This window comes from Streptomyces sp. TRM70350 (assembly GCF_019219825.1).
In the GTDB taxonomy this organism is placed as follows: domain Bacteria; phylum Actinomycetota; class Actinomycetes; order Streptomycetales; family Streptomycetaceae; genus Streptomyces.
This window is the reverse complement of record NZ_JAHUXH010000003.1, coordinates 339750-397420: the sequence shown is the minus strand read 5'-3', so window position 1 is coordinate 397420 and position 57671 is coordinate 339750. Positions and strand designations below refer to the sequence as shown.

General features: G+C 71.7%; 49 protein-coding genes, 2 pseudogenes and 1 riboswitch (1 of these 52 only partly in view). Of the genes and pseudogenes, 10 read left to right on the top strand and 41 right to left on the bottom strand.

Annotation, left to right across the window (positions count from 1 at the left end; translation table 11 throughout):
* From fxsA to KWI83_RS07840, 4 genes are all read right to left on the bottom strand, one after another.
* On the bottom strand, positions 1-508 hold the 5' portion of the coding sequence (gene fxsA, locus KWI83_RS07855; protein ID WP_218513547.1) for an FxsA family membrane protein. Its footprint begins 47 nt before the window's first position; the window shows 508 of its 555 coding nt (coding positions 1-508); the start codon lies at positions 506-508; the stop codon falls past the left edge of the window.
* Positions 509-736: 228 nt separating this feature from the next.
* Complete coding sequence (locus tag KWI83_RS07850; protein ID WP_218513546.1) at positions 737-1540, bottom strand: polyprenol monophosphomannose synthase; 804 nt, start codon at positions 1538-1540, stop codon at positions 737-739.
* A 598-nt stretch (positions 1541-2138) separates the two neighbouring features.
* A complete protein-coding gene (locus tag KWI83_RS07845) occupies positions 2139-3740 on the bottom strand; it encodes an amidohydrolase (RefSeq protein WP_218513545.1) in 1602 nt (533 codons plus the stop codon).
* Positions 3741-3786: 46 nt separating this feature from the next.
* Positions 3787-4227 (bottom strand): Lrp/AsnC family transcriptional regulator, encoded by a 441-nt coding sequence (locus tag KWI83_RS07840; protein WP_218513544.1) that lies wholly within the window; start codon positions 4225-4227, stop codon positions 3787-3789.
* A gap of 268 nt (positions 4228-4495) precedes the next feature.
* On the opposite strand from KWI83_RS07840, the gene KWI83_RS07835 reads away from it, so the two are divergent.
* Positions 4496-4939 carry a hypothetical protein gene (locus KWI83_RS07835; protein WP_218513543.1) on the top strand — a complete coding sequence of 148 codons (444 nt, stop codon included), beginning with the start codon at positions 4496-4498 and terminating at the stop codon, positions 4937-4939.
* 491 nt (positions 4940-5430) lie between these two features.
* On the opposite strand, the gene KWI83_RS07830 is transcribed toward KWI83_RS07835, so the two are convergent.
* The 4 genes from KWI83_RS07830 to KWI83_RS07815 form a co-directional block, all read right to left on the bottom strand.
* Entirely contained in the window at positions 5431-6603 is a 1173-nt protein-coding gene (locus KWI83_RS07830; protein WP_218513542.1) for an acyl-CoA dehydrogenase family protein, read from the bottom strand.
* 343 nt (positions 6604-6946) lie between these two features.
* On the bottom strand, positions 6947-7606 hold the full coding sequence (locus tag KWI83_RS07825; protein WP_218513541.1) for a TetR/AcrR family transcriptional regulator: 660 nt from the start codon (positions 7604-7606) through the stop codon (positions 6947-6949).
* Positions 7607-7670: 64 nt separating this feature from the next.
* On the bottom strand, positions 7671-7811 hold the full coding sequence (locus KWI83_RS07820; protein WP_218513540.1) for an SCO1431 family membrane protein: 141 nt from the start codon (positions 7809-7811) through the stop codon (positions 7671-7673).
* 94 nt (positions 7812-7905) lie between these two features.
* Positions 7906-9282 carry a peptidase C39 family protein gene (locus KWI83_RS07815; protein WP_218513539.1) on the bottom strand — a complete coding sequence of 459 codons (1377 nt, stop codon included), beginning with the start codon at positions 9280-9282 and terminating at the stop codon, positions 7906-7908.
* 158 nt (positions 9283-9440) lie between these two features.
* On the opposite strand from KWI83_RS07815, the pseudogene KWI83_RS07810 reads away from it, so the two are divergent.
* Both KWI83_RS07810 and KWI83_RS07805 read left to right on the top strand, forming a co-directional pair.
* A pseudogene (locus KWI83_RS07810) lies at positions 9441-10096 on the top strand (uridine kinase).
* Between the two features lie 434 nt (positions 10097-10530).
* The gene (locus tag KWI83_RS07805; protein ID WP_218513537.1) at positions 10531-12393 is read left to right on the top strand and encodes an AAA family ATPase; all 1863 of its coding nucleotides are present in this window, start codon (positions 10531-10533) and stop codon (positions 12391-12393) included.
* A 21-nt stretch (positions 12394-12414) separates the two neighbouring features.
* On the opposite strand, the gene KWI83_RS07800 is transcribed toward KWI83_RS07805, so the two are convergent.
* The 9 genes from KWI83_RS07800 to KWI83_RS07760 all read right to left on the bottom strand — a co-directional run bounded on the left by KWI83_RS07800 (position 12415) and on the right by KWI83_RS07760 (position 19769).
* A complete protein-coding gene (locus tag KWI83_RS07800) occupies positions 12415-13494 on the bottom strand; it encodes a hemolysin family protein (RefSeq protein WP_218513536.1) in 1080 nt (359 codons plus the stop codon).
* Positions 13491-14816 carry a hemolysin family protein gene (locus tag KWI83_RS07795; protein WP_218513535.1) on the bottom strand — a complete coding sequence of 442 codons (1326 nt, stop codon included), beginning with the start codon at positions 14814-14816 and terminating at the stop codon, positions 13491-13493. Before KWI83_RS07795 ends, KWI83_RS07800 begins: the two co-directional genes overlap by 4 nt.
* A gap of 205 nt (positions 14817-15021) precedes the next feature.
* Positions 15022-15465, bottom strand: a complete 444-nt coding sequence (locus KWI83_RS07790) for a PH domain-containing protein (RefSeq protein ID WP_218513534.1) — start codon at positions 15463-15465, stop codon at positions 15022-15024.
* Positions 15466-15479: 14 nt separating this feature from the next.
* On the bottom strand, positions 15480-16328 hold the full coding sequence (gene hisG, locus KWI83_RS07785) for an ATP phosphoribosyltransferase (protein WP_218513533.1): 849 nt from the start codon (positions 16326-16328) through the stop codon (positions 15480-15482).
* A gap of 48 nt (positions 16329-16376) precedes the next feature.
* Positions 16377-16649, bottom strand: coding sequence for a phosphoribosyl-ATP diphosphatase (locus tag KWI83_RS07780; RefSeq protein WP_171107994.1), 273 nt, complete (start codon positions 16647-16649; stop codon positions 16377-16379).
* A gap of 34 nt (positions 16650-16683) precedes the next feature.
* The gene (ribH, locus tag KWI83_RS07775; RefSeq protein WP_218513532.1) at positions 16684-17169 is read right to left on the bottom strand and encodes a 6,7-dimethyl-8-ribityllumazine synthase; all 486 of its coding nucleotides are present in this window, start codon (positions 17167-17169) and stop codon (positions 16684-16686) included.
* Positions 17170-17188: 19 nt separating this feature from the next.
* Positions 17189-18529, bottom strand: coding sequence for a bifunctional 3,4-dihydroxy-2-butanone-4-phosphate synthase/GTP cyclohydrolase II (locus KWI83_RS07770; protein WP_256361905.1), 1341 nt, complete (start codon positions 18527-18529; stop codon positions 17189-17191).
* A complete protein-coding gene (locus KWI83_RS07765; RefSeq protein ID WP_218513531.1) occupies positions 18526-19170 on the bottom strand; it encodes a nicotinamide mononucleotide transporter family protein in 645 nt (214 codons plus the stop codon). The genes KWI83_RS07770 and KWI83_RS07765 overlap by 4 nt, the downstream gene beginning before the upstream one ends.
* Positions 19167-19769 (bottom strand): riboflavin synthase, encoded by a 603-nt coding sequence (locus KWI83_RS07760; RefSeq protein ID WP_218513530.1) that lies wholly within the window; start codon positions 19767-19769, stop codon positions 19167-19169. Before KWI83_RS07760 ends, KWI83_RS07765 begins: the two co-directional genes overlap by 4 nt.
* A 145-nt stretch (positions 19770-19914) precedes the next feature.
* A riboswitch (FMN riboswitch) is annotated at positions 19915-20045 on the bottom strand.
* 214 nt (positions 20046-20259) lie between these two features.
* Between KWI83_RS07760 and KWI83_RS07755 the strand changes: the two genes are divergently transcribed.
* Together KWI83_RS07755 and KWI83_RS07750 are read left to right on the top strand one after the other, a co-directional pair.
* Positions 20260-22587 carry a chitinase C-terminal domain-containing protein gene (locus KWI83_RS07755; RefSeq protein WP_218513529.1) on the top strand — a complete coding sequence of 776 codons (2328 nt, stop codon included), beginning with the start codon at positions 20260-20262 and terminating at the stop codon, positions 22585-22587.
* A 185-nt stretch (positions 22588-22772) separates the two neighbouring features.
* Entirely contained in the window at positions 22773-23525 is a 753-nt protein-coding gene (locus KWI83_RS07750; RefSeq protein ID WP_218513528.1) for an SDR family oxidoreductase, read from the top strand.
* A 116-nt stretch (positions 23526-23641) separates the two neighbouring features.
* On the opposite strand, the gene KWI83_RS07745 is transcribed toward KWI83_RS07750, so the two are convergent.
* Positions 23642-24877: an ROK family transcriptional regulator gene (locus KWI83_RS07745; RefSeq protein WP_218513527.1), complete on the bottom strand. Its 1236-nt coding sequence runs from the start codon at positions 24875-24877 to the stop codon at positions 23642-23644.
* A gap of 126 nt (positions 24878-25003) precedes the next feature.
* Here KWI83_RS07745 and KWI83_RS07740 point away from each other — a divergent pair, with 126 nt between their 5' ends.
* The 4 genes and pseudogenes from KWI83_RS07740 (at position 25004) to KWI83_RS07725 (ending at position 28206) form a co-directional block, all read left to right on the top strand.
* Positions 25004-26221 (top strand): MFS transporter, encoded by a 1218-nt coding sequence (locus KWI83_RS07740; protein ID WP_218513598.1) that lies wholly within the window; start codon positions 25004-25006, stop codon positions 26219-26221.
* Positions 26220-26369 (top strand): annotated as a pseudogene (locus tag KWI83_RS07735) (nitrate reductase); the annotation flags it as partial. The gene KWI83_RS07740 and the pseudogene KWI83_RS07735, both read left to right, overlap by 2 nt.
* A gap of 132 nt (positions 26370-26501) precedes the next feature.
* Entirely contained in the window at positions 26502-27188 is a 687-nt protein-coding gene (locus KWI83_RS07730; RefSeq protein WP_218513526.1) for a DUF5995 family protein, read from the top strand.
* 88 nt (positions 27189-27276) lie between these two features.
* A complete protein-coding gene (locus KWI83_RS07725) occupies positions 27277-28206 on the top strand; it encodes an LLM class F420-dependent oxidoreductase (RefSeq protein WP_218513525.1) in 930 nt (309 codons plus the stop codon).
* An 8-nt stretch (positions 28207-28214) separates the two neighbouring features.
* Here the strand turns inward: KWI83_RS07725 and KWI83_RS07720 are convergent, their stop codons facing one another.
* The 10 genes from KWI83_RS07720 to fmt form a co-directional block, all read right to left on the bottom strand.
* Positions 28215-29909 (bottom strand): NAD(P)/FAD-dependent oxidoreductase, encoded by a 1695-nt coding sequence (locus KWI83_RS07720; protein ID WP_218513524.1) that lies wholly within the window; start codon positions 29907-29909, stop codon positions 28215-28217.
* A 41-nt stretch (positions 29910-29950) separates the two neighbouring features.
* Positions 29951-30739, bottom strand: a complete 789-nt coding sequence (locus KWI83_RS07715) for a carbon-nitrogen hydrolase family protein (RefSeq protein ID WP_218513523.1) — start codon at positions 30737-30739, stop codon at positions 29951-29953.
* A gap of 243 nt (positions 30740-30982) precedes the next feature.
* Positions 30983-32146: an MFS transporter gene (locus KWI83_RS07710; protein WP_218513597.1), complete on the bottom strand. Its 1164-nt coding sequence runs from the start codon at positions 32144-32146 to the stop codon at positions 30983-30985.
* Between the two features lie 79 nt (positions 32147-32225).
* Complete coding sequence (locus KWI83_RS07705; protein ID WP_218513522.1) at positions 32226-32678, bottom strand: Lrp/AsnC family transcriptional regulator; 453 nt, start codon at positions 32676-32678, stop codon at positions 32226-32228.
* Positions 32679-32688: 10 nt separating this feature from the next.
* Positions 32689-34176 carry an amino acid permease gene (locus KWI83_RS07700; RefSeq protein WP_218513521.1) on the bottom strand — a complete coding sequence of 496 codons (1488 nt, stop codon included), beginning with the start codon at positions 34174-34176 and terminating at the stop codon, positions 32689-32691.
* A gap of 359 nt (positions 34177-34535) precedes the next feature.
* Positions 34536-35981 carry a GuaB1 family IMP dehydrogenase-related protein gene (locus tag KWI83_RS07695; protein ID WP_218513520.1) on the bottom strand — a complete coding sequence of 482 codons (1446 nt, stop codon included), beginning with the start codon at positions 35979-35981 and terminating at the stop codon, positions 34536-34538.
* 364 nt (positions 35982-36345) lie between these two features.
* Entirely contained in the window at positions 36346-37389 is a 1044-nt protein-coding gene (locus tag KWI83_RS07690) for a sugar-binding transcriptional regulator (protein WP_218513519.1), read from the bottom strand.
* An 89-nt stretch (positions 37390-37478) separates the two neighbouring features.
* A complete protein-coding gene (gene rpe / locus KWI83_RS07685) occupies positions 37479-38165 on the bottom strand; it encodes a ribulose-phosphate 3-epimerase (RefSeq protein ID WP_218513518.1) in 687 nt (228 codons plus the stop codon).
* A gap of 154 nt (positions 38166-38319) precedes the next feature.
* Complete coding sequence (locus tag KWI83_RS07680) at positions 38320-39738, bottom strand: RsmB/NOP family class I SAM-dependent RNA methyltransferase (protein ID WP_218513517.1); 1419 nt, start codon at positions 39736-39738, stop codon at positions 38320-38322.
* A 69-nt stretch (positions 39739-39807) separates the two neighbouring features.
* On the bottom strand, positions 39808-40740 hold the full coding sequence (gene fmt, locus KWI83_RS07675) for a methionyl-tRNA formyltransferase (protein WP_218513516.1): 933 nt from the start codon (positions 40738-40740) through the stop codon (positions 39808-39810).
* Between the two features lie 255 nt (positions 40741-40995).
* Between fmt and KWI83_RS07670 the strand changes: the two genes are divergently transcribed.
* The gene (locus KWI83_RS07670) at positions 40996-41538 is read left to right on the top strand and encodes a hypothetical protein (protein ID WP_218513515.1); all 543 of its coding nucleotides are present in this window, start codon (positions 40996-40998) and stop codon (positions 41536-41538) included.
* A 127-nt stretch (positions 41539-41665) separates the two neighbouring features.
* On the opposite strand, the gene KWI83_RS07665 is transcribed toward KWI83_RS07670, so the two are convergent.
* From KWI83_RS07665 to KWI83_RS07605, 13 genes are all read right to left on the bottom strand, one after another.
* Positions 41666-43819 carry a primosomal protein N' gene (locus tag KWI83_RS07665; RefSeq protein WP_218513514.1) on the bottom strand — a complete coding sequence of 718 codons (2154 nt, stop codon included), beginning with the start codon at positions 43817-43819 and terminating at the stop codon, positions 41666-41668.
* Between the two features lie 204 nt (positions 43820-44023).
* A complete protein-coding gene (gene metK, locus KWI83_RS07660; RefSeq protein ID WP_218513513.1) occupies positions 44024-45232 on the bottom strand; it encodes a methionine adenosyltransferase in 1209 nt (402 codons plus the stop codon).
* Positions 45233-45471: 239 nt separating this feature from the next.
* The gene (gene coaBC / locus KWI83_RS07655; protein ID WP_218513512.1) at positions 45472-46677 is read right to left on the bottom strand and encodes a bifunctional phosphopantothenoylcysteine decarboxylase/phosphopantothenate--cysteine ligase CoaBC; all 1206 of its coding nucleotides are present in this window, start codon (positions 46675-46677) and stop codon (positions 45472-45474) included.
* 107 nt (positions 46678-46784) lie between these two features.
* The gene (gene rpoZ / locus KWI83_RS07650) at positions 46785-47057 is read right to left on the bottom strand and encodes a DNA-directed RNA polymerase subunit omega (protein ID WP_106415143.1); all 273 of its coding nucleotides are present in this window, start codon (positions 47055-47057) and stop codon (positions 46785-46787) included.
* Positions 47058-47110: 53 nt separating this feature from the next.
* A complete protein-coding gene (gene gmk / locus KWI83_RS07645; RefSeq protein WP_218513511.1) occupies positions 47111-47668 on the bottom strand; it encodes a guanylate kinase in 558 nt (185 codons plus the stop codon).
* A 59-nt stretch (positions 47669-47727) separates the two neighbouring features.
* Positions 47728-48051 carry an integration host factor gene (locus tag KWI83_RS07640; protein WP_003977346.1) on the bottom strand — a complete coding sequence of 108 codons (324 nt, stop codon included), beginning with the start codon at positions 48049-48051 and terminating at the stop codon, positions 47728-47730.
* A gap of 253 nt (positions 48052-48304) precedes the next feature.
* Positions 48305-49147 carry an orotidine-5'-phosphate decarboxylase gene (gene pyrF, locus KWI83_RS07635; RefSeq protein WP_218513510.1) on the bottom strand — a complete coding sequence of 281 codons (843 nt, stop codon included), beginning with the start codon at positions 49145-49147 and terminating at the stop codon, positions 48305-48307.
* Positions 49144-50250 carry a quinone-dependent dihydroorotate dehydrogenase gene (locus KWI83_RS07630; protein ID WP_218513509.1) on the bottom strand — a complete coding sequence of 369 codons (1107 nt, stop codon included), beginning with the start codon at positions 50248-50250 and terminating at the stop codon, positions 49144-49146. Before KWI83_RS07630 ends, pyrF begins: the two co-directional genes overlap by 4 nt.
* Before the next feature lie 80 nt (positions 50251-50330).
* Entirely contained in the window at positions 50331-53639 is a 3309-nt protein-coding gene (carB, locus tag KWI83_RS07625; protein ID WP_218513508.1) for a carbamoyl-phosphate synthase large subunit, read from the bottom strand.
* Entirely contained in the window at positions 53632-54774 is a 1143-nt protein-coding gene (gene carA, locus KWI83_RS07620; protein ID WP_218513507.1) for a glutamine-hydrolyzing carbamoyl-phosphate synthase small subunit, read from the bottom strand. Before carA ends, carB begins: the two co-directional genes overlap by 8 nt.
* Entirely contained in the window at positions 54771-55340 is a 570-nt protein-coding gene (locus KWI83_RS07615; RefSeq protein WP_218513506.1) for a hypothetical protein, read from the bottom strand. The genes carA and KWI83_RS07615 overlap by 4 nt, the downstream gene beginning before the upstream one ends.
* Positions 55337-56623: a dihydroorotase gene (locus KWI83_RS07610; protein WP_218513505.1), complete on the bottom strand. Its 1287-nt coding sequence runs from the start codon at positions 56621-56623 to the stop codon at positions 55337-55339. The genes KWI83_RS07615 and KWI83_RS07610 overlap by 4 nt, the downstream gene beginning before the upstream one ends.
* Before the next feature lie 5 nt (positions 56624-56628).
* Entirely contained in the window at positions 56629-57606 is a 978-nt protein-coding gene (locus KWI83_RS07605; protein WP_141309394.1) for an aspartate carbamoyltransferase catalytic subunit, read from the bottom strand.
* Positions 57607-57671 lie beyond the last annotated feature (65 nt).

Genomic DNA, 57671 nt, shown 5'->3' with positions numbered 1-57671 from the left:
CGTCCCTGATGACCTCACCCTGCACGACCTTGCCGTCCGGGCGGTGAATGCGGGCCTGCTGAAAGGCGTCGCCGAGGCTACCGGGGGTGGCGCGGCGGAGCTTGCGGTGCACCGTGCGCTCCGCGTAGCGGCCGACGGCCTTCTGGACCGGTGGGAGCAGCAGGAGCAGGCCGGCCGCGTCCGAGACCAGGCCGGGCAGCATCAGGAGCAGGCCGCCCAGCATCATCAGGCCGCTGCCGCCACCGCTGGACGGCGCCACGCCGCGCTGCAGCGCCTCGTTGAGGTTCTGGAAGGCGCGTCGGCCCGCCCGCTTGATGACCACCGCGCCGAGCAGGAACCCGGCGATGAGCAGCAGGAACACCGTCAACCCGCCCGCCGCGCCCGCGACCAGGGTCAGCAGCCAGATCTCCAGCACCAGCCAGGCGGCGATGCCCAGCGGCAGAAACGTACGCAGCCGTGACCGCCGGGGCCGCGCGGAGTAGGGAGGGGTGGATGCGCCAGTCGTCATGCCCCCAGTGTGCCTGGCAACCGCTCAGCACGGGATAAGCGCCGGTCAACGGCAGCGGGGATGCCAGGCGCCATGCGGCAGGCAACAGCCACCGGTGACGCCCGGCGACCAGCGACCAGCGACCAGCGACCAGCGACCAGCGACCCTACGGCGACCTGTGTGGCCGGGGGCCACCGTGAGGACCCGTCGCCGCCCGCCTACGGCACTCAACTCAGCGCCTCGCACGCCTTACGACCGCGAAGGGGGCTCGCCCTTGCCCAGCAGCTTGCCGACCCGCTCCCCCACGCCCCACGACGTGACCCGCCACAAGGCCTCTACCAGGATGTCGCGGCTCATCTTGGAGTCGCCGAGTTCGCGTTCGACGAAGGTGATCGGGACCTCGACGACGTGGTAGCCGGCCTTGATGGCGCGGCGGGCGAGGTCGACCTGGAAGCAGTAGCCCTGGGAGGCGACCTCTTGGAGGCCGAGGCCCTCAAGGGTCTCGCGGCGGAAGGCGCGGTAGCCGCCGGTCACGTCGCGGATCGGGACGTCCAGCAGCACGCGCGAGTACAGGCTGCCGCCCCGCGAGATGAACTCGCGCGACTTGGGCCAGTTCACGACCCGGCCGCCGGGCACCCAGCGCGAGCCGAGCACCAGGTCGGCGCCCTTGAGCGCGGTCAGCAGCCGGGGCAGTTCCTCGGGCTGGTGGGAGCCGTCGGCGTCCATCTCGATCAGTACGCCGAAGTCGTGCTCCATGCCCCACCGGAAGCCCGCGAGATAGGCGGCGCCCAGCCCTTCCTTGCCCTTGCGGTGCAGCACATGGACCTGCTCGTCACCGGCGGCCAGCTCGTCGGCGAGCTTGCCGGTGCCGTCGGGGCTGTTGTCGTCGGCCACGAGCACGTGGGCCTCGGGAACCGCCTTACGCACCCGGCCGACGACGGTCTTGATGTTCTCCGCCTCGTTGTAGGTCGGAATGATCACCAAGGCCGTGCCGAGCGGGCCGAAGCGCCTCCCCTGGGCCTCTGCCGCGCGGGTCCCCTCGCCGTCGTTCACTGCTGCCCCTTCATGTCCGTACGCAGAGGTCCACCATAGTGGCCGCCGCCTGCGCCGACGCGATAGGACGATCGTATGGCGGTGTCGATCCCGCGAGGACGGGTAGGGATGTGCGTTTGGCCCTCTATGCGGGCCCGCCCCGCGCGCGGACAACGCCGCTCAGCGCACGGACCAAAAAAGGGTCGCCCACCTCGCTGCGGATGGGGGCCCGGCGCCCTTCGGGCCGACCTGGGACCCGCTGGCTGCGGATCGACCTGAAGCCGTTGTCTACTGAGCGCCCGGGCCCCATCCGGGTCACACCGTGCCGACCTGGCCGGAACGTTCCCCCGCCGTGGCGCGGTCGCTGTGCCTGGCTCCCAGTGGCGGTGCCCCGGTGCGGTACACCGTCCCTGACCCAGCGGCGCCGCGACGAGTGCGCGAACGTTGCCCGGTCGGGCGTCCCGTGGTGGACTCGGCCGAACCTACCCGCCCCGGGCCGCCGCCTGTCAATAGCCGTTTGACCTGCGGGTATTCCCGCCAAGCGCAGGTCGGCCCGGTGGATACGCAGGTCGTGAGACACCGCCCCGGGCGTCGATCTCCGTCGCGCCACCCCGGGAGATCACTCGCTCGGCCGCACGAACACGGTCCGCCCGCCCACGACGGTGCGCAGACAGACGGGCAGGTCGCAGCCGGGGGTCAGATCCGGCAGCCCGGGGGTGCCGGAGCGCGGGTCGGTCGACCAGCGCGCGACCCGGTCGTCGGGCGCCTGCACGACCAGCTCGCCGGTGCGCCACACGGCGTAGTCCGCGGGCGCGCCCGGCACCAGGACGCCCGCGTCGTCCCGTCCGATCGCCCGCCAGCCGCCCCGCGTGTGCGCCGTGAAGGCGGCCCGGACGGAGACGCGGTGCTCGGGCGTGCGGTGGAAGGCGGCGGCGCGGACGGTGCCCCACGGGTCGAGCGGCGTGACCGGGCTGTCGGAGCCGAGGGCGAGCGGGACGCCCGCGCGCAGCAGCGCCGCGAAGGGGTTGAGCAGACGGGCGCGTTCGGCGCCCAGGCGCTGCGCGTACATGCCCTCCTCCCCGCCCCACAGCGCGTCGAAGGCGGGCTGCACGGACGCGGTGAGGCCGAGTTCGGCGAAGGCCGCGATGGTGTCGGGGGTGAGCATCTCGGCGTGTTCGACGCGGTGGCGGGCGGCGCGGACCCGGGCGAGGCCGAGCTTCTCGGCGGCGGCGCGCACGCCCTCGACGACGGTGGTCACGGCGGCGTCGCCGATCGCGTGGAAGCCCGCCTGGAGGCCCGCCTCGGTGCAGGCGACGACGTGCGCGGCGACGGCGTCGGCGTCCAGGTAGGCGGTGCCGGTGTGGCCCGCGTCGGCGTACGGCTCGTGCAGGCAGGCGGTGTGCGAGCCGAGGGCACCGTCGACGAACAGGTCCCCGGCGGCGCCGACCGCGCCCAGCTCGCGCGCCTTGTCGACATCGCGCTCGGCCCAGTAGCCCACGACACGCGGGCCGGGCTCCTCGTCGGCGAGGCGCAGCAGGGCGGTGAAGTCGTCCTCGGAGGAGATGCCCGGCCCGGCGCACTCGTGGACGGAGCCGATGCCGAGGGAGGCGGCGTGCGCGAGGGCGGCGCGCTGGGCCTCGGTGCGCTGGGCGGGGGTCACGGCCGCGAACGCGGCGGCGCGTACGGCGTGATGGGCGTCGCGGGTCAGGGGGGCGTCCTGCCGCTCCAGGCCGGGCACGAGGTCGAGCAGGGCCGTGCTGACGACCGCCGAGTGGACGTCGATGCGGCTGAGGTAGAGGGGGCGGTTGCCGGTGGCCTCGTCGAGTTCGGCGCGCGTCGGGGGGCGGCCGCCGGGCCAGCGTGCGGCATCCCAGCCGTGGCCGAGCAGGACACGGTCGTCGGGGCGGGCGGCGGCGAACTCCCGTACCCGGGCCAGCGCCTCCTCCAGGGATGCGGCGCCGGACAGGTCGAGGCCGGTCAGGGCGAGGCCCGTGGAGGTGGTGTGCACGTGCGCGTCGGTGAACGCCGGGGTGACCAGGGCCCCGTCCAGGTCGACCACCTCGTCCACGCCGTCCGCGAAGGCGTCGGCCGCGCCCTCGGAGCCGACCCAGGCGACCTGGCCGCGCTCGACAACCATCGCGGTCGCGAACGGGTCGGCGGGACTGTGGACCTCTCCACGGCGGAACAGGACGGTCTTGGCCGGGGCGGTGCGTTCACTCATGAGGGACAGTCTCCCGCCTCACACCGGCCCCGTTGAACGCAGCCCCTCAGATCCTCGGCGGCCGAGCCTCGTACGGCGTGGACAGCACCACCGTCGTCCGTGTCGACACCCCCGCCAGCGACCGCAGCCGTGCCAGCAGTTCCTCCAGCTCGTGCGGCGTGGCGACCCGCACCTTGAGGATGTAGTTCTCGTCGCCCGCGACACTGTGGCAGGCCTCGATCTCGGGGACACCGGAGAGGCGTTCCGCGATGTCGTCGGGGGCGCTGGGATCGAACGGTTTCACCGAGATGAACGCGGTCAGCGGCAGCCCCACCGCCTCGGCGTCGACGACCGCGGCGTACCCGCGGATGACGCCACGCTGTTCCAGCCGGCGCACCCGCTGGTGCACGGCCGACGTGGACAGCCCCGTGGCCTTGCCCAGGTCGGTGTAGCTCATCCGCCCGTCCTTGACGAGCAGCTGCACGATCTGTCGGTCCAGCTCCTCCATGGCGCAAGAACCTACAGTGCGCCTGACCTCATGGGATACCTCGGCGGCGCAGGCCATACCCGGTTCGTGATGTCCCCGAGAGCAGCCTGTGAGCCTCCCGGGGGACGGACGCACCGCGCGTGGCACCTGCGAGCGGCATGTGACGAACGCCACAAGCTTCGAACAGTCTCCGTAATGAACTCGTGATTACCGCCCAGAGCGGTTGGGAAGTGCTTGCTGTGGTCGAGGCCGCAGCGCCTTCACGGCCCAGCCCGAGGGGGAGAATCCCATGCACAGTCTTAAGCGCCCTGGTCGTACCGCACCCAAGCGGCAGCCGGTTGTCGAGCCCGAGCCGGAGGGCGTCGAACCCGACGTCTTCGACGCCGAGGAGGCCGACGAACTCGACGCGTACGACACCTTCGAGATGTACCGGGTGATCTGCCCGGACTGCGCACAGCCCATCGCCCTGCTCGCGGACGAGGAGGCCCTCCCGGAGCACGCGCTGTGCGCCTCACCGTGGAACCCGTTCGGACTCACCGTCTGCGCCGGTACGGGCCGCCGGGCCGCCGAGGCGCGCCCCGCGGACGAGTCCTTCGAGCCCCAGGAGCAGGACACCGCCCTGCTGTTGACGCTCCCTCAGGGGCTGGACTGGCGGATGCAGCCCTTCTCGCACGTCGGCGGCCCGGGCTCGCGCCCCATGAGGGTCCCCGTCATGCGGCGTCACGCCGCCTGAGCGACCTCGCTCAGCGCCCGCAGCGTCTCAACCCCCGTAACTGCCCTGCACCATGGCGCGCAGACTGCCGTGGTGCAGGATCAGTGTGCCCGTTCAAAATCCAGCCGACGCACCGGCCCGCAGTCCGTCCGGGTCGGCCGGATCGGCGGCGCAGCTCAGCACGTACCGGCACCGAACCAGGACGGCCTGCGAACGCACGCTCGACTCCATGGGTGGGTGACCTGTCCGCATACCGCGGCGTTGCCCAGGTATGACCCCCACCTCTTCCACGACCGGGCGTCAGTACCGCGCATACGTCCCCGGGTACGCAGAATCGCTTCCCCAGGCCCGGCGCCCCCCGCAGGCCCCAGCCCCGCCCCCGCAACCGCTCCCCGACCCGCCCATCTACCGCGACCTGATGCTCACCTGGGCGCACCGCGGCCGCACCCTGCCGGGGCGCCACGACCCGGAGTGGATCCGGCTGGCGGCGCCCCTGGTCCGGCGGGGTCAGTTCAGCGCGTCTCCGGACCCGCGAGGTGACGGGCGATGACCATCCGCTGGATCTGGTTGGTGCCCTCGACGATCTGGAGGACCTTGGCCTCCCGCATATAGCGCTCGGCCGGGAAGTCGGCGGTGTAGCCGTAGCCGCCGAGGATCTGGACGGCGTCCGTGGTGACCCTCATGGCGGTGTCGGTGCAGTGCAGCTTGGCCATCGCCGCCTGCTGGGCGAAGGGCCGCCCGGCGTCGCGCAGCCGGGCCGCCGCGAGGTACAGCGCGCGGCCCGCCTCGATCTGCGTCGCCATGTCGGCGAGCATGAAGCGCAGCCCCTGGAAGTCGGCGATCGGCCGCCCGAACTGCCTGCGCTGGGTGGCGTACCCGACCGCCTCGTCGAGCGCCGCCTGGGCCAGGCCGATCGCGCAGGCCGCGATGCCGAGCCGCCCGGAGTCGAGCGCGGCCAGGGCGATCGCGAAGCCCTGCCCCTCCTCGCCGATACGCCGGGTGTCGGGGACGCGCACGCCGTCGAAGTGGACCTGGGCGGTGGGCGAGCCCTTCATTCCCATCTTCTTCTCGGGCGGCGCCGTGCTCAGCCCCTCGGCGTCGCCGGGCACCAGGAAGGCGGTGATCCCGCGCGGGCCCTCCTCGCCGGTGCGGGCCATGACGGTGTAGAAGTCGGCGACGCCGCCGTGCGTGATCCACGCCTTGGTGCCGGTGATCACCCAGTCGTCGCCGTCCCGGACGGCCCTGGTGCGCAGGGAGGCCGCGTCGGAGCCGGACGCCGGCTCGGACAGGCAGTACGCGCCGAGCAGGCCACCGCCGAGGATCGCGGGCAGGTGCTCGACCTGCTGCTCCTTGGTGCCGTAGGTGGCGGGGGCGTAGGTGGCGAGGGTGTGGACACTGACGCCGAGGCCGACCGTCAGCCGGGCCGCGGCGAGCTCTTCGAGGACCTGGAGGTAGACCTCGTACGGCTGGTCGCCGCCGCCGTACTCGGAGTCGTAGGGCAGGCCGAGCAGTCCCGACTGCGAGAGCAGGGTGAAGACGTCGCGAGGGAAGCGTCCGGCGTCCTCCTCCTCGGCCGCGTGCGGGGCGATCTCGCGGTGCGCGATGTCGCGGACGAGCGAGATGAGGTCCCGGGCCTCGTCCGTGGGCAGTAGCCGGTCCACCGGCTGCGGGGCGCGGTCGGGCATGGCGACGCTCTCCTCCCTTTCGGGCGCGGCGGCGGACGCACGCCATGGGTGGGCGGGGCCGCCGGGGTCTCACTGGTGCTGCCGATGCTCGGGCTTCCGGGTCACGAAAGCTGCTGACCAGCGGCTGCGCGCTGTGAGTATGCCCGATCGGAGGCACCGAGTCACCGGTTAACGACCGCTTACTTCAAGATGTTACCGGCCTGTTCCGGGTCCGGACTTTTCGCCGGAAAGCGGCTCGGGGCACCCCTCCTTCGCCAAGCCGGCGCAATCGGCCGTGCGGCACGTCACCGGTCCCGCGCCCGTCAGGGCGTACACCGCGGCCGACGGCAAGCACAGTGCCGACTCATGCCTCCCGGCGGGCGGGCTCCGGGGCCGGATACGACGGGTCAAGCTCCCCGATCGCCCGCAGGGCGCCGCCCAGGGTCTTCACCAGCAGCTGGCACATGGTGTCGCGGGTGAGTTCGGGGCGGTCGATCCAGTCCAGGGTGGCGCCCTCGACGCCGCACACCCAGCCGAGCAGGCCCATGCGAGCGAGCGGGGCGATCTCCCGTCGGCCGTACGCCCCTTCGGCGATGGTCGCGACCATCACTGCGCGCACCTCGTCCCGGATGGCCTGCACCTCGGTGTCGAAGCCGACGCCGCCGCTGACGATCGTGCGGTACGCGGCGTGGTTGTGCTCGGCGTAGCGCAGATAGCCGTCGATCGTGCGGTGCACCCGGTCCACGGGCGCGAGCTCCAGGCCGCCGGCCGCGAAGGTGACCAGGTCGGCGACCGAGTCCTGGACGATGGCCAGGTAGTAGCCGCGCTTGGACTGGAAGTAGTAGTAGATCAGCCCCTTGGCGACATGGGCCTGCCGGGCGATGTCGTCCATCGAGAGCGCGTCGTAGGACGTGTCGGCGAACAACTTCCGCCCGATGGCGATGAGTTCGGCGCGGCGCGCCGCCGAACGCTCGGTGCCGCGCGCCCGTGGCCGGGCGGCACCGCGCTGGTGACTGATATTCAATTTCGACCCTGGTTCCAACGGGCGGCGGACATCCGCAGTATGGCAGGTCGGCGCGCCCGTCAGGTCACAGCAGTCCCAGCTGCGTCACCAGCATCGCCAGCACCACGACGAGGGTCCAGCCCATGATGTGTTCGACGATCTTCGGGCCGTCGTCCCGGGGGCCGCCGGTGCGGACGCGGGCGGCGATGGCTGACTGTGCGGTCATGGCTTCTCGCTGGTGTGTCGTACGTGCAGTGGACTCCCCCCCACCGATCTGTCCACCTTGCCACCGCCGGCGGCTTTTATGGCGGAGACGTTGGTCACAGTACGCCCACCGCCGCGAGCGCCAGCCGCTGGCGGGCCGTCGGACGCGCCGGGAAGTACAGGTAGCAGACGCCGCCGGTGCCGGAGACGACCTTGCCGGAGGCGTTGTACCGCTTGGTCCTCAGCCAGATGTTCTCCCACTCGCGCCGCCTGTAGACCCGCCGCACCGCCTCGTTGCTCGGCGACGCCGGGTCGTTGGCGATCACGTCGCCGTCGGCGGTGAAACCGATCACGGTCATCAGATGGCCCGCCGTGCCGTAGCCCGCGCCCGTCAGCTCCTTCTCCAGGAAGGACTGGGACGTGATGGCCGGAATACCGGCCGCGATCAGCGTCTCCAGGTCGGTGAGCGAGCCGAGCCGGGTGACCACGCCCTGCAGGCCCTGGAAGGTGGCCGCGTAGGCGGCGTTGAAGGGCCAGTTGCCACAGCCCGCGTACTGGTAGTCGTACGTGTACCGGGCCGCGTGGCACACCTGCGGGTCGGCGTAGCTCGGATCGACCCAGGCGAGCTGCTCCTCGGTGAGCCGGCCGCCCCAGTACTCGATGATCATCTGCGAGGAGGTGGGGCTGCACCAGGCCTCGCCGCCGTTGTCGTACTCGGGGTACCGCCCCTTGTGGATTTCCTGTGAGTACCTCGGCACGATCAGTTCTCTGGCGAGGCGGGGCGTGGAGGCGGGGACAGTGAAGCGGTCCGGGACGTCGGAGCCCATCGCGCCGAGCCGCCAGACCGTGGGGGTGAGCCGGGTGCCGGGCTTGCGGTACAGGGTCAGACGCAGGCGGTAGGAGGTGAGGCGCAGGCCCGACGCCGGGTCGTCGACGGCGAAGGTGTCCGTCCAGATCGTGCTCTTGCCGTCGGTCTGGTCATCGACCGACGTGCGCTTGATGTCCTGGTCGCCGGCCGCCCAGCGGCCCATGACGTACCAGGGTGTGTCCGTGCCGTCGGAGTAGGTGCCGCGCAGGTCGACCTGGATCCAGGTGCCGGCCGGGGTGTGCGCGTTCCAGGAGGCGATCACCTCCGTGGCGGGGACGGCGAGCCTGTGGACCGGGGAGGTCCAGGTGGCGTACTCCCAGCGGGAGGACCTACCGGTGTGCGGGTCGGGGTAGGCGGTGGTGTCGGCCGGGGTGGCGATCACCACGCCGGGGCGGGTACCGGGGACGGCACGGGTGCCCTGGGCGGTGCCACCCAGCCAGTCGGGGTACGTCGTCCAGAAGCGGTTGTCGACCGGGCGGGCCGGCGCCTTGGCGGGGTCGGCCGGCACCGGGTCCTCGGCACGGGCGGACGGGGCGGCCACCGCCGGGCCCGCGCCGCCCGCGACGGCGGCGGCGACCGCGGCGGCCAGGAGGGCTCTGCGGGACGGCTGTTCGGCTCTGCGCATGGGCGGATGACTCCCAGGGTCCGAGTCGGGGCAGGTCCAGTGCACGGATGTGTGCGCCAACTATGGCCGCACAAGGCCGCCACTGCCAGCACTTCGGGGCATGCCGCGCCCGCCAATATTGGCCGGACCACTGGCATGAGCTGGGAGATGATGGGGGCGTGTCGCACTCGTACCGCCTCGCCCCGGCCACCGCGCTGCCCGCGCTCGCCCGCCTGCTGCGCGGCCTGCCCCCGTCCTGCGGGCCGGTCCGCCTGATCGGCGTCGACGGGCACGCGGGCTCCGGAAAGACCACCTTCGCCGGGCAGTTGGCGAACGCGCTGGGTGCCACGCCGGTGCTGCACCTCGACGACATCGCCAGCCACGACGAGCTGTTCGCCTGGACCGGCCGGCTGCTCAGCCAGGTGATCGAGCCCCTCGGCCGGGGCGAGACCGCCCACTACGCCCCCTACGACTGGCGGGCGCGCCACTTCGGCCCGCCCCGCCCGCTGCCGCCCGCGCCGGTGATCCTCGTCGAGGGCGTGGGCGCCGGCCGACGCGCCCTGCGCCCCCATCTGGCGCACCTGCTGTGGCTGGAGCTGCCGCACGAGGACGCCTGGGCGCGGGGGCAGTTGCGGGACGGGGAGGAACAGCGGGAGTTCTGGGCCGGATGGGTCCCGGCGGAGCGGCGGCATTTCGCCGAGGACCCCTCCCGTCCCTTCGCCGACCTGTTGGTACATCCGTTGCCAGTGGGGTATGAGGTGCTGCCGGGACCAGCGGGTTCACCTGGTCGGACCAGAATGTGACACACGGTGACGGGTCGTCCGCAATGTGCTGAACCTGTGAAGACCCTTGCGGCTGAACTTGGCCGACTGCTTCAACTCGGCTTGACCGGGGGGCCGTACAGGACTTACGTTCTCAATGTGCGGCCCATCGAGGTCGCCCACAGACGCGAAGCCCCCGGTTGTTCCCCCGTGATCGGGGGCTTCGTTCTGTCCTCTTCACCTCCGCCGGGCGCCCCGAGGCACGTTCCGCTCACCCTCGGTCACCACGCGCGCTGCGCCCCATCTGCTCCCACCTCGCCAAACGCTCCCCTGTCGCACCCTACGGCGGGCACCGACCCGCGGGTACGATGCCCTCGGTGCGACCTGTGGACGGCTGCTCCGCGCACCGCCGGCAACTCCGGTCCGCGGCACAGCGGTTCGACCACAGTCGGCCGACGGGGACGGCCCGGCGGCGAACCAGCGGGGGCACGGTTTGTGGGGGGACGTGATGGACTTCGGCACGCAGGGCCCCGAGGCCCCGGCCGACCTGGCCTGGCTGCGCGGCGTGGACGCCTACACCATGGGTGCGTATCCGCAGGCGGAGGAGGAGTTCCGGACCGCGGTGCGGCTGGACCCCGGGATGGCCGACGGCTGGCTCGGGCTGCACGCGCTGCGGGTGGACACGACGACCGCGCTGCTGAGGATGTTCCGGCACCGCGACCGCTTCGGTGAGCAGCGCGCCCGACACCGGCGCACGCTCAACTCCTGGTACTGGCTGGGCTGGTGGGTGCAGCCCGTGCTGGAGAGCCCGCGCGATTTGCTGCTCGCGCACGCCTCGCACTGGCTGGACGGCCGCCATGTCCCCGAGCTGGATCGCGCCCTCGCGGGCCTGCCGCCCATCGACACCGACCTGCAGGTGCGCTTCCTGCACGCCTGCCGCGCCTATCTGGTCAAGGACTGGGAGCAGCTGGTACGGCACACCGACCCGCTGGTCGACGACCCCTTGCTCGGTATCGAGGCCGGTCTCTTCGGTGGTATGGCCCGGGTCCGGCTGGAGATGTACGGGCAGGCCGAGCCGCTGCTGTCGGCGGCCCTGATGCGCTGCCGCAGCGAACAGCCGCAGCGCAAGGAGCTGCGCTACTGGCTCGCCCGCGCCCATGAGGGCACCGGCCGCTCCGCCGCCGCGCTCCCCCTGTACCGGGCGGTGCACCGCGTCGACCCCGCCTTCATGGACACCTCCGCCCGGCTCGCGGCGATCGCCGAGGGCGACGGCTACGACGACTCCGCCGACCTCGCCTCGATCGCGCTCGCCGGCGGCGGGCAGGACAGCGTCGACGGCCCCGACGTGCTCGACCCGCTGTTCGGCACCGAGGGCCGTGACCTCAGACTCTCCGACCCGGCACCGCCCACCGGTCCGCCGCCGTCGGTCACCGATCCGGCGGTCCGGGAGAAGACCGTGGTCCCCTCCCAGCCGCTGCCCGCCGGTCCGACCGACCCCGCGTTACTTGAGGACGCGCTCGCCGAGCTTGAGCGCATGGTGGGTCTGGAGCCGGTGAAACGCCAGGTCAAGGCCCTGTCGGCACAGTTGAACATGGCCCGGCTGCGGGCCGGTCAGGGCCTGCCGGTGCAGCCGCCCAAGCGGCACTTCGTCTTCTCCGGCCCGTCCGGCACCGGGAAGACCACGGTCGCCCGCATCCTGGGCCGGGTCTTCTACGCCCTCGGGCTGCTCGGCGGCGACCACCTGGTGGAGGCCCAGCGGGCGGACCTGGTCGGCGAGTACCTCGGGCAGACCGCGGTGAAGGCCAACGAGCTGATCGACTCCGCGCTCGGCGGCGTACTGTTCGTCGACGAGGCGTACTCGCTGTCCAACTCGGGCTACGGCAAGGGCGACGCGTACGGCGACGAGGCGCTGCAGGTGCTGCTGAAGCGGGCCGAGGACAACCGGGACCATCTGGTGGTGATCCTGGCCGGCTACCCGGAGGGCATGGACCGCCTGCTCGCCGCCAACCCCGGGCTGTCCTCCCGCTTCACCACCCGCGTGGACTTCCCCTCGTACCGGCCTCTCGAACTCACCGCGATCGGCGAGGTGCTGGCCGCCGAGAACGGCGACGTGTGGGACGAGGAGTCGCTGGAGGAGCTGCGGTCGATCGCGGGGCATGTGGTCGACCAGGGGTGGATCGACGAGCTGGGCAACGGGCGGTTCCTGCGGACGCTGTACGAGAAGAGCTGCGCGTACCGGGATCTGCGGCTGTCGGCCTACCCGGGGCCGCTGTCGCGGGAGGACCTGTCGACGCTGCGGCTGCCGGATCTGATGCAGGCGTACGGCGAGGTGCTGTCGGGGCGGGGCCCGCAGGATCCGTCGGCCATGTGACGGATCCCGCGGCCCCGGCTGTCAGCCCGCGAGTACCTCCACGCCCGAGCGGGGCTCGGACACCGCGGGTGCGGGCGGCGGCTTCCGGTGTGCCGGATCCCGTACCTCGCCGACCAGCAGCTCCAGTACGTCCTCCAGCGCGACCAGCCCCAGCACCCGCCCGGAGCCGTCCGCCACCTGCGCCAGGTGGGTTGCGGCGCGGCGCATGACGGTGAGCGCGTCGTCGAGGGGCAGCTCGGACCTGAGGGTGGTCATGGGCCGCCACAGATGCTGCGGAACGGCCCGTTCCGACTCCTGCAGGTCGAGTACGTCCTTCACGTGCAGATAGCCCATGAAGGCCCCGTTCTCCGCGGCCACCGGAAAGCGGGAGTACCCGGTGCGGGCGGCCAGCTCGATGATCCGGCCGGGCGTCACCGAGGGGCTGACCGTGATCAGCGACTCGCGCCGGAGGAGCACGTCGGTGACCGGGCGGGAGCCCAGCTCCAGCGCGTCCTCCAGGCGTTCGGCCTCCTCCGGGTCGAGCAGGCCGGCTTGGCCCGCGTCCTCCACGAGCCGGTTGAGCTGCTCGCTGGTGAACACGGCCTCGACCTCGTCCTTGGGCTCGACCCGGAACAGCCGCAGCACGCCCGCGGCGCAGGCGCCGAGGGTGACCGTGATCGGCCGGCAGAGACGGGCGAAGGCGACCAGGCCGGGGCTCAGCCACAGCGCTGCCTTCTCCGGCGCCGCCATCGCCAGGTTCTTCGGCACCATCTCGCCGATGACGAGGTGGAAGAAGACGACCGTGGCCAGGGCTATGACATAGCCGAGCGGGTGGACCAACCCGTGCGGCAGGTGGATCCACGCGAAGAACGGCTCCAGCAGATGCGCCACCGTGGGCTCGGCGACCGCGCCCAGGGTCAGTGAGCAGATCGTGATGCCGAACTGGGCCGCCGCCATCATCTGCGGCAGCCGCTCCAGGCCGTACAGCACCTGGCGGGCGCGGGTCGTGCCGAGCGGTTCGATCTGGCTGCGGCGGACCGAGACGAGCGCGAACTCGGCGCCGACGAAGAAGCCGTTGGCGAGCACGAGCAGCGCCGCGAACAGGAGTTGGAGCACGCTCATCGCACGGCCTCCATGACGGGGGCGGTGCGCACGATGCGTACCCGCTCGGCGCGGTAGTGCCCGACCTGGCGCACGGCCAGCCGCCAGCCCGGTAGTTCGGCGCGGTCGCCGACGGCCGGAATCCGGCCGAGCAGGTCGGCGACCAGGCCGGCGACCGTGTCGTAGGGGCCCTCGGGCACGTCGAGGCCCATGCGCCGCAGGGTGTCGACCCGGCAGCTGCCGTCGGCGTCCCAGGCAGGGCGGCCGTCCTCCGGCGGGGCGGAGGACAGTTCGGGCAGGTCGTGACCGTCGTGCTCGTCACGGACCTCGCCGACGATCTCCTCGACGATGTCCTCCAGCGTGACGACACCGGCCGTGCCGCCGTACTCGTCGACGACGACGGCGATCGGCTGCTCGCTGCGCAACCGGGCGAGCAGCGGCCGTACCGGCAGCGTCTCGGGGACCAGCAGCGGCGGCTTGGCGATCCGGCCGACGGGCGTGCGCAGCCGCTCCGGCGCGGAGACGGCGAGCGCGTCCTTGAGGTGGACCATGCCGACGATCTCGTCGATCCGGTCCCGGTAGACGGGGAAGCGGGACAGGCCGGTGGCCCGGGTCAGGTTGACCACGTCCTCGGCGGTCGCCGAGGACTGCAGGGCGCTCACCTTCACGCGCGGGGTCATGACGTGCTGCGCGGTCAGCTCGCCGAGCGACAGGGTGCGGACGAACAGATCCGCGGTGTCCTGCTCCAGCGCACCGGCGCGGGCGGAGTGCCGGGCCAGGGAGACGAGTTCGTCGGGGGTGCGGGCGGAGGCCAGCTCCTCGGTGGGCTCGACGCCCAGCGTGCGCACCAGGCGGTTGGCGACGGCGTTGAGACCGGCGATCACCGGCCTGAACACGCGTGCGAACAGATGCTGCGGACCGGCGACGAAGCGCGCGACCTGCAGGGGGCGGGAGACCGCCCAGTTCTTGGGGACGAGTTCTCCGACCACCATCTGCACGGCGGAGGCCAGCAGCATGCCGAGGGCCACGGCCACCCCGGACACCGCGCCGTCGGGGATGCCGACGGCGGTGAGGGGGCCGTCCAGCAGCTGGGCGAGGGCCGGTTCGGCGAGCATGCCGACGACCAGGGAGGTGATGGTGATGCCGAGCTGGGTGCCGGAGAGCTGGAACGACAGCTCCTTCAGCGACTCGACGACCCGGCGGGCCCGTCGGTCGCCCTCGGCGGCGGCCTTCTCGGCGTCCGGGCGGTCGACCGTCACGAGGCCGAACTCGGCCGCGACGAAGAAGCCGTTGGCGAGGATGAGCAGGAAAGCGGCCGCCAGAAGCAGCAGGGGGGTGGTCATGAGGCCGCCGCCTCCGCGCACTGTCGGCAGGGGGCGGCGCAGGTACTACAGGACGATCCGTCCATCGCCGGAGAGGGTCACTCCTCGGGTAGCAGGAACCCCTGTGCGCCGACCGGCACGACAGGGGCGGAGGCGTCACGGACAACGCCTCCGCCAACAGATTATTCAAGACACCGGCCGATACGGCAGGGTGAACGGCCCCGAGTCAGTCCCGTGGTCCGCCGGAACGGGCCTCGACCAGCGCCCGCAGGGTGCGCGCGTCGGCGATGGCCTGTGCCTTGGCGATACCGGGCTGGATGCCGATCGCGGCCAGGCTGGTGCCGTCGCTCAGGTCCAGGAACACCCACGGGTCGCCGACCCGCAGGTGCACCTGCACGATCTGCGCCCACTCCAGCCGGCGCGTGCTGGCGAAGTTCACGACGGTGACGCCGGACTCGTCGGCGACGACTTTCGGGCGGGCCAGCATCAGCGCGACGGCCGACAGCAGGGCCGCCGTGAAGACGAAGCTGATCCGCTCGCCGGGGCCGAGCCGGTCCAGCAGCAGCGCGATCGTCGACACGATGACGAAGAGCGTGGCGGCCGCGGAGAGCAGGACGGCACGGGTGCGGCCCGGCCGGAAGGTGACGGGCAGCGGAGGCAGGTCCGACATCGGTGCGGTGTCCCTCAGAGGCGGCAGGCGTGGATGGCGGTGGTCAGGATGGCCCGGGCGCCGATGTCGTACAGGTCGTCCATGATCCGCTGGGCGCCATCGGCGGGCACCATCGCGCGGACGGCGACCCAGCCCTCGTTGTGCAGCGGGGAGACCGTGGGGCCCTCCAGGCCGGGGGTGATGGCGACGGCCGCTTCCAGGTGCTCGGCGCGGATGTCGTAGTCCATCATCACGTACGTCCGTGCCACCAGCACGCCCTGGAGCCGGCGCAGGAACTGCTGCACCTTGGGCTCCTCGCCGTCCGTACCGACCCGGCGGATGACGACGGCCTCGGACTTCATGATCGGCTCGCCGACGACCTCCAGGCCCGCGTTGCGCAAGCTGGTGCCGGTCTCGACGACGTCCGCGATGACCTCGGCGACGCCGAGCTGGATGGCGGTCTCGACGGCGCCGTCGAGGTGGACGACGGAGGCGTCGATGCCGTTGTCGGCGAGGTGCTTGGCGACGATGCCCTCGTAGGAGGTGGCGACCGTCTTGCCGTTCAGGTCCGCCAGGCCGCTGATGCCGCCGGGCTTGGTGGCGTAGCGGAAGGTGGAGCGGGCGAAGCCGAGCGGCAGGATCTCCTCGGCGTTGGCGCCGGAGTCGATCAGCAGGTCACGGCCGGTGATACCGATGTCGAGCTGCCCGGAGGCGACGTAGATCGCGATGTCCCGGGGGCGGAGGTAGAAGAACTCGACGTCGTTCGCCGGGTCGACGATCCGCAGTTCCTTGGACTCGCGGCGCTGCTGGTAGCCGGCCTCATGCAGCATGTCCGCCGCAGGGCCGGAGAGGGAACCCTTGTTGGGGACGGCGATGCGCAGCATGAGGTCGGCTTCCTTTGTGTGAAGGGGTGTTCTTGTGCGGCGTGTGGTTCAGAGGTGGGCGTAGACGTCGTCGAGGGAGATCCCGCGCGCGACCATCATCACCTGGACGTGGTACAGCAGCTGGGAGATCTCCTCGGCCGCCGCGTCCTTGCTCTCGTACTCGGCGGCCATCCAGACCTCGGCGGCCTCCTCGACGACCTTCTTGCCGATGGCATGGACGCCCTTCTCGACCAGCTCCGCGGTGCGGGAAGTGGCGGGGTCGCCGTGGGCGGCCTTGTGCTGGAGCTCGGTGAAGAGCTCCTCGAACGTCTTCTTGGACATGGTGCCGCCCACTTTACGCGCTGTGCCGGCCCGCCTAACGCCATGGTTCGGATACTGAGCGGAGCGTGGCCGCGGTGGCGACCGCAGCGGTCACCGCCTCGTGTCCCTTGTCCTCGCTGGAGCCCTCCAGGCCTGCCCGGTCCAGGGCCTGCTCCTCGTTGTCACAGGTGAGCACGCCGAAGCCGACGGGGACGCCGGTCTCGACGGAGACCTGGGTGAGGCCCTGGGTGACGCCCTGGCACACGTAGTCGAAGTGGGGGGTGCCGCCCCGGATGACGACGCCGAGGGCGACGATCGCGTCGTAGCCGCGCCCGGCGAGGACCTTGGCGACGACCGGGAGCTCCCAGCTGCCGGGGACCCGCAGGAGGGTCGGTTCGTCGATGCCCAGGTCGTGCAGGGCGCGCAGGGCGCCGTCGACCAGACCGTCCATCACCTTCTCGTGCCACTGCGCCGCGATGACGGCGACCCGCAGGTCACCCACATTGCGTACGGACAGTTCCGGTGCGCCCTTGCCGCTCACGTTTCTCCTCGTTGCTGATCTACTGGTTGCCACAGGTGGTCACGGCGGGCGTGTCCAGCCAGGGCAGGTCATGGCCCATCCGGTCCCGCTTGGTGCGCAGGTACCGGAGATTGTGCTCGCCCGCCTGCACGGGCATCGGCTCGCGCTCGGTGACCCGGATTCCGTGCCGGACGAGCGCGCCGGTCTTCTCGGGGTTGTTGGTCATCAGGCGGACACTGCGCACGCCGAGGTCCGCGAGGATCTGCGCGCCGGCCGCGTAGTCGCGGGCGTCGGCGGGCAGGCCCAGCTCCAGGTTGGCGTCGAGGGTGTCCCGGCCGCGCTCCTGGAGCTCGTAGGCCCGGAGCTTGGACAGCAGGCCGATGCCGCGGCCCTCGTGTCCGCGCAGGTAGACCACCACGCCCCGGCCCTCGGCGTGGATGCGCTCCAGGGAGGTCTGAAGCTGCGGGCCGCAGTCGCAGCGCAGGGAGTGGAAGACGTCACCGGTGAGGCATTCGGAGTGGACGCGGACCAGGACGTCCTCGCCGTCGCCGATCTCGCCGTGCACCAGGGCGACGTGCTCGACGCCGTCGACGGTGGAGCGGTAGCCGTACGCCGTGAAGGTGCCGTGGGCGGTGGGGAGCCGGGTCTCGGCCTCGCGACGGACGGTGGGCTCGGAGCTGCGGCGGTAGGCGATCAGGTCCTCGATGGAGATGATCGTCAGGCCGTGCTTGCGGGCGAACGGGATCAGCTCGGGCAGGCGCAGCATCTGGCCGTCCTCGCCCGCGATCTCGACGATGGCGCCGGCGGGGCGCAGGCCCGCGAGGCGGGCGAGGTCGACGGCGGCCTCGGTGTGGCCGTTGCGGGTGAGGACGCCGCCGGGCTGGGCGCGCAGCGGGAAGATGTGGCCCGGGCGGACGAAGTCGACGGGCTCGGCGGTGCCGCTCGCGAGCAGTTGCAGCGTGGTCGCCCGGTCGGAGGCCGAGATGCCGGTGGTCACACCGTGGGCGGCGGAGGCGTCCACGGAGACGGTGAACGCGGTCCTCATCGACTCGGTGTTGTCCTCGACCATCTGCGGGAGCCGGAGCCGGTCCAGCTCCTCGCCCTCCATGGGGGCGCAGATCAGGCCGCGGCACTCGCTCATCATGAAGGCGACGATCTCGGGGGTCGCCTTCTCGGCGGCGATGACGAGGTCGCCCTCGTTCTCGCGGTCCTCGTCGTCGACGACCACGACCGGCCGGCCTGCCGCGATGTCGGCGATGGCCTGCTCGACGGGATCGAGGGTGAGGTCGTCGAAGTCTTCGGTGCTGTACAGGACGGGTGGAATCGAAGGAGCGGCGCGAAGCGCCTCGTTTGGGGTGGTGGGAGACGGGGGGGCGGTCATGCCGGTGCTCCTTCCAGGACGGGCCGCGCGTCCCGGCGGGAGCGCAGCCACCAGTCGCGCATGCCCCACAGGACGAGTGCGCCGTAGATGACGTAGACGAAGCCGGAGAAGGCGAAGCCGTTGGCGAAGTTCAGCGGCACGCCGACCAGGTCGACGAGCAGCCAGGCGAACCAGAACTCGACCATGCCGCGCGCCTGGGCGTACATGGCGACGACGGTGCCGACGAAGATGTACGCGTCCGGCCAGGGGTCCCAGGACAGGGTCGGGTACGCGGTGAACAGGCCGCCGACCGCGAGGGTGCCGAGCGCGGCGGCACCGGCCAGCGCCGCGCGCTCGCGCCAGGTCGCGAAGCGGACGGCGATGGAGCCGTCCTGGGCCTGCTGCCGCCCCCGGTTCCACTGCCAGAAGCCGTACGCGGCGACGAGCATCACGACGACCTGCTTGCCGGCGCTGCCGGAGAGGTGGGCGGTGGCGAAGGCGGCGAAGAGGATGAGGCCGGAGACGAACTGGGCGGGCCAGGTCCAGATCGAGCGACGCCAGCCGAGCGCCAGGGCGAGCAGACCGATCACGTTGCCGATCATGTCCGACCACTTGATGTGCTGCCCGAAGACGGTGAAGGCCTCGGAGTTGAGCCAGTTCACCGGGTGGCCCCCTGACCGGCCAGCAGCCGCTCCACGTACTTGGCGATGATGTCGACTTCGAGGTTGACCGGGTCGCCGGGCTGCTTGAGACCGAGGGTGGTCAGGGCGAGGGTGGTGGGGATCAGGCTGACGGTGAAGTAGTCGGCTCCGGCCTCGACGACGGTGAGGCTGATGCCGTCGACGGTGATGGAGCCCTTCTCGACGACATAGCGGGCGAGGTCGGCCGGGAGGGAGATCTTCACGATCTCCCAGTGCTCGGAGGGGGTGCGCTCCAGGACGGTGCCGGTGCCGTCGACGTGGCCCTGCACGATGTGGCCGCCGAGGCGGGCGCCGACGGCGGTGGGCCGTTCGAGGTTGACGCGGGAGCCGACGGTGAGGACGCCCAGGCTGGAGCGCTTGAGGGTTTCGGCCATGACGTCGGCGGTGAACTCGTCGCCCTCGTGGTCGACGACCGTGAGGCAGACGCCGTTGACGGCGATGGAGTCGCCGTGGCGTGCCCCCTCGGTGACGACGGGGCCGCGGAGCCGGAAGCGGGAGGCGTCGCCGAGGTTCTCGACGGCGGTGACCTCGCCCAGTTCTTCGACGATTCCGGTGAACACTTCCCGGGTCCTCCTGCCTCTTCGGGCACGGACTCCGGGGCTGCCGAGACGACAGAAGTACGAGCGGGACACCGGGGGCGTCGCCGGACGGACTCGTCCCGACACGGGACGATCACAGTCGGCGGCGCGCACGGATGCCCGCTCGCCGCGCACTGCCTCCCATCCGGACTTTAACCGTCGGTCCAGGAGTTTCACCTGGTCAACCGGCCGCTGGAGGCGACCGGGTCGCGGACTGTAACCGCCGGTTCGGACTTTCACCGACCCCGGAGTGCGCTGCTACTGGTACAGGGCCAGTGTGCCACGACCGATCGACGTCCATACGGGCGAGCGATGTGGGGTGGCTCACAGGGTGCATCACTGGGCTTCTCGGGCGGCCGGAAGCGGGCCCCAACTCCCGTCCGCACACGCCCGCTTGAATTGGTACATACCTATTGACGCACTGGTCTAGTCCTCTCTAGGGTCTGCGCAACTCCGTGGAGAGGAACCGACCGTGCTGTCCCCCTCGCGTCACAGATCCGGATCCGCCCTGCTCACGGCCGCCGGGGCCGTCGCGGGCCTGGTCCTCGCCGGTCTCCCGGCCACCGTCTCGCACGCCGCCGACCAGGAGTCCTGCCGCCCCGACGGGCTGTACCGGACGCCCGGCGTGGACGTCCCGTACTGCTCGGTCTACGACTCGGCGGGCCGGGAGAAGATGGGCGCCGACCACCAGCGCCGGGTGATCGGCTACTTCACCGGCTGGCGCACCGGCAAGGACGGCACGCCCGCCTATCTGGCCTCGGACATCCCGTGGGACAAGGTCACCCACCTCAACTACGCCTTCGCGCACGTCGACGCAGGCAACAGGATCTCGGTGGGCACGGACGGCACCACGAATCCGGCGACCGGAATGACCTGGCCCGGTGTCACCGGCGCCGAAATGGACCCGGCACTGCCCTACAAGGGCCACTTCAACCTGCTGAACAAATTCAAGAAACAGCACCCGGACGTCAAGACGCTGATTTCGGTGGGCGGTTGGGCCGAGACCGGCGGCTATGTCGACGACAACGGCACGCGGGTCAACTCCGGCGGCTTCTACTCGATGGCCACGAACGCCGACGGCTCGGTCAACCAGGCCGGTATCGACACCTTCGCGCATTCGGCGGTCGAGTTCATCAGGCAGTACGGCTTCAACGGCGTCGACATCGACTACGAGTACCCGACGACCATGAAGGACGCGGGCAACCCGCTCGACTGGCCGGTCTCCAACGCCCGCCGGGCCGGGCTGGTCAAGGGCTACGCGGCCCTGATGAAGACCCTGCGCGAGAAACTCGACCGCGCGGGCGCGGCGGACGGCCGGCACTATCTGCTGACGGTGGCGGCGCCCTCCTCCGGATACCTGCTGCGCGGTATGGAGACCTTCCAGGTGCAGAAGTACCTGGACTACGTCAACATCATGTCGTACGACCTGCACGGCGCGTGGAACGAGTACGTCGGCCCGAACGCCTCGCTCTTCGACGACGGCAGGGACGCGGAACTCGCGGCCGCGGGCGTGTACTCCACGTCCCAGTACGGCGGCATCGGCTATCTGAACACCGACTGGGCGTACCACTACTTCCGCGGCTCGATGCCGGCCGGACGGATCAACATCGGCCTGCCCTATTACACCCGGGGATTCAAGAACGTCACCGGAGGCACCGACGGCCTCTGGGGCAGGGCGCCCTCCTCCGACTGCCCGGCCGGGTCGGGCCTGACCAAGTGCGGCGACGGCGCCACCGGCATCGACAACCTCTGGCACGACCGGGACACGAACGGCGAGGAGTCGCCGGCCGGTTCCAACCCGATGTGGCACGCCAAGAACCTGGAGAAGGGGATCGTCGGCGACTACGTCACGCGGTACGGCTTCCCCGCCGGCACCGCGCTGACCGGGACGTACGCCCGGAAGTACGACGCCACGCTGGTCGCGCCCTGGCTGTGGAACGCCGAGAAGAAGGTGTTCCTGTCCACGGAGGACGAGCAGTCGGTGGCCGCCAAGGCCGACTACGTCGTGGACCGCGGCATCGGCGGCACGATGGTGTGGGAGCTGGCCGGTGACTACGCGTGGAACGCGGCCAAGGGGCAGTACGAGCCGGGGTCCACGCTGACGACCCTGATGTACGAGAAGTTCAAGTCGGCCTCGCCGTACGGCGCGCAGCGGTCGACGATCGAGTTGCCGACCGAGGCGCTGGACATCGACGTGGAGTTCGGGCAGTTCCCGCTCGGCGACTCCAACTACCCGATCAGCCCCAAGCTGAAGATCACGAACCGGACGCAGACGGCACTGCCGGGCGGTACGGAGTTCCGGTTCGACTACGCCACCTCGGCGCCCGGCAACGCCAAGGACCAGTCCGGCTGGGGGACTTCGGTGATCCGCAGCGATCACACCGGGGCGAACGCAGGCGGCCTCAAGGGCGACTACCACCGGGTCTCGCTGAAGCTGCCGAGCTGGCAGACGCTGGCGCCGGGCGCGTCGGTGGAGCTGGACTTCGTGTACTACCTGCCCGTGTCGACGCCGTCGAACTGGACGGTGACGTTCGGCGGGAAGACGTACGCCCTGGCGGGGGATCTGGCGCGCGGGACGACGGTGGTGGAGCCGGGGACGGCGACCCCGACACCCACGCCCACCCCGACGGGCGGCACCGGGCAGTGCACGGCTCCGGCCTGGAACGCCACGACGGAGTACGGCGGAGGCAGCACGGTGGCCCATGGTGGGCACTCGTGGAAGGCGAAGTGGTGGACGAAGGGCGAGGAGCCCGGCACCACCGGTGAGTGGGGGGTCTGGCAGGACCTCGGCGCCTGCTGACCCCCGGCCAGGACGGGCCCGGCGGCGGTGACGACGGCCCTTGCCCGCCGCCGGGCCTCCCCAAGGCCGAGGAGTACGAGGCGCGCCACCCCCGCGGTTGTCGCATTCCAAGGGGGGCTACTCGGTCCCTGCAGGCGAAGGGCGCTCCAGCCGGGAGCGCACGGCGTCCGAAGGGGCTGAACAGCATGACCACGATCCTGGTGACCGGCGGTACCGGAACCCTCGGCCGACTCGTCACCGAGCGGCTGAGCGCGGACGGGCACGACGTGCGGGTGCTCAGTCGGCACGCCCAGCCGTACGCCGTCGACCTGCGTGAAGGCGGCAGCACACTGGACGCGGCCGTCGCGGGCGCGGACACGATCGTGCACTGCGCCACTCCGCGCGGCGGTGACGAGGAGGCGGCGGCCCATCTCGTCGCGGCGGCGCGCCGGGCCGGGGTGGGCCACCTGATCTGCATCTCGATCGTCGGGGTCGACCGGGTGCCGTTCGGTTACTACAAGACGAAGCTCACCGTGGAACGGCTGATCGCGGAGTCGGGGCTGGGCTGGACCGTGCTGCGCACGACCCAGTTCCACGACCTGCTCGTCCGGCTGTTCGACACCCTGGCCAGGCCGCCGGTCATGCTGCTGCCGGCCGGGCTGAAGGTCCAGCCGATCGAGGTCGCCGAGGTCGCGGCCCGGCTCGCGGAACTGGCGGCGGGCGGACCGGCCGGGCGGGCCGAGGACATGGGCGGCCCCGAGGTGCGGACGGTCGAGTCCCTGGCCCGCTCGTACCTGAGGGCCACGGGCCGCCGGCGGGCGATCGTGAACGTACCGATGTGGGGACAGACGTACCGCGCCTTCCGCGGCGGCGGGCACCTCGCGCCGCGGCAGGCGGTGGGGAAGGGCACGTTCGAGGAGCACCTGACGGTGCACATCGGGGGCGTCCGAAGGGCGTGATGATCCCGGGCCTTGTCGTCAGACTCGCGTCGTCCGCCGGAGGGCGGACCCGGTCGGCAACGCGGCGAGGTGCGGTGCCAGGCCGCGCGACCCGGGCGGGCATAGTGCAAGGACCCCTAACGCCCGGGCGGTGCGAACAGCTCGTCCTGGGCCCGGTCCCGCGCGGTCAGCAACGCCCCGCGCAGTACGGCACCGCCGCCCAGCACACTCGCCCGCACCTCCGTGACCAGCGGCGACATCCGCCGGACCCGTTCCTCGACCAGCCCGGCGAGCACCCCGCCACCGGCCTGCCCGACCTCCCCGCCGAGCACCACGCAGCCGGGGTCCAGCACGGCGACGACGGAGGCGACGCCGATGGTGAGGCGGTCGGCCAGGGCGCCGAGGAAACGGGCGGCGGCCCCACCGGATGCCGCCGAACCGCCGACCGCCCCCACGGCCCCTCGCACCAACTCCGCGGCCCCCGCTCCCGCGCTGTCCGCCTCCACCCCGCACTCCCCCGCCAGCCCCACGATCGCCCCCGCCGCCGCCAGCGAATGAAATCCCCCCGCGCAGTCCGTCGCCGACGGCAGCCCACCCGTCCCCGGCACCGGCAGAAACCCGATCTCCCCCGTGCCACCGGACGCCCCTCGCCGCAGCGCCCCGTCCAGCACCACCGCCGCGCCGGTCCCGTGCCCCAGCCACAGCAGCACGAACGTGTCCCGGTCCCGGGCCGCCCCCTCCCGCTGTTCCGCCAGCGCCGCGAGGTTGGTCTCGTTCTCGATGATGATCCGGGCGTGGGGAAGACGTTCCTGCAGGGCCGCGACAAGGCGCCGGTGCCAGGCGGGCAGGCCGGAGGAGTCGCGGAGTTCGCCGGTGGCGGGGTCGATCAGGCCGGGCGCGCCGATCCCGACGGTGTGCAGCCTCCCCCACGCTCGCGCGCCCTCGCGCGGGGGCGCCCCCATCGCCCCGGCCTCCTTCGCCGCCCGCTCCACCAGCGCGACCGCCTGCTCCACCGCGGGCCCGGTGCCCGTGTCGTCGCCGATCGGCACGGACGCCTCGGCGAGCACCCGGCCGAGCAGGTCGGAGACGATCACGGAGACGCCCTCGGTGCGGACGTCGAGCGCGGCCAGATACGCGCGGTCGGCGACGATCCCGTACAGCTTGGCGTTGGGCCCGCGCCGCTGTTCCCCCGCCTCGCCCACCACCGCGACCAGACCGGCGGCGGACAGGCGTTCGACGAGGTCGGCGACCGTGGGCCGGGACAGGCCGGTCAACTGCTTCAGCTGCCCGGCCGTCAACGGCCCTTCCTGCTGCAACAGCCGCAGGGCGAGCCGGTCGTTGATGGCCCGGGCGGTGCTCGGGGATGCGGGCATGCCGTGATCCTTCCAGAGGGGCCTGTCGCACCGTGCCCTCTATCTATCAGGCAGGGTCCCTGATAATTTACCCGCCGGACGCGGTCGGCGCCGGGACGCACAAGGGGCGGGAACATGGGCGGGAACATGAAGGACGTGGTCTACGAGCACCGAGAGGTGAAACACGCCCGGTACGCCGTGGCCGCCGTGTTCGCCGTGCACGGCGCGGTCACCGGCTCGTTCGCCACCCGCGTCCCCTGGATCCAGGACCACGCCTCGGTGAGCGCCGGCCAGCTCGGCCTGGCGCTCGCCTTCCCCGCCCTCGGCGCGTCCTTGGCGATGCCGCTGGCGAGCCGGATCAGCCACCGTTTCGGCGCCCGCACGGCCCTGCGCGGACTGCTCGCCCTGTGGACGCTGGCGCTGGTCCTGCCGTCCCTCGCGCCCAACCTGCTCGCGCTCTGCCTGGCCCTGTTCACCTTCGGCGCCACGGCCGGCATGGCGGACGTCGCGATGAACGCGCTCGGCGTGGAGGTCGAGAACCGCCTCGGCCGCTCGATCATGTCCGGCCTGCACGGCATGTGGAGCGCGGGCGCCCTGATCGGCTCGGCGGGCGGCACGCTCGCCGCGCACCTGGGCACGGACGCCCGGCTGCACCATGCGCTGGCGGCCGCGTGCCTCACCCTGCTGGGCCTGCTCGCCTGCACCTGGGTGCTGGACCTCCAGCCCGCCGAGGACGAGGAACCCCCGCCCCGCTTCGCGCTGCCGCCGAGGTCGGCGCTGCTGATCGGCGCGGTCGGGTTCTGCGCGGTGTTCGCGGAGGGGGCGAGCCTGGACTGGTCGGCGGTCTATCTGAAGGACGAGCTGGGCACGTCGGCCGGTCTCGCGGCCGCCTGCACGACCGGCTTCACCCTCACCATGGCGCTCGCCCGGATCGCGGGCGACAAGGTGGTGGACCGCTACGGCTCGGTGCGCACGGTCCGCACCGGCGGCGTCCTCGCCACCGTGGGCGGTCTGCTGATCGTCTTCTCGGACCACCCGGCGACGGCCATGGCGGGCTTCGCGCTGATGGGTCTGGGCATCGCCGTGGTCGTCCCGCTGTGCTTCGCGGCGGCGGGCCGCAGCGGCCCGAACCCGAGCCAGGCCATCGCGGGCGTCGCGACCATCACGTACACCTCAGGGCTGATCGCGCCGAGCGCGATCGGCACGCTGGCGCAGGCGACGAGCCTGGTGGTGTCGTTCGCTCTGGTGACCTTCCTGTCGTGCGGCCTGGCGGTGTTCGCGGGCGTGCTGCGCTCCGGGGACCGGGACCGCCCCAAGGTGGTGGGTGGTCGCCCACGTGTACGAAGCACCCGCGACCAGCCCTGATACGTTCTCGCTGAGCGGCATCGCCCTCGGCACGCTCGTCGTCATCACCGGCTACCACGCGCTGCGGGCGTTCGCCCCCGCCCACCTCAAGACGCAGCGGCCGCTCCTGGACGAGGGCACCTCCCGCTACGACGAGGCCACGTCATAGGCGTGCGACGGTAAGAAGGTCCCCGGCTGCTCCGCCCTGCACTCCCCCACGCGTGGCGGCCGCGTCCCTCGTTCTGGGGAAGCGCCGGGCTCGCCTGCACCCGGGCCGGCGTAGGGCTGGGACGCTGCCCCCATGACGCAGTTGGAAGAGTTCACCACTCCCGTCGACGCGGTCGTCTCCCGGATGCGCGCGCTGGCCGCGGCCCTGCCCGCACAGGACGGGGTCGCGGTCTTCAACCGTGTCTACCTCGCCGTCACCGAGGCCGTCGACCACCGCATCGACAGCGGGGCCTTCCCCGACGCGCGGGCCGCGATCACGCTGGACGTACGGTTCGCGGAGCGCTATCTGGCGGCCGTCGACGCGGTCGCGGCGGACCGGCGTCCACCGGCCTGCTGGCGGCCGCTGTTCCAGCTGCGCCGCCATCCCGGCGTACGGCCGCTGCAGTTCGCGCTCGCGGGCATCAACGCGCACATCGGGCACGACCTGGCGCTCGCCGTCGTGGACGCCTGTCGTACGTTGGACTGCGAACCGGCGGAGCTGGAGGACGAGTTCGACCGCGTGGGCGACCTGCTCGTGACGCTGGAGGAGCGCATCCGCGAAGATCTGATGCCGGGTCCCGACCTGCTCCAGATCGCCGACCCGCTCACCCATCTGCTCGGCGCGTGGAGCCTGGAACGCGCCCGGGACGCCACGTGGTCGGCGGCGCGGGCCCTGTGGGCGCTGCGCAGGCTGCCTGACCTCGCCGCGGAGTTCACCGAGCGCCTGGACGCGGCGGTGGGCTTGGCGGGCCGGATGATGCTCACGCCGCTGCCGGGCTGATCCGGTGTCGGCCCTGCCACGCCCTGGAACTCCCGTGTGAGAGCTGTACGTTCGACAGAAACAGACCTCTTGCAAAGGAGCACACGGTATGGCGACACGCCTCGGACTCGGCCTCCCGCAGAACAGGCAGTACGACCTCGGACGTGACGTGCCCGACGTGGCGCGCGCCGCTGAGGGGACCGGCTACGAGAGCCTGTGGGTGTACGAGCGGGCTCTGTTCCCCGAGCCCGCCACCCAGGGCCTGTACGGCATCGAGGGCCTCCCCTGGCCCGACTCCTACCGGGGCGTGGCCGACCCGCTGGTCACCCTCACCCTGGCGGCCGCGGCCACCGAGCGTGCCGAGTTGGGCACCAGCGTGCTGGTGGCACCCCTGCACGTGCCGTTCCAGCTCGCCAAGGCGCTCGCCTCGCTGGACGCGGCGAGCGGCGGCCGGGTGGTCGCCGGGTTCGGCACGGGCTGGTCCCACGACGAGTACGCGGCCGCGTCGGTGCGGCCGTTCGAGGAGCGCGGCCAGATGCTGGACGAGCTGATCGGGGTGTGCCGCGCGGTGTGGGGTCCGGACCCGGTGTCGTACGACGGGCGCGTCACGAAGATCGCCTCGGCCGTGGTCGGCCCCAAACCGGCCCGGCCGATCCCCATCCTGCTGGCCGCGAACACCCCGAGGGCGCGGCGCCGCCTCGTCGACCACGCCGACGGCTGGATGCCGGTGGGCATGGGCGCCGAGGCCGTGGCCGCGCAGTGGCGGGAGCTGCAGGATCTGGCGGCCGAGCGCGGCCGTAAGGAGCCGATCCGCACGGTGCTGCGGGTGAACCCGCAGTACACGGCCAAGGCCTACGACGGCCCCGACCGCAGCCCCTTCCAGGGCAGCGTCGACCAGATCATCGAGGACCTGGTCGCGCACGCCCGGATCGGCCTCGACGAGATCCTCCTCGACCTCCAGTCCACCGTGCGGGACGCCCAGGAACTCAAGGACGTCGCCGCCCAGGTGTACGAGCAGGCGCGAGCGGCCGGAATCTAGGGCCTGCCCTAGTCCTCGGGCAGTTCCACCGGCGCGATCTCGTCGTAGACGTCGCCGGGGCCGGGGTTGGCCGGGTCGGTCGTCCCGCCGAAGTGGTGCATGACGCCCCAGACCGCGTTCAGCGCGGTCTGGACGGCGCCCTCGGCCCAGCCGGCCGTCCAGGAGATGTCGTCACCGGCGAGGAAGATGCCCCGCTTGTCCTCGGGCAGCCGGTCCTGCATGAAGTGCGTGAACAGGCGCCGCTGGTAGCGGTAGTGGCCGGGCAGGTTGGCCTTGAACGCGCCCATGAAGTAGGGCTCGTTCTCCCAGGAGACCGTCACCGGGCTGCCGATGATGTGCTTGCGGATGTCGACCTTCGGGTAGATCTCGCCGAGCGACTTCAGCATGACCTCCATCCGCTCGTTCGCGGACAGCGGCAGCCACTTCAGGCTGTCGTCGCACCAGGTGTACGACAGGCAGATCACGGCGGGCTTGTCCGGACCGTCGTCCAGGAGGTAGGTCCCGCGCGTCATACGGTCGGTGAGCGTCATCGACATGACGTCACGCCCCGTCTCGTCCTTGTCCAGCCAGAACGGGCGGTCCACGGGCACGAAGAGCTTGGACGACTCCATGTAGTGGGTGCGCTCGATCGCGGTCCAGTGGTCGATCGGGAACAGCGAGTCGTCGCAGGCGATCTTCGACAGCAGCATCCAGGACTGGGCGGTGAAGATGGCCGCCTGGTAGGTGCGGATGTCGCCGTTCGCGTCGGTCACGGTGACGCGGTTGCCCGCGGTGCGGTGCAGCCGGGTCACCGCCGGGCGCGGCTCGCCGTTCTCGTGCAGTTTCGCGAGCGAGGTGCCGTACTCCCAGTGCACGATCTTCTCCGGCTCCCGCTCCCACAGCCGCAGCGGCAGCTGCTGGGAGCCGCCGACGATGCCGCGGTGGTGGTCGTCGGCCTCGGTGTAGACGACCCGCAGGATCTCCAGGATGGAGTTGGGGAAGTCGGTGTCCCAGCCGCCGGTGCCGAAGCCGACCTGGCCGAAGATCTCGCGGTGCCGGAAGGACTTGAAGGCGTCCGAGTCGCAGAGGAAGCCGTAGAAGGTCTGGTTGTCGAGCTTCTCGACGAGCTTCGACCAGATCTCGCGGATGCGCGGCACGTCCCGCTCGCGCATCGCCCGGTTCATGTCGGAGAAGTCGGCGCCCTCTTCGAGGCACCTGTTCCAGGCGTCGGCCACGTCCCGGTAGACCTGCGGCAGGTCGTCGATGGTCTCGGCGTAGTGGCTCTCGCCCTTGAGGTCGACGACGGTCGACGGGGTGGCCTCCGCCAGCGGGTTCGGGAAGGGCCTGGTCTCCAGGCCGACCAGGTCGATGTAGTGCTGGAGGGCGGTGGAGGACGGCGGGAAGCGCATCGCGCCCATCTCGGCGGTCAGCGACGGGTCGCAGCCCTCGAAGCCGACGGTGCGCAGGCGTCCGCCGATCCGGTCGGCCTCGTAGACGACGGGCTTGAGGCCCATCTTCATCAGCTCGTACGCGGCCACGATGCCGGACAGGCCGCCGCCGATGACCGCGACCTCGGTGCCGTGCTCGGTCGCGGGTATCTGGCCGAGGCCCGCCGGGTGGGCGAGGAAGTCGTCGTACGCGTACGGGAAGTCCGGGCCGAACATGGTGATCGGCGGCTGCTGCTCGTCGGCGTGCTCGACGGCGTTGGGCACCGTGGACGTCATGGGGTACGGGCTCCTTGCACAAGAAGAACGGGGTGGGGGTTTCAGACGAGCGACCCGTAGAGGCCGGGGCGGCGGTCCTTCAGATACGGGTTCGCCTCCCGGGAGGCGGCGAGGAAGGCGGGGTCCACCTCGGCGAGGACGAGTTCCTCACCGCGCCCGGCGCGGGTGCGGGCGAAACCGTCCGGCCCGGCGAGGGTGGACAGCCCCACGAACTCGAACTCGCCCTCGTGGCCGACCCGGTTGACGTACGCCACGTACATCTGGTTCTCGAAGGCCCGCACCGGTACCAGCGACTCGGCGACGAACTGGAACGGGTGCATCTGCGCGGTCGGCACCAGCAGCAGGTCGGTGCCGGCGAGGGCGTGCGCCCGGACGTTCTCCGGGAACTCCACGTCGTAGCAGATCATGATCCCGACCCGCAGCCCGTCCAGCTCGGCCTGGACCACCGGCTGCTCGCCCGGCGTGAAGTGGTCGCGCTCGAAGCAGCCGAAGAGGTGGGTCTTGCGGTAGTTGGCGAGCCGCGTGCCGTCGGCGGAGATGAGCTGGGCGGAGTTGAAGACCACGTCGGCGGAGCGCTCCGGGTAGCCGTACGCGATCGCCAGGCCGTGCCGCGTGGCGATCTCGGCGACGGCGTCGGCCGCGTCACCGTCGGCGGGCTCGGCGAGACGGGCGATGTCGTCGCCGACCGCATAGCCGGTCAGGAACATCTCCGGCGTGACCAGCAGCCCGGCACCGGCGGCAGCGGCACGGCCCGCGGCCTCGTCGAGGACCTTGAGGTTCTCGACGGTGGAGCCGGGCCGGCCGGAGCTCTGGAGCAGGGCGGTGCGCATGCGTGTTCCTCACCAGGACGGATGGGTGTGGGGGCCACGTAGACCGTACGGGCGGGGGGCGCGGCCGGACAAGGAGCAGCCGTTGCGCGCTGACGGCCGGATTGTTGCGTCCGTTCCGCACGGCCCGGCGATTCGTTGCGCGCCCTCGCCGTACGTCCCCTCCTCCTCGGGGCGCCCGGCGCGGCCGGGTCCCCGCCGGGCGTCGAAGACGCGTTGCGCGATGTGGCGGGGGCACGCCGCCGGTCAGCCCCCGCTCCAGGGTGGCTCACTCCGGCGACGGGCTCCCCTTCCCGCGCCCGCCACCAGCACCGCGATCACCAGGTACGGCACCCCGAACACCGCGAAGGCCGTACTGTGCCCGGTCGCCGAGCCGATCGCCGCGTACGCGCCGAACACCGCGACCGTGGCCAGTTCGGTGCCCAGCCCCGCGATCGACGTGACCGTGGCCCGCGCGCTGTCGTCGATCCGCCGCTGGAGCCGGGCGTCGGCCAGCACACTCGCCAGCTGGAAGCCGCCGAAGGCGACGGCGACCAGCGCGATACCGGCCGGCGCCCGGGCCAGGGCGCCCACGGCGAGGGCCACTGCGGAACCGGCGAGCACACCCGCGAACCCGGCCGCGCCGAGGCGCTCGCCCGGACCGGCGAGCAGGCTCCCGACGGTGGCGCCCGCCCAGATCAGCAGGAGCAGAGAGGGACCGGCCCCGTCCGGCACGCCGGTGTCCCGGACCAGCAGCGGCGTGTACTCGTCGAGGGCGCCCCACACCGACCCGACGGCCGCGACGAGCAGCAGTGCGGCGGTGACCGACCGGTCGGGGCGGCCGACGGCGCGCAGCGTGCCGTACCAGCTCCCACTCCCGGACGCCGTGGCGCGATGCTCGGGGAAGCGGGTCGCCACAGCCGCCGTCAGCAGACAGGTCAGCACGCTCGCCGCACCGACCAGCGGATAACCGCCCAGCGCGAGCACCGGCCCGGCCAGCCCCATCGCGGCCATCACGGCCACCAGGCCCGCGGCACGCGCCCGGCCCATCACGCGGGCGTAGTCGTCGGCCGCGCCGAGCCGGTCCAGTTCCTCGTACACCAGCGCCTCCAGCGCGCCGGAGCCGAGCGCTCCACCCGCGCCCCAGAGGACGAACCCGAGCGCGAACGCCCCGTACGAGGGGATGAGCACCCACAGGGCGAAGCCGACGGCGGTCAGCAGCGGGCCGAGCCACAGCAGCAGCCGACGGGAGACGGCGTCGGCCCAGGCGCCGGAGGGGACCTCCAGCAGCACGCCGGTGACCGACCACAGGGCGAAGAGGGAGGAGATCTGCCCGAGGGACAGCCCGGTGTCGCCGAAGAGCAGGGCGTAGACCGGGTACAGCAGGACGAAGTCGTCCAGGAAGGCGTAGCCGTACAGCGTCCGGGTCAGTCGCCGGACGCCGGGCTCAGGGGCGCGTGAAGGTCAATGTCGCCAGGTCATGCGACCGATGGTAGACCGCACGCCGGGATCAGGTGGGCGCTCCGGAGGAGAAGCGCCGCAGCAGCGGCGACAGGACGAGCACGGACTTGGTCCGCTCCACGAACGGCTCCCCCGCGATCCGCTCCAGGACCCGCTCGAAGTGCCGCATGTCGGAGGCGAAGACCTGGGCGATCGCGTCCGCGTCCCCGGTGACGGTGGACGCGGCCACGACCTCCTGGTAGCGCTCCAGGCCCCGCTGGATGATCTCCGGCGAGGTGTTGCGGCGGCAGTAGATCTCGACGAACCCCTCGGTCTCCCAGCCCAGCGCCGAGGGGTCCACCCGGACGGTGAACCCGGTGATGGCGCCGGTCGCGCGCAGCCGGTCCACGCGCCGCTTCACGGCGGGCGCGGACAGGCCGACGAGCTGCCCGATGTCCGCGTAGGAGCGGCGGGCGTCCTCGGCGAGGGCGTGCACGATGCGTTCGTCGAGATCGTTCAGCACTGCGGGTGGTTCACTTCACTTCTGATGCGACTGATGCGTCTGCCACGGCCAGACGGGAACGGCGGTAGCCGTACAGGAAGTAGAACACGAGACCGGAGGCCATCCAGAACCCGAAGACCACCCAGGTCACGGTGTCGAGGCTGAACATGTTGTACGCGCAGAAGACGAAGCCCAGGACCGGCAGCACCGGCCCGAACGGCACCTTGAACGTGCGCTCCAGCTCCGGCCGCTTGTACCGCAGGACGATCACCGCGATGTTGACCAGCGCGAAGGCGAACAGCGTGCCGATGCTGGTGGCGTCGACGAGCTTGCCGAGCGGGATCAGGGCGGCGAGCACACCGCAGAACAGGGACACGATCACCGTGTTGAGGCGCGGCGCGCCGGTCTTGTGGTGGACCTTGCCGAGCGCCTTGGGCACCAGGCCGTCGCGGGACATCGCGAAGAGGATGCGGGTCTGGCCGTAGAGCACGGTCAGGACGACGCTCGCGATGGAGATGACCGCGCCGAGGGCGAGCAGGGTGCCCCAGAAGGACTGGCCGCTGACGTCGTTCATGATCGCGGCGAGGGATGCGTCGGAGCCCTCGAACTTGGTCCAGTTCCAGGCGCCGACGGCGACGGCCGCGACGAGCACGTAGAGGGCGGTCACGATGATCAGCGAGAGCATGATCGCGCGGGGCAGGTCCTTCTTGGGGTTCTTGGCCTCCTCACCGGCGGTGGAGGCGGCGTCGAAACCGATGTAGGAGAAGAACAGCGTGGCACCGGCGGCGCTGACGCCGGCCATGCCGAGCGGCATGAAGTCGGCGTAGTTGCCGGACTTGAAGCCCATGAAGCCGACCGTGCAGAACAGCACCAGCGCGGCGATCTTCACCACGACCATGATGGTGTTGGCGCGTGCGGACTCCCGCACACCGCCGAGCAGGAAGATCATCGCCAGCAGGACGACGATCAGCGCGGGCAGGTTGACGATGCCGCCCTCACCCGGCGCCGAGGACAGCGCGGAGGGGATGGTGACGCCGATCGTCCCGTGGAGCAGTTCGTTGAGGTACTCGCCCCAGCCGACCGCGACCGCGGCCACCGACACGCCGTACTCCAGGACCAGGCACCAGCCGCAGACCCAGGCGACGAGTTCGCCCATCGTTGCGTATGCATACGAGTACGAGGAGCCCGCCACGGGGATGCTGCCCGCCAGCTCGGCGTACGACAGGGCCGAGAAGAGCGCCGTCAGACCGGCGATGACGAACGCCAGGGTGACCGCGGGACCGGCCTCGGGGACGGCGTCGCCGAGGACGACGAAGATGCCGGTGCCGAGGGTGGCACCGATGCTGATCATGGTGAGCTGCCACAGGCCGAGGGAGCGCCGCAGCGAGCCTCCCTCACCCTGGCCGCCCTCCGCGACCAGGCGTTCCACGGGCTTGCGGCGCATCAGGCGCGCGCCGACCCCCGGGGACGTGGGGTCGGTCTGGCTGCTGTGCTGCGGGGGTGCGCCTTGGTCGAGCACGCGCTGGCTCCTTTGTTGCTGCCGGTCAGGGGACGGGGACCGGCGGCATCCCCCGTGAAGACACGGGAACCCACCGAGCGGGGTCCCCGCCACGCCACGTACGAGGCGACAGCCTATGAGCAGGGGCGTTGCCGTTGTAATGCAGCAACCTTGCGTATGCCCGCAAGATCATTGCGTTCCTGGGGGCTCGGCGTGCGTTCGTTGCACGGCGGGCTGTGAACCGTTGCGCGAAGGCCCGGTCAGGGCGCTTCCAGCTCCTTGACCGACAGTCCCCAGGCCCCGGTACCGGGTGCACTGACGGTAGGTGCGGGAACGCGAAACGGCCCCCGTCACCGGGGGCCGTCCGTGAGGCAGTCGAGTCAGTTCCAGCTGGCGTGCAGCGGCTTGCCCTCCGCGTAACCGGCGGCGCTCTGGATGCCGATGACGGCCTTCTCGGCGAACTCCTCCAGGGAGGCGGCGCCGGCGTAGGTGCAGGCGGAGCGGACGCCCGCGATGATCGAGTCGATCAGGTCCTCCACGCCGGGTCGGGCGGGGTCGAGGAACATGCGGGAGGTGGAGATGCCCTCCTCGAACAGGCCCTTGCGGGCACGGTCGTACGCCGACTCCTCCGCCGTGCGGTTGGCCACCGCACGCGCGGACGCCATGCCGAACGACTCCTTGTACGCACGCCCGTTGGCGTCGTGGTGGAGGTCGCCCGGCGACTCGTACGTACCCGCGAACCACGAGCCGACCATCACGTTGGACGCACCGGCCGCCAGCGCCATCGCCACGTCACGCGGGTGCCGGACACCGCCGTCCGCCCACACGTGCTTGCCGTACTTCCTGGCCTCGGCGGCGCACTCCAGCACGGCCGAGAACTGGGGGCGGCCCACGCCGGTCATCATGCGGGTGGTGCACATGGCGCCGGGGCCCACACCGACCTTGACGATGTCGGCGCCCGCCTCGATCAGGTCGCGCACGCCCTGAGCGGAGACGATGTTGCCGGCCACGATCGGCACCTGCGGGTCGAGGGCGCGCACCAGCTTGATGGCGGTGATCATCGACTCCTGGTGGCCGTGCGCGGTGTCGATGACGAGCGTGTCGACGCCCGCGTCGAGCAGCTGCTTGGCCTTGCCCGCGACATCGCCGTTGATACCGACGGCGGCGGCTGTGCGCAGCCTGCCCTGGGCGTCGACGGCCGGCTTGTACAGCGTGGCGCGCAGCGCGCCCTTGCGGGTGAGGATGCCGGCGAGCTTGCCGTCGGCGTCGACGGCGGGGGCGTAGCGCCGGTTGTGGTGGTCGAGGGTGTTGAAGGCCTCGCGGGGGTCCATACCGGCGTCGAGCAGGAGCAGCTCGTCCTTGGACATGACCACTTCGAGCTGGGTGAAGCGGTCGACGCCCGTGAGGTCCCGGTCGGTGACGACACCGATCGGGCGGTGCTCCTCGTCGACGACGACACCGGCGTTGTGCGCCCGCTTGGGCAGCAGGGAGAGCGCGTCGGCGACGGTCTGGTGGGGGGCCAGCACGATCGGGGTGTCGAGGACCAGGTGGCGGCTCTTCACCCAGGAGACGACCTCGGTGACGACGTCGATCGGGATGTCCTGCGGGATGACCACGAGGCCGCCGCGCCGGGCCACGGTCTCGGCCATGCGGCGGCCGGCGATGGCGGTCATGTTGGCGACGACGAGCGGAATCGTGGTGCCCGTGCCGTCCGGGGAGCTGAGGTCCACGCCCTGACGGGAGCCGACCGCGCTGCGGCGCGGCACCATGAACACGTCGTCGTACGTCAGGTCGTACGAGGGCTGGATGTCATTGAGGAAACGCACGTGCTGCACATCCCAGTCGATCAGAGGTGGCCCCCGGACAGGTCAGCCAGGGGAGAAGAGCACGTACTTCATTCTCCCATGTCGGCCGGAATGCGATGCCCGGTGACTTCGTCCAGGCAGGTCAGGGGGCCCTTAGGAGGATCCTCCAAGGGCGAGCGCCACGGTCGGCCCCGGCGCCGCGTCCCCGGCCTGCGCGAACACCTGCTGGGCGGTGAAGAGCTGGCGGCGAGCGCGTCCCGGGTGCGGCCGAACCATTCGGGCAGCCGAAGCGCCCGGGCGCAGCCCCCATCGTCGGGGTGGAGGGAGTCGCAGAGGGACGGACCGCGGCGGGTTTCCGCCACGGCTGTCCCCATGTGACCGTCCGTCAGGGCCCGTCCGGGTCGGCCCTGTTCAGCGCCGGCCGCGGGGTCGGTCCGGCCGTCATCAGATAGTCGGCCGCGGAGGTGTCCGTGACCAGGCTGGTGACGAGCCCCGACCGCAGCACCGCGTCGATGGCGGCCGCCTTGCGCTGCCCGCCCGCGATCGCGACGACCTCGGGGATACGGCGCAGCTGCTCGGCCTTGACCGTGATGCACCGCTCCCCCAGGTCCCGTCCGACCCGGCGGCCGTCGGCGTCGAAGAGGTGCGCGGACATCTCGGCGGCGACACCGAGGGACGCGTAGTGGGAGCGCTCCTCGTCGCTGAGCATGTCGTGCACCGTGGAGATGCCGGGCTCCCAGGAGCCGATGGAGACACAGGCGACGGTGACCTTGTCGAAGTAGTCGAAGGCCCGGGCGATCCCCGTCTGGTGGCGCAGCGCGGCCGCGGTGGCGGCGTCCGGCAGCAGCATCGGCGCGTAGATGGGGTGGGCGTCGCCGCCGGAGACCTGGGCGGCCCGGCGCACGGCCTCCACGGAGCCGCGCTCGGCGGTCCCGGCGTCGTACACGCCCGTCAGCTGCACCACCGTGCAGGGCGGCAGCTTGTCGAGGGCGGCGGCCATGTGGATGGTGGACCGGCCCCAGGCCAGCCCGAGCACATCACCCTCGTTGACCAGCTCGCCGAGCAGGTCGGCGGCCACCTCGCCCAGGTTCTCGGGGTCGGGGGTCTCCTCGGCCTCGGCCGGGGACTCCACCACGACGGCGTGCCTGAGGCCGTAGCGGGCGCGCAGCGCGTCCGAGCGCTCCGCGTCCAGCTCGGCCGGCACACGGATCTCGATGCGTACGAGATCCCGTTCGAGGGCGGTCTCCAGGACCCGGGCCACTTTGAAGCGGCTGACGCCGAACTCCTCCGCGATCTGGATCTTGGACTTGCCTTCGAGGTAGAAGCGGCGGGCCATGGCCGCCGCCTGCACCAGCTCAGCGGGTCCCATCCGCATGGCTGACCGGCCCGCCGACATACCCGACACGGCGATCTCCTCACTGCTGTTCACACTCTGGATTCGCCGTTCATCCTTGCAGATCCGGCGCGCTTGATCAGCCCTGCTGGGCGCCCGACGGGCGCCGTTCACGTAACCGTGGCTCAGTGGTCGCACACCCATGCCGCGTGCTGCGTCGCGGACTCCGCCTTGGCGCGCAGGGCACGCACCGCGGCGGCCGGGTCGGCGGCCCCGTACACGGCGGAACCGGCCACGAACACATCGGCGCCCGCTTCCGCGCAGCGCTCGATCGTCGCGTCCGAGACCCCGCCGTCGACCTGCAGCCAGAGCTCCAGGCCGTGCTTGCTGATCAGTTCCCGGGTGCGGCGGATCTTGGGCAGCATGATGTCCAGAAACGCCTGCCCACCGAAGCCCGGCTCAACCGTCATGATCAGCAACATGTCGAGTTCGGGCAGCAGATCCTCGTACGGCTCGATGGACGTCGCCGGCTTCAGCGCCATGGACGCCCGGGCGCCCTTGGCCCGGATCTCCCGGGCCAGCCGTACCGGCGCGGCGGCCGCTTCGACGTGGAAGGTGACCGAGGAGGCGCCCGCCTCCACGTACTGAGGGGCCCACCGATCGGGGGCCTCGATCATCAGGTGGCAGTCCAGCGGGGTGTCCGTCGCACGGGCCAGCGACTCCACGACCGGCACGCCGAGCGTGAGGTTCGGGACGAAATGGTTGTCCATGACGTCGACGTGGAGCCAGTCGGCCCCTTCGACCGCCCGCGCCTCGTCGGCGAGACGGGCGAAGTCGGCGGACAGGATGCTGGGGTTGATCTGCACGGCCATGCACTAAGCGTGCCATGCCCTCCCGGGGTGAGGGGCATCGGTCCCGGCGGAAATCAGGTCGTATGAACATCGCGGGCCGTCCGCGGCTGGTCGCGCCCGCGCGGCGGAGCCGCATATGTTGCGGCCCCGCGCCCCTTGTGGGGCGCGGCCCGCGTCAGCCGGTCCGCCGCACGACCGCCAGATACATCGCGTCCGTCCCGTGCAGATGCGGCCACAGCTGTACGTCCGGACCGTCCCCCAGGTCCGGCACACCCGGCAGCAGCGGCCGGGCGTCGATCAGCTCGGCCTCCGGGAACTGCTTGAGCACGTCGGCGACCACGGCCCGTGTCTCCGCGAGGTGCGGCGAGCAGGTGGCGTACCCGACGACCCCGCCGACCCGCACGGACTCCAGGGCGGTGCGCAGCAGCCCGCGCTGGAGCGGAGCGAACGCGTCGAGGTCCTCCGGGCGGCGCCGCCACCGCGCCTCGGGCCGCCGGCGCAGCGCGCCGAGCCCGGTGCAGGGCACGTCCATCAGCACCCGGTCGAACGAGCCGGGCCGCCACGGCGGCCGGGTCCCGTCGGCGGCGATGACCTGGTACGGGCCGGGATTGCCGCGCAGCGCCTTCGCCACCAGCCCGGCCCGATGCGGCTGCTTCTCCGCGGCCAGCAGCGAGGCGCCCCGCGCGGCGGCGAGCGCGCCGAGCAGCGCGGCCTTGCCGCCCGGCCCGGCGCACCCGTCCAGCCACTTCTCGTCGGGCCCGGCGAGCGGCGCGTTCGCCAGGGCCAGCGCGACCAGCTGACTCCCCTCGTCCTGCACGCCCGCCCGGCCCTCCCGTACGGCGTCGATGGCCCCGGGCTCCCCGCCCTCGGTGAGCCGTACGGCGTACGGCGACCAGCGCCCCGGCACGGCGGCGTCCTCGCGCAGCAACTCGTCGGTCGTGGCCCGTCCCGGCCGCGCGACCAGGGTCACCTCGGGCCGCTCGTTGTCGGCGGCCAGCAGTTCCTCGATACCGGCCCGGCCGCCGCCGAGCGAGTCCCACAGCGCGGAGACGACCCAGCGCGGATGCGAGTGCACAACGGCGAGATGGTCCTCGGGGTCCTCGTCGTAGGGCGGCGCGACCCGCTCCAGCCACCCGTCGAGGTCGTGCTGCGCGACCTTGCGCAGCACGGCGTTCACGAACTTGGCCCGCCCGTCGCCGAGCACGACCCGGGCGAGTTCGACCGTGGCCGACACGGCGGCGTGCGAGGGGATCCGCGTCCCGAGCAACTGGTGCGCACCGAGGCTCAGCACGTCCAGGACCGGCGGATCGACCTCCCTGAGCGGCCGGTCGACGCACTCCGCGAGCACGGCGTCGTACGTGCCCTGCCGCCGTAGCGTCCCGTACACCAGCTCGGTCGCCAGCGCTGCGTCCCGCCCGTCGAAGTCCCCGCTCTCCCGCGCCTTCCGCAGCAGCGGCGGCAGCACGAGATTGGCGTACGCGTCCCTCTCGTCGACGGCCCGCAGCGCCTCGAAGGCAAGGATGCGGACGGGGTCCTTCTTGGGCCGACGATAGGGCTTGCCGGGTTTGCGGGGCCGACGGGAGGTGTCGCTCACGTAAAGGTGCTCCGGATTTCTGTATACGGTGTGCACCCCAGCGTACGTCGCACGGCCTGCGGCGTCGGCTCAGCCCCCGAGCACCTCACCGTCCGCGGTCCGCACCCCCCGCGCCCAGTCCGCCGCCCGCATCGGCTTCTTGCCCTGGGCCTGCACCCACAGCAGCTCGACGGCGTGCGAGCCGGTGCCGACGTACACGTTGTTCTTGCCGACGGACAGCCGGCCCGGTGCGAGATCCTTCCGGTCGGGGACGAGCGCGACCTGCACGAGCTTGAGCCGCTCGCCCCGGAAGGTGGTCCAGGCGCCGGGCGCGGGCGTGCAGCCGCGCACCACCCGGTCCACGCGCAAGGCCGGGGCCGCCCAGTCGACCCGGGCGTCCTCGACGGTGATCTTCGGCGCGAGGGACACCCCGTCGGCGGGCTGCGGTACGGCCTTCAGGGTGCCGTCCGCGATGCCGTCCATGGTTGCGGCGAGCAGCCCGGCGCCGGCGAAGGCGAGCCGGGTCAGCAGGTCGCCGCTGGTGTCGGTGGGCCGGATCGTCTCGGTCACGGTGCCGTAGACGGGCCCCGAGTCGAGCCCCTCCTCGATGAGGAACGTGGACGCGCCCGTGATCTCGTCGCCCGCCATGATGGCGTGCTGCACGGGCGCGGCGCCGCGCCAGGCGGGCAGCAGCGAGAAGTGCAGGTTGACCCAGCCGTGGGCGGGGATGTCGAGGGCGGCCCGGGGCAGCAGCGCCCCGTACGCCACGACGGGACAGCAGTCGGGCCCGATCTCCCGCAGCCGCTGAAGGAACTCCGGCTCCCGCGGCCTGACCGGCTTCAGCACCTCGATGCCGGCCTCCTCCGCCCGCTCCGCCACGGGGGAGGCGACCAGCCGACGCCCGCGCCCGGCCGGCGCGTCCGGCCGCGTGACAACGGCGACCACCTCGTGCCGCCCGGAGTCGAGCAGGGCGTCCAGAGCGGGAACAGCGACCTCGGGGGTACCGGCGAAGACAAGCTTCATGTGCGGACACGGGCCTCTCGGCTGGGGTTGGTCAGGGCAACGCACAAGTCTATGGCGCACCCGGACGATTGCCCGCCCGGCCACGAACGGAGAGGCCCCCAGCGCACCCTCCGGCGGAACGGCGCACGCATATGCCCCCACGCCCCCACACCGTGACCACCGGCCCCCCAACGCGTTGGTCAAGAAAGAGTTGACCAACGGGCCGCACCAGCGGCCCGATCCTTTCTCTTCAACGCCGGTTCGAGAGGCTTGTTCATGGCCGACCACGCAACCCACGACGCCCAGGCTCGGGCCAGCCTGCACTTGCTGGTGCGGGACATCGAGCGGGTCCGCCGGCAGGTGGACGCACTCCGCACGCTCACGGCCCAGTTGGGCAACGTCTACCGCCCGCGCCGCTCCGGCCCGTCCACGGGCTTCGTCGTCTACGGACGCGCCCCCGCCCCGACGGTTCGTCTCGCCCAGGAACTGCGGGACAGTGTCGAGACCCTGGTCACGGCCGCGGTGGACTTCGACCGTTCACTCGGGTTCTCGTGGGACGCGGTGGGCTCCGCCCTCGGAGTCACCAAGCAGGCGGTGCACCGCCGCTACGGCTCCCGCCGCGCCACCGCCCAGGCGGCCGCCGAGGCCGAGCGGACCACGGAAGCGACGGGGACCCGCACGGTGAACGTCGGCACCGGCATCCCCACGGTGCCGACGGTTCCGGCGGCCCGCTCCATGCCGACCCAGCCGACGGCGGGCAGCCCGTCGCTCCGCGACGAGGTCAGGCCGACCGCCTTCCCCAGCCCGCGCAACGGCTGACACAACGGCTGACCAACCAGCTGAGCACAAGGGCTGACGCCGCCCCCCACCGCCAGACCTGCCCTCCCGGCCACGCCCGGGAGGGCAGCCGTACGCAGCGCCGGGATCCACCCGGCCGAACGGCACGTCAGCCGATGTCGGGCGGATCGATGCGCACCCACACCACCGCCCCGCTCCCCCGGGCCATCCGCGCCGCCTGCGCGGCCTTAAGGGCGGCCGCCAGCGCGGCCCCCCGCCCCGGCGGCACCCGGACCAGCGCCCGCACCCACCGCTCCCCGGCAGGCGGCGCCCCCGGCCGCCGCGACCGCCCCGCAGCCACCGGCGTGACGGGCAGCGCAACGGGCCCCAACACCTCGGCCTGCGACGGCAGTTCGACCATCCCCAGGAACTCGGCGACCGCCTCCGCCGTCCCCGACACGGCCGCCATCCGCGACACCGGTGGGAATCCCAGCTCGGCCCGCTCGGCCAGCTCCCGTACCGCATGCCCGACGGGATCCCACCGCACCAGCGCCTGCACCGGCCGCAGCGTCGGCTCGGCGACGACGACCACGGTCCCCCCGTCGCCCTGCGGCCGGACGAGCGCCGACGCTCCGATCCAGCGCCGCAACGCGTCCTCACCGGCCCGCAGATCGGGCCGCCCGAGCATGGCCCACCCGTCGAGCAGCAGCGCCGCCGCGTACCCGCCCTCGGCGACGGGCTCGGCCCCCGGCGTACTCACCACCAGGGCCGGCGCCCCCGGCACCGTGTCCAGCACATGCTCGCGCCCGGACGTCCGCACCGGCACGGCCGGAAACGCCCGCCCCAGTTCCTCGGCGGTCCGCCGCGCCCCCACGACCTGCGCCCGCAAGCGGAACGCCCCGCACTCCGGGCAGTGCCACGAGCCCTCCTCACGCCCGCACCACCCGCAGCGCGGCGCCCCGGCGTCGTGCGCCTGAAGCGGCCCGGCACAGCGCCGGCACCGCGCGGGCGCCCGGCACTGCGCACAGGCCATCCGCGGTACGTATCCGCGCCGCGGCACCTGCACCAGCACCGGCCCGTGCCGCAGCCCGTCCCGGACCACCTGCCAGGCGAGGGTCGGCAGCCGGGCGGCGCGTGCGGCCTCGTCGCGCGCCAGGTCCTGGTCCCCCACCGTCCGTATCAGCGGAGCGGCGGCCCGCACCTGCTCCCGCGCGGCGACCAACGGGCGCGCCCACCCGCTCTCCACCAGCTGCGCGGCCTCCACGGTGCAGCTCCAACCGCCCAGCAGGAAGGCGCACTTGTCCTGGGCGGCACGCAGCAGCAGCACGTCCCTGGCATGCGGCTGCGGCGCGTGCTGCTCGCTGTGGCTGTCGTCCCCGTCGTCCCAGCAGGCGACCAGCCCCAGGTCCTGAACGGGCGCGAACATCGCGGCCCGCGTCCCCACCACGGCCCGAACCGACCCGCGCCGCACGGCGAGCCACTCCGCGTACCGCTTCTCGGGCCCCGCGTCGGCCGTCAACAGCGCATGCCGCCCCTCACCCAGGAGAGCCGTCAACTCGGCGTCGACCCGGGAGGCGGTCCGGCCATCCGGTACGACAACCAGCGCACCGCGTCCCGAGGCCAGTGTCGCGGCGACGGCGCGGGCCAGCTCCGTACTCCACTCGGGCCCGGGCAGGGCGTTCCACACGGCCCGTGGAGCGCCCCCCGAGGCCAGCGCCTCCAGGAAGGCGGGCCCCCGCGCGTAACGGGCCCAGGACCCCGCCTCGGGCGCCGGGGGCGGAGGCAGCGGCGCGGGCGACGGTCGCTGCTCGGCTCGGGCGCTGCGCGGCGGCACGGCGAGCTGCAGCACATCGGCGAGGCTCCCGGCGTACCGGTCGGCCACGGCCCGGGCCAGTCCCAGCAGTTCCTCGCTCAGCACCGGCTCCGGTGACACGACCTGGGCCAGCGCCGCCAGCGGCCCCGAGTAGTCCGACTCGGCCCGCCGCTCGACGAGGAACCCGTCGATCAGGCCCCCGCCCTCACGGCGCCCTTCCCGCACCCGATGCCGCCCGGCCCCGAACCGCACCCGCACCCGCACCCCGGGCTGCGCGTCGGCGTCGAGCTCCTCGGGCACGGCGTAGTCGAAGTACCGGTCGAGATGCAGCACCCCCTTGTCCACGAGCACGCGCGCCACGGGCAACTCCTTGGCCAGCGCGGCACCTCGCCACGTGCGGGGCTTGGCCCGGGGCGCCTTGGCCTTGCGGACGCTCTCCCGAATGAACGCGAGCTGCTCCGGCGGCGCACCCTCCGCGCCGCCGTCCCCCCGGCTGTTCTCGCTGCTCACGCTTGCATTCTTACCAAACGCCACTGACAACCGACGCCGGCCCGGGATCACCTCGGGCCGCGGCTCATACGCCGTCGGGCGCTTCTGCCCTGGGCCGCTCGGCCATACCGGTCAAGGACCGGCGCGCGGCCGCCGCAGGCCCGGCACACACCGAGGCCCGGCCCCCCGAAGGGAACCGGGCCTCGCGTCGAGCGAAGGAGGGCCTTACAGCCCCGCGGCCGCGCGCAGCGCATCCACGCGGTCCGTGCGCTCCCAGGTGAAGTCGGGAAGCTCACGGCCGAAGTGGCCGTACGCCGCGGTCTGGGCGTAGATCGGGCGGAGCAGGTGGAGGTCGCGGATGATGGCCGCCGGGCGGAGGTCGAAGACCTCGTCGATCGCCTTCTCGATCTTCTCGTGGTCGATCTTGGCCGTGCCGAAGGTCTCGACGAACAGACCGACGGGCTCGGCCTTGCCGATGGCGTAGGCCACCTGGACCTCGCAGCGGGAGGCCAGGCCCGCGGCGACGACGTTCTTGGCGACCCAGCGCATCGCGTACGCCGCCGAGCGGTCCACCTTGGACGGGTCCTTGCCGGAGAAGGCGCCACCGCCGTGACGGGCCATGCCACCGTACGTGTCGATGATGATCTTCCGGCCGGTCAGACCCGCGTCACCCATGGGGCCACCGATCTCGAAGCGGCCGGTGGGGTTGACCAGGAGGCGGTAGCCCTCGGTGTCGAGCTTGATGCCGTCGTCGAGCAGCGCCTTCAGCTCCGGCTCCACGACGAACTCGCGGATGTCGGGCGTGAGCAGCGAGTCCAGGTCGATGTCGCTGGCGTGCTGCGAGGAGACGACCACCGTGTCGAGGCGGACGGCCTTGTCGCCGTCGTACTCGATGGTGACCTGCGTCTTGCCGTCCGGGCGCAGGTAGGGGATCGTGCCGTTCTTGCGCACGTCGGACAGGCGCTTGGACAGGCGGTGCGCCAGGAAGATCGGCAGCGGCATCAGCGTCGGCGTCTCGTCCGAGGCGTAGCCGAACATCAGGCCCTGGTCACCGGCGCCCTGCCGGTCCAGCTCGTCGTCGTCGCCCTCGACCCGGCTCTCGTACGCCGCGTCCACACCCTGCGCGATGTCCGGGGACTGCGCGCCGATCGACACCGAGACACCGCAGGAGGCGCCGTCGAAGCCCTTCTTCGACGAGTCGTAGCCGATCTCGAGGATCTTGTCCCGGACCAGCTGCGGGATCGGCGCGTAGGCCTTGGTCGTGACCTCGCCGGCCACGTGCACCAAACCGGTCGTGATCAGGGTCTCGACGGCGACCCGGGACGTCGGGTCCTCGCTCAGAAGCGCGTCGAGAATGGTGTCGCTGATCTGGTCAGCGATCTTGTCGGGGTGACCCTCGGTCACGGACTCCGAGGTGAACAGGCGACGGGACACAACGCTCCCTGGGGTTGCAGCGGCTGCTGGCTGATCATTGGTGGACGGGACGGGGGCTGCGCCCGACGACGTCCGACAACAGTTTATCGGTCGCGCTCCGCCACGAGGTCACCCGTCTCGCCTCTCGGGAGCCCTGTGACCTGCGGCACGGGCATTCTGCCCAATGTGCGGTGACGTTGGCCAGGGTCGCCACACCGTGAATGTACGGATCCAGGGGCGGCGTACGGCCGTTGTGGCCATCACCCCAGACGTTCCGCCACGAGATCCCAGACCGTGTCGGCCAGCGCTTCCTTGGGGCCGTACGGCACGGGTGTCTCGCTGCCGTCGGCGCCCAGCACCACCGCTTCGTTCTGCTCTGAGCCGAAGGTCCTGCGCTCGCCGACCTCGTTCACCACGAGCAGGTCGCAGCCCTTGCGCTCCAGCTTCGTGCGGCCGTTGGCGAGGACGTCGTCGGTCTCGGCGGCGAAGCCGACGATCACCTGTCCGGGGCGGGCGCGGTCGGCCGAGATCTCCGCGAGGATGTCCGGATTCCGTACGAGCACGACGGGCTCCGGCTCCTGGCCGTCCTGCTTCTTGATCTTCCCGGCCGCGTAGGTCGCCGGGCGGAAGTCGGCGACCGCCGCCGCCATCACCACCGCGTCGGCCTCCGCGGCCGCCTTCAGCACCGCCTCGCGCAGCTGCACGGCCGTGCCCACCTGGACGACGTCCACGCCCGCCGGGTCGGGCAGCCCGGTGGTGTTCGCCGCGACCAGCGTGACGCGGGCGCCCCGCGCGGCGGCCGTGCGCGCGAGGGCGTAGCCCTGCTTGCCGGAGGAGCGGTTGCCGAGGAAGCGGACGGGGTCGAGCGGCTCGCGGGTGCCTCCGGCGCTGACGACGACGTGGCGGCCCTTGAGGTCGGGCTCGGTGACCCCGCGGGCCAGCACGCGGCGGCAGACCTCGAAGATCTCGGCGGGCTCGGGCAGCCGGCCCTTGCCGGTGTCGACGCCGGTGAGTCGGCCGACGGCGGGCTCGATGACGACCGCGCCCCGGCGGCGCAGCGTCGCCACGTTCTCCTGGGTCGCCGGGTGCTCCCACATCTCGGTGTGCATGGCGGGGGCGAACACGACCGGGCAGCGGGCGGTCAGCAGGGTGTTGGTCAGCAGGTCGTCGGCAAGGCCGTGGGCGGCCTTGGCGAGCAGGTCGGCGGTGGCCGGGGCGACGACCACCAGGTCGGCCTGCTGTCCGATGCGGACGTGCGGGACTTCGTGGACGTCGTCCCAGACCTCGGTGGAGACGGGGTGGCCGGACAGCGCGGACCAGGTCGCGGCGCCGACGAAGTGCAGCGCGGAGGCGGTGGGGACGACGCGCACGTCGTGGCCCGACTCCGTCAGCCGCCGCAGCAGCTCACAGGCCTTGTACGCGGCGATGCCACCGCTGACCCCCAGAACGACCTTGGGCTTGTCCACCGTCTCTCCCCGGACTCGACACGTACGGCGTACGCGTCTATGACACACCACAGGCCCGGCAGTCGGGCCGCCGGGCCTGTGGATAAGTCTGCTGCGAGCAGAAAATACTACTGCGCCGGGCCGTCGACGGCCTCGGACGTCAGCAGCCCCGCGTTGATCTCACGAAGTGCGATCGAGAGCGGCTTCTCGTGGACGTGGGTGTCCACGAGCGGACCGACGTACTCGAGAAGGCCCTCGCCGAGCTGCGAGTAGTACGCGTTGATCTGGCGGGCCCGCTTGGCCGCGTAGATCACGAGGCTGTACTTCGAGTCGGTGGCCTCGAGGAGCTCGTCGATCGGCGGGTTGATGATGCCCTCGGGCGCGGAGATGGAAGAGGACACGCTCTACCTTCCGATGGATGGGAAACGATCGGGCGTGATCACATCACTCGTGATCACACAACATCCATCAAGGCTAGCAGCTCACGCGCCACATCCTCGACGGAGGTGTTGACCAGTGTCTCGTCGAACTCCGGCTCCGCCGCCAGTTCGACCTTCGCCGCGGCGAGCCGGCGCTCGATCACCTCGGGCGGCTCGGTGCCCCGGCCGGTGAGTCTGCGCACCAGCTCCTCCCAGGAGGGCGGAGCGAGGAACACCAGCTGGGCCTCGGGCATCGACTCCCGCACCTGCCGGGCACCCTGGAGGTCGATCTCCAGCAGGACGGGCTCGCCCTTCTCCAGCCGCTCCAGCACGGCCGCACGCGGCGTGCCGTAACGGTTGCCGGCGAACTCGGCCCACTCCAGCAGCTCGCCGTTGGCGACCAGCTTGTCCATCTCCTCGTCGGTGACGAAGAAGTAGTGGACTCCGTGCCGCTCGCCGGGGCGCGGCTTGCGGGTCGTCGCCGACACCGAGAGCCAGACCTCGGGGTGTTCCTTGCGCATATGGGCGACGACCGTGCTCTTGCCGACCCCGGAGGGTCCGGAGAGCACGGTCAGCCGCGGACGTTCACTCATGCAGCGATTATTCCAGCTGTACCGGAGTGCCCGGGACCAGTCCCGGAGTCCTCCAAAGGTCAGGAACCGGTGCTGCCGAACTCACGCTCGAGGGAGGCGATCTGGTTGGAACCGAGACCACGCACGCGGCGGCTCTCGGAGATGCCGAGTCGCTCCATGATCTGCTTGGCGCGGACCTTGCCCACGCCCGGCAGGGACTCAAGGAGGGCGGAGACCTTCATCTTGCCGATGACGTCGTTCTCCTGGCCCTGCTTGATGACCTCGTGAAGGGAGGCGCCGGAGTGCTTGAGTCGATTCTTGACCTCGGCCCGCTCCCGGCGAGCCGCGGCGGCCTTTTCGAGCGCGGCTGCGCGCTGTTCGGGGGTAAGGGGCGGAAGAGCCACGCCTACGTCACCTCGGATGTCGAACTGTCGGATACGGACCGGTGAGGAACCTAGTCGCCCCACACCTGGGGAGCCACGAGCAACACGCTTGCCCGTTCTCTCGTCGGAGACTAGCGGTCAAGTCCGCCAGAGTCAGCGAGAACAGCGGAAAAGTCCTGGTCAGCCTCTGTCAGGACCGGATGTTTCAGACATACTGCCCTGGATTTGAGGATGTATCCAGCCTCAAGATGCTCCGAACCCCTGGTCGGGCCCCTCAAGCCCCCGCCACCGCGGCCCGGATCTCCTCCGCGAAGCGGTCCGCCGCGGTACGCAGAGCGACCACGTCGGGACCGTGCCGCAGCACACCCCGGCTGACGTTCGGCACGACGTTGCGCACGGCGGCCCCGAAAACCCCGGGGAGGTCGGCCGGAGTGGCTCCCTGGGCGCCGATTCCGGGGGCCAGCAGGGGACCGTTGATGTCGAGGTCGTACGACGAGAGGTCACCGAGCGTGGCGCCGACGACCGCCCCGAAGGAGCCCATCGGTTCCTCCCCCGCGTTCTCGGCGGCCAGGTGGGCCAGCATGGTCGCGCCGACGGTACGGCCGTCGCCGCGGACGGCGTGCTGGACCTCCGCGCCCTCGGGGTTGGAGGTCAGCGCCAGCACGAACAGGCCCGCCCCGCTCTCGCGCGCCAGCTCCACGGCGGGCTTGAGCGACCCGTAGCCGAGGTACGGGGAGACGGTCAGGGCGTCGGAGAACAACGGGGCGTCCTTGTGCAGGAAGGACTCGGCGTACGCGGCCATGGTGGAGCCGATGTCGCCGCGCTTGGCGTCCATGACGACCAGCGCCCCGGCCGCCCGCGCCTCCTCGACCGCCTTCTCCAGGACGGCCACGCCCCGCGCGCCGAAGCGCTCGAAGAACGCGCTCTGCGGCTTCAGGACGGCGACCCGGTCGGCCATCGCCTCGACGACCGTGCGGCTGAACCGCTCCAGGCCCGCCACGTCGTCGTTCAGCCCCCAGTCGGCGAGCAGGGAGGCGTGCGGGTCGATGCCGACGCACAGCGGGCCCCGCTCGTCCATGGCACGGCGCAGGCGTACGCCAAAGGGTTCCAGACTCATGCGGCCTTCCTCACATCGGCGCCGACGGCGTCGGCGAGCGTGGCGTACGGGCTCGTGCGCAGGCGTGCGGCGAGGCCCTTGTGGATCGCGCGGGCCCAGAAGGGGCCCTCGTAGATGAAGGCGCTGTAGCCCTGCACCAGGGTGGCGCCGGCCAGGATGCGCTGCCAGGCGTCCTCGGCGTTCTCGATGCCGCCGACGCCCACGAGGGTGATGCGGTCGCCCACGCGCGCGTACAGGCGGCGCAGCACCTGGAGGGAGCGGGCCTTCAGCGGAGCGCCGGAGAGGCCGCCGACCTCCTTGACCAGCGAGGGTTCGGATTTCAAACCGAGACCCGCGCGCGCGATGGTGGTGTTCGTGGCGATGATCCCGTCCAGGCCCAGCTCGACGGCGAGATCGGCGACCGCGTCGATGTCCTCGTCGGCCAGGTCGGGCGCGATCTTCACCAGGAGCGGGACGCGCCGGGAGGTGACGGTCCGGTCGGCGGCCTCGCGGACGGCGGTCAGCAGGGGGCGCAGCTGGTCGACCGCCTGGAGGTTGCGCAGTCCGGGCGTGTTGGGCGAGGAGACGTTCACGACCAGGTAGTCCGCGTACGGTGCCAGCCGCTCGGCCGACTTCACATAGTCCGCGACGGCCTCGGCCTCGGGGACCACCTTGGTCTTGCCGATGTTGACGCCCACGACGGTCCTGAAGACCGGCTCGCGCGAGGCCAGGCGGGCGGCGACGCGCAGCGAGCCGTCGTTGTTGAAGCCCATGCGGTTGATCAACGCCCGGTCCGGGACCAGCCGGAACAGCCGCTTCCCGGGGTTGCCGGGCTGCGGCTCCCCCGTCACCGTGCCGATCTCGACATGGTCGAAGCCGAGCATCGACATGCCGTCGATCGCGACGGCGTTCTTGTCGAAGCCCGCGGCGAGCCCGAAGGGGCCGTGCATGCGCAGTCCGAGGGCCTCGGTGCGCAGCTCCTTGTAGCGGGGGGCCAGCACGGCCGCGACGAAGGTGCGCAGGACGGGGATGCGGACGGCGCGGCGGATCCAGCGGAAGGCGAGGTGGTGGGCCCGCTCCGGGTCCATGCGCCGGAAGACGAGACTGAAGAAGATCTTGTACATGTGTCCTCACGAAGACCTGTGGGCAGACAGGTGTCCTCACGAAGAGGGGGACACCGTTTCCGGTGTCCCCCTCGGGGCTGCTAGTCGCGGGCCGCGATCAAGAGTTCCGCGTGTTCCTGGAGCGATCGGACGCCCACGTCTCCGTGGTTGAGCGCGTCGATGCCCTGGACTGCGGCGGCGAGCGCCTGGACCGTCGTCAGGCACGGCACGGACCGCGCCACGGCCGCCGTACGGATGTCGTAGCCGTCGAGGCGGCCGCCGGTGCCGTACGGGGTGTTGACGATGAGGTCGACCTCGCCGTCGTGGATGAGCTGGACGATGGTCCGCTCGCCGTTCGGGCCGGTGCCCTCGGACTGCTTGCGCACGACGGTGGCGTGGATGCCGTTGCGCTTGAGCACCTCGGCCGTGCCGGACGTGGCGAGCAGTTCGAAGCCGTGCGCGACCAGCTCCCGGGCCGGGAAGATCATCGAGCGCTTGTCGCGGTTGGCGACCGAGATGAAGGCGCGGCCCTTGGTGGGCAGCGGGCCGTAGGCACCGGCCTGCGACTTGGCGTACGCCGTGCCGAAGACGGAGTCGATGCCCATGACCTCGCCGGTGGAGCGCATCTCCGGGCCGAGGATGGTGTCGACACCGCGGCCGGAGGTGTCCCGGAAGCGGGTCCAGGGCAGTACGGCCTCCTTGACGGAGATCGGCGCGTCCAGTGGCAGCTCACCGCCGTCCCCGCGCGCGGGCAGCAGTCCCTCGGCGCGCAGCTCGGCGATGGTCGCGCCCAGCGAGATCCGGGCGGCGGCCTTGGCCAGCGGCACCGCGGTCGCCTTCGAGGTGAAGGGGACCGTGCGCGAGGCGCGCGGGTTGGCTTCGAGGACGTACAGGATGTCGCCCGCCATCGCGAACTGGATGTTGATCAGGCCGCGGACGCCGACGCCCTTGGCGATCGCCTCCGTCGAGGCGCGCAGGCGCTTGATGTCGAAGCCGCCCAGCGTGATCGGGGGCAGCGCGCACGCCGAGTCGCCGGAGTGGATGCCGGCCTCCTCGATGTGCTCCATGACACCGCCGAGGTACAGCTCCTCACCGTCGTACAGCGCGTCGACGTCGATCTCGATCGCGTCGTCGAGGAAGCGGTCGACCAGCACCGGCCGGGAGGGGCTGATCTCGGTGGACTCGGCGATGTAGGACGACAGCCGGGCCTCGTCGTAGACGATCTCCATGCCGCGGCCGCCGAGGACGTACGACGGCCGGACGAGGACCGGGTAGCCGATCTCGTCGGCGATGGCCTTGGCCTCGGTGAAGGTGGTGGCCGTGCCGTGCTTGGGGGCCGGCAGACCGGCCTCCTTCAGGACCTGGCCGAAGGCGCCGCGGTCCTCGGCGGCGTGGATCGCCTCCGGGGGCGTACCGACGATCGGCACGCCGTTGTCCTTCAGCGCCTGCGCCAGGCCCAGCGGGGTCTGGCCGCCCAGCTGCACCACCACGCCCGCGATCGGCCCGGCCTGCTGCTCGGCGTGCACGATCTCCAGCACGTCCTCCAGCGTGAGCGGCTCGAAGTACAGGCGGTCGGAGGTGTCGTAGTCCGTGGAGACCGTCTCCGGGTTGCAGTTGACCATCACGGTCTCGAACCCGGCGTCGGACAGCGCGAAGGAGGCGTGCACGCAGGAGTAGTCGAACTCGATGCCCTGACCGATGCGGTTGGGGCCGGAGCCCAGGATGATCACCGCGGGCTTCTCGCGCGGGGCGACCTCGCTCTCCTCGTCGTAGGAGGAGTAGAAGTACGGCGTCTTCGCGGCGAACTCGGCGGCGCAGGTGTCGACCGTCTTGTAGACCGGGCGGATGCCGAGCGCGTGCCGCACCTCGCGGACGACGTCCTCGCGCAGGCCGCGGATCTCGCCGATCTGCTGGTCGGAGAAGCCGTGCCGCTTGGCCTCGGCGAGCAGGTCGGCGGTCAGCTCGGGGGCCTCGGTCAGCTCGTCGGCGATCTCCTTGATGAGGAACAGCTGGTCGACGAACCACGGGTCGATCTTCGTCGCCTCGAAGACCTCCTCGGGCGTGGCGCCCGCGCGGATGGCCTGCATGACGGTGTTGATCCGGCCGTCGGTGGGACGCGCGGCCTCCCGCAGCAGCTGGTCCTTGTCGCCCGGCTCGCCCACGAACGTGAACTGGCTGCCCTTCTTCTCCAGCGAGCGCAGCGCCTTCTGGAAGGCCTCGGTGAAGTTGCGGCCGATGGCCATGGCCTCGCCGACCGACTTCATGGTGGTGGTGAGGGTGGAGTCGGCCTGCGGGAACTTCTCGAAGGCGAACCGCGGCGCCTTGACGACGACGTAGTCCAGGGTCGGCTCGAAGGAGGCCGGGGTCTCCTGGGTGATGTCGTTGGGGATCTCGTCGAGGGTGTAGCCGACGGCGAGCTTGGCGGCGATCTTCGCGATCGGGAAGCCGGTCGCCTTGGAGGCGAGGGCCGACGAGCGCGACACGCGCGGGTTCATCTCGATGACGATGACGCGGCCGTCGGCCGGGTTCACCGCGAACTGGATGTTGCAGCCGCCGGTGTCGACGCCGACCTCGCGGATCACGGCGATGCCGATGTCCCGCAGGATCTGGTACTCGCGGTCGGTGAGCGTCATCGCGGGCGCGACGGTGATCGAGTCGCCGGTGTGCACGCCCATCGGGTCGAAGTTCTCGATGGAGCAGACGACCACGACGTTGTCGTTCTTGTCGCGCATCAGCTCAAGCTCGTACTCCTTCCAGCCGAGGATCGACTCCTCCAGGAGCACCTCGGTGGTCGGGGAGAGCGTGAGGCCGGTGCCCGCGATGCGGCGCAGCTCCTCCTCGTCGTGCGCGAAGCCGGAGCCGGCGCCGCCCATGGTGAAGGAGGGACGGACGACGACCGGGTAGCCGCCGAGCTGCTCGACGCCCTTGAGGACGTCGTCCATGGAGTGGCAGATGACCGAGCGGGCGGACTCGCCGTGGCCGATCTTGCGGCGGACCTCCTCCACGACCGCCTTGAACTGCTCGCGGTCCTCCCCCTTGTGGATCGCCTCGGGCCGGGCGCCGATCAGCTCGACGCCGTACTTGTCCAGGACACCGTTCTCGTGCAGCGAGATCGCCGTGTTGAGGGCCGTCTGACCGCCCAGGGTGGGCAGCAGCGCGTCCGGCCGCTCCTTGACGATGATCTTCTCGACGAACTCCGGGGTGATCGGCTCGACGTAGGTCGCGTCGGCGATCTCCGGGTCGGTCATGATCGTCGCCGGGTTGGAATTCACGAGGATGACCCTGAGGCCCTCGGACTTCAGCACGCGGCACGCCTGGGTGCCGGAGTAGTCGAACTCGGCGGCCTGGCCGATGACGATCGGGCCGGAGCCGATGACCAGGACGGACTGGATATCGGTGCGCTTAGGCACGCTGGCCCTCCAAGAGCTTTACGAAGCGGTCGAACAGGTAGGCGGCGTCGTGCGGGCCCGCTGCCGCTTCGGGGTGGTACTGGACGCTGAAGGCCGGCTTGTCGAGGAGCTGGAGGCCCTCCACCACGTTGTCGTTGAGGCAGACGTGGGAGACCTCGGCGCGGCCGTAGGGGGTCTCGGAGACCTGGTCGAGGGGGGCGTCGACGGCGAAGCCGTGGTTGTGCGCGGTGACCTCGACCTTGCCGGTCGTACGGTCCTGCACCGGCTGGTTGATGCCGCGGTGGCCGTACTTCAGCTTGTAGGTGCCGAAGCCGAGGGCGCGGCCCAGGATCTGGTTGCCGAAGCAGATGCCGAACAGCGGCGTGCCGCGCTCCAGGACGCCCTGCATCACGGAGACGGGGTGGTCGGCGGTGGCCGGGTCGCCCGGGCCGTTGGAGAAGAACACGCCGTCCGGGTTGACCGCGTACACATCCTCGACACTCGCCGTGGCGGGCAGCACATGCACCTCGATGCCGCGCTCGGCCATCCGGTGCGGGGTCATGCCCTTGATGCCGAGGTCGACCGCGGCGACGGTGAACTTCTTCTCACCGATCGCGGGGACGACGTACGGCTCGGTGGTGGCGACCTCGGCGGAGAGGTCAGCGCCCTTCATCTCGGGGGCCTGGCGCACCTCGGCGAGCATGGTGCCCTCGTCGGGCAGCGCGTTGCCGGAGAAGATGCCGACGCGCATGGCGCCGCGCTCGCGCAGGTGGCGGGTCAGCGCGCGCGTGTCGATGCCGCTGATGCCGACGACGCCCTGCTTGCGCAGCTCCTCGTCCAGCGACCTCTTGGACCGCCAGTTGGACGGCACGCGCGCGGGGTCGCGTACGACGTAGCCCGCCACCCAGATGCGCTGGGACTCGGGGTCCTCGTCGTTGACGCCGGTGTTGCCGACGTGCGGGGCGGTCATCACAACGACCTGGCGGTGGTACGACGGGTCGGTGAGGGTCTCCTGGTAGCCGGTCATGCCGGTGGAGAACACGGCCTCGCCGAAGGTCTCCCCCACGGCCCCATAGGCACGGCCGCGGAAGATCCGGCCGTCCTCCAGGACGAGTACGGCGGGGACCTTCGTGGTTACCCCTGTGGAGGTCGTCATCGTTCGGCGCCTTCCGTGGTGCTGGTCTTGATCATGGAGTTGATTGCGTCGGCCCATTCGGTGTGCTCGGCCGCGTGGTCGGAGCGGAAGCCGGAGTCGATCAGCCTCTCGCCGTGCGCCCAGGTCACGACGAGCAGTCCGCCCTCGGTGAGGACCTTGCCGGCGATGCCCTTGTCGAGCCGGGCCTCGCGCAGGGCCGCCGCGGGGACGAAGAAGTCGGTCGCGCCGGGGCGTACGACGTCCAGTCCCGCGTCCGTGAGCGTGAGCTCGACCCGGCTGCGGGTGCCCAGGCCGTGCGCCACGATGCGGTCCAGCCACTGACCGGCGGTGGTGGAGCCGTGGTAGCGGCCGGTCATCGTCAGTTTCGCCTCACCCGGCTCGCTCGGCGCGCCGGGCAGCTCCGGGAGGTCGCCCTGGAGGGTGCCGCGCCACTTCCAGCCCTCGCGCATCAGCCAGTAGACGAGCGCGACGAACAGGGCGAGGCCGACGACCCAGCCGACGCGGGCGGCCCAGTCGGTCACTTCCGCCGATTCCTTCTCGGCGGCCAGCAGGATTACAGGTGTCACGTGAGCTTCCCGTCGACGAGCGTGGCCTTGCCCCGGAGCCACGTGTGCGTGACACGGCCCGGCAGCTCACGACCCTCGTAGGGGGTGTTGCGGCTGCGCGAGGCGAAGCCCGCGGGGTCCACGGGCCCACGGTATGCCGTGTCGACGAGGGTGAGGTTGGCGGGCTCACCTGCCGAGACGGGACGTCCGTGCCCCGTGGCCTGCCCGATCCGGGCCGGCGCGAAGGACATGCGGTCCGCCACGTCGGCCCAGTCGAGCAGCCCTGTGTCGACCATCGTCTCCTGGACCACTGACAACGCGGTCTCCAGGCCGACCATCCCCATCGCGGCGGCGGCCCACTCGCAGTCCTTGTCCTCGTGCGGGTGCGGGGCGTGGTCGGTGGCGACGATGTCGATCGTGCCGTCGGCGAGCGCCTCGCGCAGCGCCAGCACGTCCCGCTCGGTGCGCAGCGGCGGGTTCACCTTGTAGACCGGGTTGTACGTCCGCACCAGCTCGTCGGTGAGGAGCAGGTGGTGCGGGGTGACCTCGGCGGTCACCCGGATGCCCCGGGACTTCGCCCAGCGCACGATCTCCACGGACCCGGCGGTCGACAGATGGCAGATGTGCACGCGGGAGCCGACGTGCTCGGCGAGCAGGACGTCCCGGGCGATGATCGACTCCTCGGCCACCGCGGGCCAGCCGCCGAGCCCCAGCTCCGCGGAGACGACGCCCTCGTTCATCTGGGCGCCCTCGGTCAGCCGCGGCTCCTGCGCGTGCTGGGCGACGACCCCGCCGAAGGCCTTCACGTACTCCAGCGCCCGGCGCATGATCACGGCGTCGTCGACGCACTTGCCGTCGTCGGAGAAGACGGTGACCCCGGCCGCCGACTCGTGCATGGCGCCCAGCTCGGCGAGCTTCCTGCCCTCCAGGCCGACGGTGACGGCGCCGATCGGCTGCACATCGCAGTAGCCGTGCTCCTGGCCGAGCCGGTAGACCTGCTCGACGACACCGGCGGTGTCCGCGACCGGGAAGGTGTTGGCCATGGCGAACACGGCGGTGTAGCCGCCGGAGGCGGCCGCGCGCGTGCCGGTGAGCACGGTCTCGGAGTCCTCGCGGCCGGGCTCGCGCAGATGGGTGTGCAGGTCGACCAGGCCCGGGAGGAGCACCTTGCCGCCGGCCTCGACGACCTCGGCGCCCTCGTCCGGCAGGCCGTGGCCCACGGCGGCGATCGTCGAGCCCTCGATCAGCACGTCCTGCGGCTCACCGCCGAGCACCTTCGCACCACGGATCAGGATCTTGCTCATCTGTCTTACTTCTCCTCGGTACGGGTGTTCGTGAGGGCGGGTTCGTTTCCCCCGAGCAGCAGATACAGAACGGCCATCCGGATGGAGACTCCGTTTGCGACCTGCTCGATCGCGGTGCAGCGCTCGGAGTCGGCGACCTGGGCGGTGATCTCCATGCCGCGGACCATCGGGCCGGGGTGCATCACGATGGCGTGCTCGGGCATCTTCGCCATCCGGTCGCCGTCCAGGCCGTAGCGCCGCGAGTACTCGCGCTCGGTCGGGAAGAACGCGGCGTTCATGCGCTCGCGCTGCACGCGCAGCATCATCACCGCGTCGGACTTGGGCAGGGTGCTGTCGAGGTCGTACGACACCTCGCAGGGCCAGGTCCCGATGCCGACCGGCAGCAGGGTGGGCGGGGCGACGAGGGTGACCTCGGCGCCGAGGGTGTGCAGCAGGTCGACGTTGGAGCGGGCGACCCGGCTGTGCAGGACGTCGCCGACGATGGTGACGCGCTTCCCGGCCAGGTCGTGGCCGAGCCCCGCGTCCCGGCCGACGAGGCGGCGGCGCATGGTGAACGCGTCGAGCAGTGCCTGGGTGGGGTGTTGGTGGGTGCCGTCGCCGGCGTTGATGACGGCCGCGTCGATCCAGCCCGAGTTGGCCAGCCGGTACGGTGCGCCGGAGGCGCCGTGCCGGATGACGACCGCGTCGACGCCCATGGCCTCCAAGGTCTGCGCGGTGTCCTTCAGGGACTCGCCCTTGGACACCGACGATCCCTTGGCGGAGAAGTTGATGACGTCCGCGGACAGCCGCTTCTCGGCGGCCTCGAAGGAGATCCGGGTGCGGGTCGAGTCCTCGAAGAAGAGGTTCACCACGGTGCGGCCGCGCAGGGTCGGCAGCTTCTTGATCGGCCGGTCGGCGACCCGGGACATCTCCTCGGCGGTGTCGAGGATCAGGACGGCGTCGTCGCGGGTGAGGTCGGCGGCCGAGATGAGATGGCGCTGCATCTGTCAGGCTCCGTAAGGCAGTTCATTCGGGAGAATTCGGGCAACCGGGCGCGTCCGGGGGCGCG

Bases quoted from the DNA above. Each gene is read 5' to 3' on its own strand.
- KWI83_RS07630 (WP_218513509.1), bottom strand. From the start codon at position 50,250: ATGTACAAGATCTTCTTCAGTCTCGTCTTCCGGCGCATGGACCCGGAG.
- KWI83_RS07770 (WP_256361905.1), bottom strand. From the start codon at position 18,529: ATGACCGCCCCCCCGTCTCCCACCACCCCAAACGAGGCGCTTCGCGCC.
- KWI83_RS07780 (WP_171107994.1), bottom strand. From the start codon at position 16,649: ATGTCCAAGAAGACGTTCGAGGAGCTCTTCACCGAGCTCCAGCACAAG.
- carA (WP_218513507.1), bottom strand. From the start codon at position 54,774: ATGACGACCTCCACAGGGGTAACCACGAAGGTCCCCGCCGTACTCGTC.
- KWI83_RS07730 (WP_218513526.1), top strand. From the start codon at position 26,502: ATGACGCAGTTGGAAGAGTTCACCACTCCCGTCGACGCGGTCGTCTCC.
- KWI83_RS07830 (WP_218513542.1), bottom strand. From the start codon at position 6,603: ATGCCCGACCGCGCCCCGCAGCCGGTGGACCGGCTACTGCCCACGGAC.
- KWI83_RS07790 (WP_218513534.1), bottom strand. From the start codon at position 15,465: ATGTCGGACCTGCCTCCGCTGCCCGTCACCTTCCGGCCGGGCCGCACC.
- hisG (WP_218513533.1), bottom strand. From the start codon at position 16,328: ATGCTGCGCATCGCCGTCCCCAACAAGGGTTCCCTCTCCGGCCCTGCG.
- KWI83_RS07745 (WP_218513527.1), bottom strand. From the start codon at position 24,877: ATGCCCGCATCCCCGAGCACCGCCCGGGCCATCAACGACCGGCTCGCC.
- KWI83_RS07750 (WP_218513528.1), top strand. From the start codon at position 22,773: ATGACCACGATCCTGGTGACCGGCGGTACCGGAACCCTCGGCCGACTC.
- KWI83_RS07800 (WP_218513536.1), bottom strand. From the start codon at position 13,494: ATGAGCGTGCTCCAACTCCTGTTCGCGGCGCTGCTCGTGCTCGCCAAC.
- KWI83_RS07610 (WP_218513505.1), bottom strand. From the start codon at position 56,623: ATGAGCAAGATCCTGATCCGTGGTGCGAAGGTGCTCGGCGGTGAGCCG.
- KWI83_RS07820 (WP_218513540.1), bottom strand. From the start codon at position 7,811: ATGACCGCACAGTCAGCCATCGCCGCCCGCGTCCGCACCGGCGGCCCC.
- KWI83_RS07715 (WP_218513523.1), bottom strand. From the start codon at position 30,739: ATGCGCACCGCCCTGCTCCAGAGCTCCGGCCGGCCCGGCTCCACCGTC.
- KWI83_RS07840 (WP_218513544.1), bottom strand. From the start codon at position 4,227: ATGGAGGAGCTGGACCGACAGATCGTGCAGCTGCTCGTCAAGGACGGG.
- rpe (WP_218513518.1), bottom strand. From the start codon at position 38,165: ATGGCCGTGCAGATCAACCCCAGCATCCTGTCCGCCGACTTCGCCCGT.
- gmk (WP_218513511.1), bottom strand. From the start codon at position 47,668: ATGAGTGAACGTCCGCGGCTGACCGTGCTCTCCGGACCCTCCGGGGTC.
- KWI83_RS07805 (WP_218513537.1), top strand. From the start codon at position 10,531: ATGGACTTCGGCACGCAGGGCCCCGAGGCCCCGGCCGACCTGGCCTGG.
- KWI83_RS07740 (WP_218513598.1), top strand. From the start codon at position 25,004: ATGAAGGACGTGGTCTACGAGCACCGAGAGGTGAAACACGCCCGGTAC.
- KWI83_RS07815 (WP_218513539.1), bottom strand. From the start codon at position 9,282: ATGCGCAGAGCCGAACAGCCGTCCCGCAGAGCCCTCCTGGCCGCCGCG.
- fmt (WP_218513516.1), bottom strand. From the start codon at position 40,740: ATGAAGCTTGTCTTCGCCGGTACCCCCGAGGTCGCTGTTCCCGCTCTG.
- KWI83_RS07605 (WP_141309394.1), bottom strand. From the start codon at position 57,606: ATGCAGCGCCATCTCATCTCGGCCGCCGACCTCACCCGCGACGACGCC.
- KWI83_RS07720 (WP_218513524.1), bottom strand. From the start codon at position 29,909: ATGACGTCCACGGTGCCCAACGCCGTCGAGCACGCCGACGAGCAGCAG.
- KWI83_RS07725 (WP_218513525.1), top strand. From the start codon at position 27,277: ATGGCGACACGCCTCGGACTCGGCCTCCCGCAGAACAGGCAGTACGAC.
- KWI83_RS07845 (WP_218513545.1), bottom strand. From the start codon at position 3,740: ATGAGTGAACGCACCGCCCCGGCCAAGACCGTCCTGTTCCGCCGTGGA.
- KWI83_RS07835 (WP_218513543.1), top strand. From the start codon at position 4,496: ATGCACAGTCTTAAGCGCCCTGGTCGTACCGCACCCAAGCGGCAGCCG.
- KWI83_RS07795 (WP_218513535.1), bottom strand. From the start codon at position 14,816: ATGACCACCCCCCTGCTGCTTCTGGCGGCCGCTTTCCTGCTCATCCTC.
- KWI83_RS07670 (WP_218513515.1), top strand. From the start codon at position 40,996: ATGGCCGACCACGCAACCCACGACGCCCAGGCTCGGGCCAGCCTGCAC.
- pyrF (WP_218513510.1), bottom strand. From the start codon at position 49,147: ATGAGTCTGGAACCCTTTGGCGTACGCCTGCGCCGTGCCATGGACGAG.